Genomic DNA, 46,839 nt, shown 5'->3' with positions numbered 1-46,839 from the left:
ACTTCTTCGGTCAGGATTAGTTTGATGTTACTTTATTCGATATTGCTTTTTGTTTTGAATTTAAGTTATTAATTGAATCGATTTTATAGTGCTACCTTCATTGCAATCAATTTTGGGTTGGTGTTTGGATCGAAGGAAAGTGATAGTGTGTGACCTTTCATCTATATAATTTAAATAAGATATATCGAAATTTTCGACGGTTGCATTTTATAGGGCTGTTTGACAGCACTTTCCGTCACCATCAAATGTTATTGATTTTTAGCATCCTGAGTTAACATAAGAAGCAATCAAGCTGCGTTATGTTTCGCAGTACCATCCCCTGACAGGAGTATGTAATGTCCAAGCAACAGATCGGCGTTGTCGGTATGGCAGTGATGGGGCGCAACCTGGCGCTCAACATCGAAAGCCGCGGTTATACCGTCTCCATCTTCAACCGCTCCCGCGAAAAAACCGAAGAAGTTGTTGCCGAGAACCCGGGTAAGAAACTGGTTCCGCACTACACGGTGAAGGAGTTCGTCGAGTCTCTTGAAACCCCACGTCGTATCCTGTTAATGGTGAAAGCGGGCGCTGGCACCGATGCTGCCATCGATTCCCTGAAGCCGTACCTTGATAAAGGCGACATCATCATTGATGGTGGCAATACCTTCTTCCAGGACACCATTCGTCGTAACCGTGAGCTGTCTGCTGAAGGCTTTAACTTCATCGGTACCGGTGTATCCGGTGGTGAAGAGGGCGCACTGAAAGGCCCATCCATCATGCCTGGCGGTCAGAAAGAAGCGTACGAACTGGTTGCTCCGATCCTGACTAAGATTGCTGCGGTTGCCGAAGACGGCGAACCGTGTGTGACTTATATCGGTGCTGATGGTGCAGGCCACTACGTGAAAATGGTTCACAACGGTATTGAATACGGCGACATGCAGCTGATTGCTGAAGCTTATTCTCTGCTGAAAGGCGGTCTGAACCTGTCTAACGACGAGCTGGCCACCACCTTCACAGAATGGAACGAAGGCGAGCTGAGCAGCTACCTGATCGACATCACCAAAGATATCTTCACTAAGAAAGACGAAGAAGGTAAGTACCTGGTTGATGTGATCCTGGATGAAGCGGCCAACAAAGGCACCGGTAAATGGACCAGCCAGAGCTCTCTGGATCTGGGCGAGCCTCTGTCGCTGATCACCGAATCCGTATTCGCTCGTTACATCTCCTCCCTGAAAGAGCAGCGCGTTGCAGCATCTAAAGTGCTGACTGGCCCGCAGGCGAAACTGGCTGGTGATAAAGCTGAATTTATCGAGAAAGTACGTCGCGCACTGTACCTGGGTAAAATCGTCTCCTACGCACAGGGCTTCTCTCAGCTGCGTGCCGCTTCTGACGAATACAACTGGGATCTGAACTACGGTGAAATCGCGAAGATCTTCCGCGCGGGCTGTATCATTCGTGCGCAGTTCCTGCAGAAAATCACCGACGCCTACGCTGAAAATGCGGGCATCGCAAACCTGCTGTTGGCACCGTACTTCAAAAACATCGCTGACGATTACCAGCAGGCGCTGCGTGATGTTGTTGCCTACGCGGTACAGAACGGTATTCCGGTACCAACCTTCTCTGCGGCTGTGGCGTACTACGACAGCTACCGTGCAGCAGTACTGCCAGCTAACCTGATTCAGGCTCAGCGTGACTACTTCGGGGCGCATACTTATAAACGCACCGATAAAGAAGGTGTGTTCCACACCGAATGGCTGGATTAATCTGATTTAAGCCAACCGCAAATGCAGGCCCGGAGCGCTCCTCCGGGCTTTTTTATGCCCAGAAAACAGCATTCAGTCAGGTCTGATAGCCGCCGTTGCAGTAAATCGCGATATACTGACCCCACGCTTACCCGATACCACTGCGTTGGGTCCCACGGCGGTGACGTGTTCACCTTCAAATGTTTAACCGGAAGAAGTTACAGAACCGATGAAGATAACTATCTCAGGAACAGGGTACGTTGGCCTGTCGAACGGCATTTTGATCGCCCAGCATCACGAAGTCGTCGCGTTGGATATCATCCAGTCCAAAGTCGACATGCTGAATCAGAAAAAATCGCCCATCGTGGATAAAGAGATTGAAGAGTATCTGGCGACGAAACCACTGAATTTCCGGGCGACGACCGATAAGCATGATGCCTACCGCGATGCGGACTACGTTATCATCGCGACCCCAACGGACTACGATCCGAAAACCAACTATTTCAACACGTCGAGCGTAGAGTCGGTTATCCGCGACGTTATCGAAATCAACCCGCAGGCGGTGATGATTATCAAATCCACCATTCCGGTTGGTTTTACCAAATCGATTAAAGAAGAACTGGGCATCGACAATATCTTCTTCTCGCCGGAATTCCTGCGCGAAGGCCGCGCGCTGTACGACAACCTGCACCCGTCGCGTATCGTCATTGGCGAACGCTCCGAACGTGCCGAGCGGTTTGCCTCGCTGTTACAGGAAGGTGCGGTCAAACAAGATATTCCGACGCTGTTTACTGACTCCACTGAAGCCGAAGCCATCAAGCTGTTTGCCAATACCTATCTGGCGCTGCGCGTGGCCTACTTTAATGAGCTGGACAGCTATGCCGAAAGCCTGGGTCTGAACTCGCGTCAGATTATCGAAGGGGTGTGTCTCGACCCGCGTATCGGCAATCACTACAACAACCCGTCGTTTGGTTACGGTGGCTACTGCCTGCCAAAAGATACCAAACAGCTATTGGCCAACTATGAAGCCGTGCCGAATAACATCATCGGGGCTATTGTTGATGCTAACCGCACGCGCAAAGATTTTATTGCTGACTCTATCCTCGCGCGTAAGCCGAAGGTGGTGGGCGTTTACCGGCTGATTATGAAGTCCGGCTCTGATAACTTCCGCGCCTCCTCCATTCAGGGGATTATGAAGCGTATTAAGGCCAAAGGTATTCCGGTAATAATCTATGAACCGGTGATGAAGGAAGATGAATTCTTCAATTCACGCGTAGTGCGCGATCTCAATGCCTTTAAGCAGGAAGCTGACGTCATCATCTCCAACCGTATGGCCGAAGAGCTGGCGGATGTGGAAGAGAAGGTGTATACCCGCGACCTGTTTGGTAATGATTGATTGCTAAACGATCGCCGCGACTTTGCTGGCGAACTGAATCAAAAAGCCCTCTTGATGAGGGCTTTTTGCTATTCACACTTTATAAAACGCGCGATACCAATCGACGAAGTTCTTCACCCCATCTTTCACCGAGGTTTGCGGTCTGAACCCTACCAGATCGTAAAGAGGCTGCGTCTCGGCGCTGGTCTCCAGTACGTCGCCCGGCTGCATGGGCATCATGTTTTTCTCAGCTTTTACGCCAATCGCTTCTTCCAGAGCGGTAATGTAATCCATCAGCTCAACCGGGGAGCTGTTACCGATGTTGTAGACGTGATACGGCGCGGAGCTGGTCGCCGGAGAGCCGGTTTCAACCGTCCATTCGCTGTTTGGCTCCGGGATAACATCCTGCAGGCGGATAATGGCTTCGACGATATCATCAATGTAGGTGAAGTCGCGCTTCATCTTGCCGTAGTTGTAGACATCAATGCTTTTGCCTTCCAGCATGGCTTTGGTGAACTTGAACAGCGCCATATCCGGACGACCCCAAGGGCCATAAACGGTGAAAAAACGCAGCCCGGTGGTCGGAAGGCCATACAGATGCGAATAGGTATGCGACATCAGCTCATTGGCTTTCTTGGTGGCCGCGTACAGTGAGACCGGGTGGTCCACGCTGTCATCGGTGGAGAACGGCATTTTGCGGTTCAGACCGTAGACCGAGCTGGATGAAGCGTACAACAGGTGCTGCACCTTATTATGACGGCAGCCTTCTAGTACGTTGAGATGACCGACGAGATTGGCCTGGGCGTAAGCATGCGGATTTTCCAGCGAATAGCGCACACCGGCCTGAGCGGCGAGGTGGATGACGCGGTCAAACTTCTGCTCGGCAAATAAAGCCGCCATGGCCGGCGTGTCCGCCAGATCCATTTTCACAAAATGGAAATCTGCTGATGGCAGCTGGTCGAGGCGCGCCTGCTTCAGGCTGATGTCGTAATAATCATTCAGATTATCAATCCCGACAACCTGATGTCCGGCAGCGAGCAGGCGCTGGCTGACATGAAAACCAATAAAGCCCGCGGCGCCGGTGACCAAATATTTCATAGCATTCCTCAAACCCAATTCTGATGCGATTATCGCTTTTAGGCGCGATCATACCGTCTGTCGACAAAAAAATATAATCGTTATCGGTCATTAAGGTTATCGGGGGAGGGCATAAAGCGAAAAACCCGGCACAGTGGCCGGGCTTGAAGAAAGGACTTACTGATGACGTGCGCGCAAATTCTCAATCACCGTCGTCAAATCCAGCTCCTGATCCTGCAGCAGTACCAGCAGGTGATACATCAGATCCGAAGCTTCGTTCTTCAGCTCAAACTTATCGTGAACCGTTGCCGCCAGCGCGGTTTCCACGCCTTCTTCCCCCACTTTCTGCGCAATGCGCTTGGTGCCGCTGGCATACAGTTTGGCGGTATAGGAACTTTCCGGGTCGGCGGTTTTGCGCTCGGCCAGCAGTTGCTCTAACTGATACAGGAACAGCCACTGGTGGCTGGTATCGCCAAAGCAGCTTGAGGTGCCTTTATGGCAGGTTGGGCCAATGGGATTCACCAGCACCAGCAGGGTATCGTTGTCGCAGTCCGGCGCGATGCTGACCACGTTCAGGAAGTTGCCGGAGGTTTCACCTTTGGTCCACAGACGCTGTTTAGTGCGCGAGTAAAAGGTGACTTTGCCGGACTCCTGGGTTTTAGCCAGCGCGTCCTGATTCATATAACCCAGCATTAAAACTTCGCCGGAAACCGCATGTTGGATGATGGCGGGCATCAGTCCGTCGGTTTTTTCCCAGTCCAGTTGTTCAGTTAACATACCCGTATCTCCACGCCCTGTGCTGCCAGGTACGCTTTTAGTTCGCCAATATTGATAATCTGCTTGTGGAATACCGATGCCGCCAGCGCGCCGTCAACGTTGGCATCGCGGAAGGCTTCGAGGAAGTGTTCCATCGTTCCCGCGCCGCCGGAGGCGATAAGCGGCACGCGGCACACGTCGCGCACTTTCTTTAACTGCGCCAGGTCGTAGCCGTTACGCACGCCGTCCTGGTTCATCATGTTGAGGACGATTTCGCCCGCGCCGCGCTTCTGCACTTCCTGCACCCAGTCGAGGGTTTCCCATTGAGTGACGCGGGTGCGGCTTTCATCGCCGGTGTATTGGTTGACGTGATACTTACCCGTATCGGCATCAAACCAGGTATCAATCCCCACCACAATGCACTGCACGCCAAAACGATCCGCCAGACGGGTGATCAGCTCTGGGTCGGCCAGCGCCGGGGAGTTGATAGAAATTTTATCAGCGCCGAAAGAGAGAATACGCGCTGCATCGTCAATGGATTTAATGCCACCGGCGACGCAGAATGGAATGTCGATAACTTCGGCTACGCGGGAGACCCAGCTTTTATCAACCACTCGGCCATCGCTGGAGGCAGTGATATCGTAGAACACCAGTTCATCCGCGCCTTCATCGGCGTAGCGTTTTGCCAGCGGAACGATATCGCCAATAATTTCGTGGTTGCGGAACTGCACCCCTTTAACGACCTGACCATCACGCACATCGAGACAAGGAATTATCCGTTTTGCCAGCATTGGATGGCCTCCGTTACGTTAAATTTACCTTCCAGCAGCGCGCGTCCGACAATCACACCGCGTACGCCGGTGCCGCGCAGGGCGGCAATATCGTTAAGGTCTCCAATGCCGCCGGAGGACTGAAACGCCACCTGCGGATAGCGCGCGCAGACTTCTTCATACAGCGACACGTTGGAGCCAGCCAGCGTTCCGTCACGGGAAATATCGGTGCACAGTACGTGTTGCAGGCCAACCGGCAGATAGGTCTCAACCAGCTCCTCCAGCGTGACGCCGGAGTTTTCCTGCCAGCCGCTGACGGCGACCTGCTTGGTGCCGTTATCGTCAATACGCACGTCCAGCGCCAGCACCAGGTGTTCTGCGCCAAAGCGCTTGAACCAGCCCTTGACCACGTCAGATGATTTCACCGCCGTCGAACCGACGACCACGCGCGCGACGCCAGCCTCAAGCAATGCCGCCACGTCTTCTTCCGTACGGACGCCGCCGCCAACCTGTACCGGGACGTTCACCCCAGCAACCAGCGTTTTCAGCAGCGGGATCTGGCGTTGGGCCGGATCTTTTGCCCCGGTTAAATCCACCAGGTGCAGCACTTCGGCACCTTGTGCCGCGTAATCCTGCAGGCGCGGTAGCGGATCGGTGCCGTAGTCGCGTTGCTGGCCGTAGTCTCCCTGATGGAGACGCACGACGGTGCCGTTAATCAAATCTAAAGCAGGAATGATCATTACATCTCCAGGAAGTTTTTCAGCAGCTGTGCACCCGCCGCACCTGAGCGCTCTGGGTGGAACTGCACGCCGTAAAAATTATCTTTCTGCACGGCGGCAGTAAACGGTTCGCCGTAGTGACACTGGGCGATGGTGTACTCGTTAACCGGCATGGCGTAGCTGTGAACAAAGTAGAAGTACGCGCCGTCTTCAATGCCGCGGAACAGGCGATCGCCGGCCTTTGGGTGGACGCGATTCCAGCCCATGTGCGGCAACGGTAGACCAAAATCGGCCATCTTCGGTACGTCCTGGTCGATGATCCCCAGCAGGTCAACGCCATGCGTCTCTTCGCTACGGCGGCCAAGCAGCTGCATACCAAGGCAAATGCCCAGTACCGGTTGAGTACAGGCTTTAATCAACTCAACCAACTCACGTTCGCGCAGCTGGTCCATAGCGGCTTGCGCGGTCCCTACGCCTGGCAAAAACAGTTTGTCGGCGCGCAGCACCACTTCTGGCTCTCGGCTGACCACCGGCTCATAGCCATGGCGAATAATCGCCGACTTTACCGAGTTGAGGTTGGCGCAGCCGGTATCGAGGACAACCACGTTCATCACAGCACTCCTTTTGAGGAGGGTAGGGTATCGCCGTCCACGCGAATCGCCTGGCGCAGCGTGCGGCCAAAGACTTTAAACAGGCTTTCCACGCGGTGGTGATCGTTTTTGCCTTTGGTTTTCAGGTGCAGCGTTACGCCCATGGTGTAGGAGAGCGAGCGGAAGAAGTGCTCGATCATCTCGGTGCTCAGATCGCCGACGCGCTGATAGGTAAACTCGGCTTTATATTCCAGGTGCGGGCGGCCGGAAATATCCAGCGCGCAGCGCGCCAAACACTCGTCCATTGGCAGGACGAAGCCAAAACGGTTGATGCCGCGTTTGTCACCCAGCGCCACTTTTAACGCCTCGCCCAGCGCCAGACCGGTATCTTCTACCGTGTGGTGATCGTCAATATAGAGATCGCCCTTCACGGTAATGTTCATACGGAAGCCGCCGTGGGTGGCAATCTGGTCGAGCATATGGTCGAAGAAGCCGACGCCGGTGTTGATTTTGCTGCCGCCTTCGCGGTCGAGCCACACCTGGACGTCAATCTGCGTTTCACGCGTATTGCGTTCGATACGCGCATAGCGGTCGCGGCGGGTCAGCTGCTCGCCAATCGCTGCCCAGTTCAGGGTCTCGCGATTATATTGCAGGCCGGTGATGCCCATGTTGGTCGCCAGCTCGACATCGGTGAGGCGATCGCCAATCACATAGCTGTTGGCGGTATCCATCACTTCATTAGCCAGCCAGGCGGTGACCAGCTGAGTTTTCGGTTTACGGCATGCGCAGTTGTCCGCCGGCAGGTGCGGGCAAATCAGCACATCGTCAAAGGCAACGCCCTGCGAGGTGAAGATCTGCATCATCAGGTTGTGCGGGCCGTCAAAATCGGCCTGCGGGAAACTGTCGGTACCTAGGCCGTCCTGATTGGTGATCATCACCAGTTTGTAACCGGCTTTTTGCAGCTTCAGCAGAACGGGAATGGCGTCCGGCTCGAAGGCCAGCTTGTCAAAACGGTCTACCTGATAGTCGCTTGGTGGCTCGGAAATCAGGGTGCCATCACGATCGATAAAGAGAAACTTCTGGGTCATACGGTCTCCGCTTTCAAAGCGTCAATCACGCGCTGGCTCTCTTCACGAGTGCCGATAGTGATGCGCAAACAGCCGCTTAAAGATGGTTGTTTATTCTGGTCACGTAAGATAATGCCTTGATCCCATAAAGATTTAAATACGCTGCTGGAGGCTTTGATACGAGCCAGTACGTAGTTGGTCTCGGAATCAAATACCTGTTCGACGCAGTCGATAGTGCGCAGCGCCTCCACCAGGTACTGACGTTCATCAAGAATTTGGTCCACGCGCTGGCGCATCGCGGCAATTCCCTGCGCGCTAAGCGCCTGGGCGGCGATATCGGCAACCGGCGTAGAGAGCGGGTAAGGGGCAATCACCTTCATTAATAGCGCGATCACCTCTTCGTTCGCCAGGGTAAAGCCGCAGCGCAGCCCTGCCAGCGCGAAGGCTTTGGACAGCGTGCGCAGAATCACCAGATGAGGGTATTCGGCCAGCCAGCCTGCCAGCGTTGCCTGCGGGCAGAACTCGATATAGGCCTCGTCAGCCACAACCAGCGCGCTATCACGGGTCATCTCCAGCAGGGCACGGAAATCCTGCGGATTGATAATCTGCCCGGTGGGGTTGTTCGGGCTGCAGACGTACACCACTTTGACGTTCGCGAGGCTATCGGCAATGGCCGGCAGATCCAACTGCCAGTCGGCTTTGGCGGGCACCGTGCGGCATTCAACGCCAATGGTTTCGGCGCTGACGCTGTACATGCCGTAGGTCGGTGGGCAGAACAGCACCGCATCGCGGCCCGGCTCGCAGAAGGCGCGAACCAGCAGCTCAATGCCTTCATCCGCGCCGCGGCTGACCAGCACCTGCTCTGGCTTCACGCCCGCATAGGCGGCGTAGTTTTCAATCACTGCTTTTGGCTGACATTCCGGATAGCGGTTCAGCGTCTGCTGGCTTAGCTCAAACGGGATCGCCGTGGGGAATTCGTTGGCATTCAGCCAGACGTCACCTTTGCCGCCCAGACGGCGCGCAGACTGATACGGGGTCAGGGCGCGAACGTTATCGCGGGCTAACTGTTCAATGCTCATGCTTGCTCCTTGAGGGCGTTAACGCGCAGGGTAACGGCATTTTTGTGGGCGGTTAGCAGCTCGGCGGCGGCCAGCGTTTCAATGGTAGCGGCGATAGCGGAGAAGCCTTCGCGGGATAATTCCTGAACGGTCATCCGTTTCTGGAAGTCCGCCAGCCCGAGGCTGGAACAGGTCGCCGTATAGCCATAGGTCGGCAGAACGTGGTTGGTGCCGGAAGCGTAGTCGCCCGCAGACTCCGGCGACCAGTCGCCGAGGAACACGGAGCCAGCGCTGGTAATATCGTCAACCAGCTCGCGGGCATTGCGGGTCTGAATAATCAGGTGCTCCGGGCCATAGGCGTTGGAGATTTCAATACACTGCGCCAGATCTTTGGCCACGATTAAACGGCTGGCGGAAAGCGCCTGGCGGGCGGTTTCGGCGCGGGACAGCTCGGCGAGCTGACGTTCAACGGCTTCGGCAACGCCAGCGGCAATCTGCGCGTCCGGGGTCAGCAGAATGACCTGCGAATCCGGGCCGTGTTCGGCCTGTGAGAGCAGATCGGAGGCAACAAAGTCCGGCGTCGCGCCGCTGTCGGCGATCACCAGCACTTCTGACGGCCCTGCCGGCATATCAATCGCCGCGCCGTCAAGGCGCTGGCTGACCTGGCGTTTGGCTTCGGTGACATAGGCGTTGCCCGGCCCGAAGATTTTATCGACCTTGGCAATAGACTCGGTGCCCAGCGCCAGCGCGGCAATCGCCTGCGCGCCGCCGACGTTAAACACCTCTTTCACGCCGCACAGCTGCGCGGCATAGAGGATCTCATCGGCAATGGGCGGCGGCGAGCACAGCACCACTTTTTTGCAGCCGGCAATCCGAGCTGGAGTCGCGAGCATCAATACGGTAGAAAACAGCGGCGCGGAACCGCCGGGAATATAGAGGCCAACGGACGCAATCGGGCGAGTCACCTGCTGGCAGCGGATGCCCGGCTGAGTTTCGATATCCACCGGTGGCAGGATCTGTGCCTGGTGGAAGGTATCGATATTACGTACCGCCGCTTGCATCGCCTGTTTAAGCTCATCGCTCAGACGGTCGCTGGCCTGCTGGATCTCTTCGGCGGTGACGCGTAATGCACCGACTTTAGTCTTATCAAATTTGGCGCTGTATTCGCGCAGGGCGGTATCGCCGTTGTTTTTGACGTTATCGAGGATCTCAGCCACCGTGCGGGTGATGCTGTCGGATGCGGAGATCGCCGGGCGCATTAACAGCGCCTGCTGCTCTTCGGGGCTACAGCTATTCCAGTCAATCAGGGTATTGAAGCTCATGGCAATTACTCCATCATCTTCTCAATTGGCAGCACCAGAATAGAGCTGGCACCCAGGGCTTTGAGTTTTTCCATGGTTTCCCAGAACAGGGTTTCGCTGCTCACCATGTGCATCGCTACGCGCTGCTGATCGCCAGCCAGCGGCAGAATAGTTGGGCGTTCAGCGCCCGGCAGCAGGGCAATCACTTCATCCAGACGTTCGGTCGGCGCGTGCATCATGATGTATTTTGACTCGCGAGCCTGAATCACGCCCTGAATACGGGTCAGCAGGCGATCGACCAGCTGCTGTTTCGCATCGCTCATCTCGCCATCGCGCTGAATCAGGCAGGCTTTGGAGCGGAACATGACTTCCACTTCACGCAGGCCGTTGGCTTCGAGGGTTGCGCCGGTAGAAACCAGATCGCAGATGGCGTCCGCCAGACCGGCGCGCGGGGCGACTTCCACAGAACCGTTCAGCAGGCAGGACTTAAAGGTGATGCCTTTCTGGTCGAGATAACGTTTGAGCAGGTGTGGGTAAGAGGTAGCGATACGTTTACCGTCGAGCGCGGCCGGGCCATTCCACGCTTCATCCGCCGGGGTGGCTAAGGACAGGCGGCAGCCGCCGAAATCCAGACGGCGCAGGGTGAAATAGCGCGGGTCTTCGCCCTGAGCGCGGCGGCTCAGCAGCTCTTCTTCCAGAACGTTTTCGCCGATGATGCCGAGATCAACTACGCCGTCCATAATCAGGCCCGGGATATCGTCATCGCGAACGCGCAGGATATCGATAGGCATGTTCTCCGCCATCGCAATCAGACGCTGGGTGTGGAGATTGATTTTAATACCACAACGGGCGAGTAATTCGCGTGAATCATCGCTCAGGCGACCTGATTTCTGAATAGCTATGCGTAAACGGCTGTTATCTAACATTCTGTTTTCCTCATTACCCTGCTGAATTTGGTTCAAAAAAAAGCCCCCGGAAGATGATCTTCCGGGGGCTCTCTTGCGTTCTTGCACCACTGGAAGATCTGAATGTCTCCCAGCACACATCGCCTGAAAGACTAGTCAGGGTGATGGTGATGATGGTGGTGTTTAAATTGAACGCGGCTCATAAAATTCTCGTTGAATGACTATTCACTTGATGTCTTTTAACCTAAACCACTTTTGTCGTTGAAGGCAAGCGCTTTTTTCATTCATTAAATCTATTCATGTTGCCACTATAAATTGTCAGTTTTGGCGTGGTGGCGTAGCCTTAGTAAGAGGAGTGCGGCAACAATCAGGAGATAGCGCAATGAAGAAAGTGGCAATTGTCGGTTTAGGGTGGCTGGGTATGCCGCTGGCGCTGTCATTGATGGCGCGTGGCTGGCATGTTACCGGCAGTAAAACGACGGAAGATGGCGTAGAGGCTGCGCGAATGTGCGGTATTGAAAGCTATCCGCTACGGCTGGATCCGCAGTTGGTATGCGAGGCGGACGATCTTGATGCCTTGATGAATGTTGACGCGCTGGTGATAACGCTACCGGCGCGCCGCAGCGGCGAAGGTGAAGATTTTTATCATCAGGCGGTGCAGGAGATTGTTGATTCCGCGCTGGCACACCATATCCCGCGCATTATCTTTACCAGTTCAACCTCGGTCTACGGTAAAGAAGAAGGTACGGTTAAAGAGACCACGCCACGTGCACCGGTTACTGCCAGCGGCTTAGTACTCAAAGAGTTGGAAGATTGGCTGCATCAGTTGCCGGGAACTTCGGTGGATATTCTGCGTCTGGCTGGGCTTGTTGGGCCGGGGCGCCATCCAGGGCGCTTCTTCGCCGGCAAGTCGGCGCCGGATGGTCAGCACGGCGTCAATCTGGTGCACCTTGAAGATGTGATTTCTGCTATTACGCTGCTGCTTCAGGCCCCTAAGGGCGGGCACATCTATAACATCTGCGCGCCAGAGCATCCAGCGCGGCGTATTTTTTACCCGCAAATGGCGCGGGAGCTTGGTTTGGCGGTACCGCTGTTTAGCGATAGCGGCAAAGGGCAGGGCAAGATTATTGATGGCAATCGTATCTGTCGCGAGCTGGGATTTGAGTATCAATATCCTGACCCACTGCGTATGCCGATGGAGTAACAGGCTTCTGTTTTAGCAAATAGTGCTATTGTTGACGTTTACGTTTCAGCGATTGCCTGTTTATCAGCCAGTTAGATGAACAATGGCTTCGATAGTGTTCGCATTCGCTTGTGTTTTTGCTTTAGTTTGGTGCAAAATATGTCGAATGTAAAAAATTGAGATTAACCGACGTGCTTGCCACGTCGGTTATTTTTTTTACATCAAAACAACCATCCAATAAAAGAGGCCGGGCTTCGTACCGGATAGATATTTACTTAAAAAACGACAGTTGTTGTCGCTGAGGAAACAGAAAAAAAATGGGGCAATTTTTCTTTTTTGCGCCGGCCATCGCCGTAATGGAGACTGACCGTGTCAAATAACGTTACTCCAAACACCTCTCGCGTGGAATTGCGTAAAACGCTTACGTTGATTCCGGTTGTTATGATGGGCTTAGCCTATATGCAGCCAATGACGCTGTTCGATACGTTCGGTATCGTATCAGGCCTCACTGACGGTCACGTCGCAACGGCTTATGCCTTTGCGTTGATCGCTATTCTTTTTACAGCGCTGAGCTACGGTAAACTGGTTCGCCGTTTCCCGTCTGCAGGCTCTGCATACACCTACGCTCAGAAATCCATTAGCCCGGTCGTTGGCTTTATGGTGGGCTGGTCATCACTGCTGGACTACCTGTTCATGCCGATGATCAACATTCTGCTGGCGAAAATTTACTTTGAAGCGCTGATGCCTTCCGTTCCGTCGTGGATCTTCGTGGTCGCACTGGTTGGTTTTATGACCGTGTCAAACCTGCGCAGCATCAAGGCGGTAGCGAACTTCAATACCCTGATTGTAATTTTGCAGATGGGTATTGTGGCGGTAATCGTTGGCCTTATCATCTATGGCATTATGCACGGTGAAGGCGCTGGTACGCTGACAAGTACTCGTCCGTTCTGGTCTGAAGGCGCGCATGTAGTGCCGATGATTACCGGTGCGACGATTCTGTGCTTCTCGTTCCTCGGCTTTGACGGTATCTCTTCTTTGTCTGAAGAGACCAAAGACGCAGAACGCGTGATCCCGCGTGCGATTTTCCTCACGGCGCTGATCGGCGGTATGGTGTTCATTGGTGCATCTTACTTCCTGCAGCTGTACTTCCCGGACATCACCCGCTTTAAAGATCCAGACGCTTCTCAGCCTGAAATCATGCTGTACGTGGCGGGTAAAACCTTCCAGTGGGGCGTGCTGATCTTCTCCAGCGTAACGGTACTGGCTTCCGGTATGGCGGCACATGCGGGCGTTTCTCGTCTGATGTACGTGATGGGTCGTGATGGCGTGTTCCCAACTAGCTTCTTCGGCTATATTCATCCGAAATGGCGTACCCCGGCGTTCAACGTGCTGTTGGTAGGTGCGATTGCACTGCTGGCGATTAAATTCGACCTGGTGACGGCGACTGCGCTGATTAACTTCGGTGCGCTGGTTGCGTTCACCTTCGTTAACCTCTCGGTTATCTCGCAGTTCTGGATCCGTGAGAAGCGTAACAAGACGCTGAAAGACCACATCAACTACCTGGTGCTGCCAAGCTGTGGCGCGCTGACCGTAGGCGCACTGTGGGTCAACCTGGAGCAGAGCTCCATGGTTCTGGGTCTGATCTGGGGCACCATTGGTCTGGTGTACCTGGCATGCGTGACTAAGCGTTTCCGCAACCCGGTTCCACAGTACGAAGATATCGCGTAACGTATTGCGATAGCGATTGAAAAGCGGAGGCTCAGGCCTCCGCTTTTTTTGCCTTAAATTCACAGGTGCTTAAAAAACCATCTTTGATAACTATCAGGAATAATATAGAGCTTTTGGTTATTGGAGCCAGCAGGGCTGCTCAGGAATAATTTTAAGACTAATAATTCTGGGTTAATTGATTCTTATGTTGCACATGATAATAAGCGGCGTGGTCTGCGGGGCTTTACTGGGATTCGTTATGCAGCGCGGCCGTTTCTGCCTGACGGGCGGTTTTCGCGATATGTACATAACCAAAAATAACCGCATGTTTTACGCGCTGCTGATTGCTATCTGTATTCAGAGCGTCGGGGTCTTCGCCCTGATTCAGCTTGGTGTGGTGCAGTATGACGCGGGCGTGTTCCCATGGCTGGGCACCGTGGTGGGCGGTTTTGTCTTTGGTATCGGGATTGTCTACGCGGGCGGCTGCGCTACCGGCACCTGGTATCGTGCCGGTGAAGGTCTCATCGGTAGCTGGATTGCGCTGGTGACTTACATGGTGATGAGCGCAGTGATGCGCTCGCCGCATGCCGCCGGTCTGAATAAATTCCTCGGCGAGCACAGTACGGCGCACAACGGCATCGCCGAAACGTTGAATATTTCTGTCTGGCCGATTATTGCCCTGCTCGTACTCGCCACCGTCTGGCTGGTACGCAAAGAGCTGAGTAAACCGAAGCTGAAGGTGGCAACTCTGCCGCCGCGTCGTAGCGGCCTAGCGCACCTGCTGTTTGAAAAACGTTGGCACCCGTTTGTTACGGCGGTGCTGATTGGCCTGATTGCTTTGCTGGCATGGCCGCTAAGCGAAGCCACCGGCCGTATGTTTGGCCTCGGCATTACTTCGCCAACCGCCAACATCTTGCAGTTCCTGGTGGGCGGCGACAGCAAATTCCTGAACTGGGGCGTGTTCCTGGTGCTGGGTATCTTTATCGGTTCGTTCATTGCCGCGAAGGCCAGTCGTGAATTTCGCATTCGTGCGGCGGATGCCAGCACCACGCTGCGCAGCGCCGGCGGCGGCGTACTGATGGGCTTTGGTGCCAGCATTGCGGGCGGCTGTTCTATCGGCAACGGTCTGGTGATGACGGCGATGATGACCTGGCAGGGCTGGATTGGCCTGGTATTTATGATCCTCGGCGTGTGGAGCGCTTCGTGGATGTTGTATGTTCGCCCGCAGCGGAAAGCCAAACTGAAATCCGCAACGGCTTAAGGAGCTAAAAATGGTGGTAAAAAAACTGGATGTGGTGACGCAGGTTTGCCCATTCCCTTTAATCGAAGCAAAGGCTGCAATGGCGGAACTCGCCAGCGGCGACCAGTTAGTTATCGAATTTGACTGTACCCAGGCGACTGAAGCCATTCCCCAATGGGCTGCGGAAGAGGGCTTCACCGTGACGGACTACCAGCAGTCCGGCGATGCGGCCTGGACCATAACCGTGCAGAAATAGCGGTAATAAGCCTCGCACGCCGGTGCGAGGCTTTGCTGTTTTAAACAATCTCCTGCGCGTACTGATACAGCGCTTTCAGTAGCGACAGCTTCTCGTTATTCCCTTCGTACTGACCGTAAAGCATCTCTAGTTCCAGGGCGAAGGCTTGCAAGAACTCAGGCGTAAAGATCTGCCGACGATGTTCCAGCCAACGTTGTTGCTCATTTTCATCGAGCGTCCCCGGGAAATTGCGCGCCCGATAGTTAAACAGCAGCTTCTCAATACGGCTATCGGCAAAGGTGATGTCCAGCGCGGGCAGGTTGCGTGGTTCGGTCTCCAGCACAATCTTCATCGCCGCACGGTCAGCATCGCTAAAGAAGCCGTTATAGAGCTGGGAATCTACATTTTCAGATGGCACAAATGGCTCTGCTTCGGCGAAGATAGTGACCACTTTCTCGCGTATCTGCGGGTTTTCACGCAGCCGTTTTAAATTGTCCAGACACAGTTGGCGGTTGATGCCCAGACGATCGGCATCCTCCGGACGCAGCGTATTCCCCTGCGCCAGCACCGGGCACTTATTGAGATGCACCAGCTTAATGGGTACCGGCGAATTATCGCCAAGCTCGGCTTTCGGGGTATACAACCGCTCGCGCAGCGTGTCGGCATCCAGCTCAAGCAGCGGGGCGACATCACCGGCCAGGTCGACCATGATAACCGCGTTGCGATTATCCGGATGCCAGGCCAGCGGCGCGACCCAACTGGTGTTGCCGCGCCAGGCGCCAAACATGCCGGAAACGTGTACCAGGGGTTTCATCTGCGGCACATCAATCAGCGTCATCAATTTATTCTTGCCGCGATAGGCATAGAGATAATCGAACAGCTTTGGCTGCTGGGCTTTGACCAGTTTCACCATCGCGATGGTGGCGTAGACGTCGGCCATCGCATCGTGGGCATTGCTGTGCTCAATACCGTTGGCACGGGTTAAGTGCTCCAGACGGAAGCTCGGCAGGCCGTCTTCATTCTCCGGCCAGTTAATTCCCTCTGGGCGCAGGGCATAGCAGGCGCGCATCACGTCCAGCAGATCCCAGCGTGAATTGCGGTTTTGCCAGCTCCAGGCATACGGGTCGTAAAAGTTACGATAGAAGATGTTGCGCGTCACTTCATCATCGAAGCGGACGTTGTTATAGCCCACCACGCAGGTTTCCGGCACGGTGAAAATATCGTGGATGCGTTTGGCGAAGGCGGCTTCGTTTTCGCCTTTGGCGCGAGCCTCCTGCGGCGTGATGCCGGTTATTAACACCGCTTCCGGCTGGGGCAAATAGTCATCCGCCGGTTTGCAGTAAAAGACCTCTGGCTCGCCGATGATATTGAAGTCGTTATCGGTTCGAATAGCGGCGAACTGCGCGGGTCTGTCGAGGGAAGGGCTGGTTCCGAAGGTTTCATAGTCGTGAAACAAAAATCCCGGCGCGCTGGAAGTCTCTTGCATGGCGTTAGCTGTGTCCGTGTATGGCGTTTAATGTCCATGGTAAACGATTTCGCCGAGCATCAGAAGGGCGGTAATGGGATCTGGAAGCGATGGCGCAGAGTGTTTTTTCGTGTGCAATTAGATGCATGTCATATTTTCTTGCAATTTAAGCCTGCCAGAAAGCACGAACTTCCGTAAAAAGGACGACGAATTTGTGAATGTTGAGGATTTACCGTTGAAAGCCCGTTTTCTTATTGCTGTCTCTTTGCTCGCTTCGAGCGTTTCGTGTGCATTTGCTGATGAATCCGCGATCCCTTCCGTCACCCCGCCAGCCATTCAGGCCGGTGCCTGGGTATTAATGGATTACACCACCGGGCAGATTTTAACCGCAGGTAACGAACACCAACAGCGCAACCCGGCCAGCCTGACCAAGCTCATGACCGGCTACGTCGTTGACCGCGCCATTGATAGCCATCACATCACGCCAGACGATATGGTCACGGTGGGACGCGACGCCTGGGCTGCTGGCAACCCGGTATTTGACGGCTCATCGCTGATGTTCCTGAAAGCCGGCGACCGCCTGACGGTACGAGACCTCAGCCGCGGGCTGATTGTCGACTCTGGTAACGATGCCTGCGTGGCGCTGGCGGATTATGTCGCGGGCGGGCAGCCGCAGTTCGTCAAAATGATGAACCACTATGTTGAAACGCTGAATCTGCGCGATACCCATTTTGAAACGGTTCACGGTCTGGATGCGCCGGGCCAGCACAGCTCCGCGTATGACCTGGCGGTGCTTTCACGCGCTATCATCCACGGTGAGCCTGAGTTCTACCACATGTACAGCGAAAAGAGCCTGACGTGGAACGGGATTACCCAGCAGAACCGAAACGGCCTGCTGTGGGATAAAAGCATGAATATCGATGGTCTGAAAACCGGCCATACCTCCGGTGCCGGTTTTAACCTGATAGCCTCGGCTGTAGATGGCCAGCGTCGTCTGATTGCGGTGGTCATGGGCGCGGATAGCGCGAAAGGCCGCGAAGACCAGGCGCGTAAACTGCTGCATTGGGGTCAACAAAACTTCGATACCGTGCAGATCCTGCAAAGTGGCAAAAAAGTCGGCACCGAGCGTATCTGGTACGGCGATAAAGAGGAAATTGCCCTCGGGCCCGATCAGGATTTCTGGTTGGCGCTGCCGAAAGCGGAAGTACCGAACATCAAAGCTAAATATGTGCTGGATAAAAAAGAGCTGGATGCACCGATTGCCGCCCATCAGCGGGTTGGCGAGATTCAGCTGATTGATGGCAACAAAGTGGTTGCCCAGTGGCCGCTGGTGACGCTGGAGAGCGTCGGCAAGGGTGGGATGTTCTCCCGACTGAGTGATTATTTGCATCATAAAGCATAATTATTAAGACCCCATCAAGGGTAACACCGTTCACTTAAGCAAGGTGATTAGGGGAAACGCCGGGATTTGGTTCCCGGAGGGACGCCAAACCCGGCGGTCGCCCCGGGTATCTCAATCTTAAACTCACGGTGTTACCCTCAAGGGGACGTTTTATTGCGGTGGTGGTCGCCTGTGTGAGCAGGTACAATTCACGCTTTCGTTTTGTCGGAGAATGAGTGTGCGCCCGGATAAGTCACTCAGCCCTTTTGAAATTCGCTTATATCGCAATTACCGTACCGTTCACGGCGCGCGAATTGCGCTGGCCTTCGTCCTGACTTTTCTGATTGTCCGCTTGCTGCATATTCCAGAAGGCTCCTGGCCACTTATCACGCTGGTAGTGGTGATGGGGCCGATCTCTTTTTGGGGCAACGTGGTGCCGCGTGCCTTTCAGCGTATTGGCGGTACCGTCCTCGGCTCGGCGCTGGGGTTGGTGGCGCTGAAGCTGGAGCTTATCTCGCTGCCGCTGATGCTCATCTGGTGCGCTGGGGCGATGTTCCTCTGCGGCTGGCTGGCGCTGGGTAAAAAACCGTATCAGGCACTGCTTATTGGTATCACGCTGGGCGTGGTGGTTGGCGCACCGCCGGGGGATATGACCACCGCGCTGTGGCGAAGCGGCGACGTGATCTTCGGCTGCCTGTTGGCGATGCTGTTTACCGGCATTTGGCCGCAGCGTGCGTTTATCCACTGGCGCATTCAGATGGCAAGCTTCGTTACCCAATTTAACCGCATCTACCAGGCCGGTCTTTCACCTAACCTTATCGAACGTCCGCGTCTGGAAAAACATCTGCAAAAGGTGTTGAACGACGTGGTGAAAATGCGCGGCCTGATTACACCGGCCAGTAAAGAAACGCATATCCACAAAGGTATTTTCGAAGCAATTCAAACGGTGAGCCGTAACCTTGTATGTATGCTGGAACTGCAGATCAACGCCCACTGGGCCACTCGTCCAAGTCACCTGCTGATGCTGAACGCGCATACGCTGCGCGAAACCCAGATGATGACGCAGCAAACGCTGCTGGCTATCGCCCACGCGCTATACGAGGGGAATCCGCAGCCGATTAAAGCCAACAGCGAAAAGCTCAATGATATCGCGGCAGAGCTCCGCCAACTGGTGAATGAGTATAAAGGCGAGAATCTGTCCGAAACGCCTATCCACGGCTACGTTTGGTTAAGCATGGAGCTGGCGCGCCAGCTGGAATTACTGTCGAGCCTGATGTGCCGTGCTTTGCGCAAATAAAAAGCAGATACACGCACTTTTATGACGGGTTGTTTCGATTCAGCTAAATTTAGGGTTATGATGAGGCTAAAGCAAAAATGATTGTTTGCTACAACGCAGCTACGCCAATTCATACAGGTTGAAGGGTAGATCAGTAATGTGTACCTTAGCGTGTAGCCGTTGTTTTAACGAATCCGAGTATCAACTATCAGGGGTATAAAAATGGAAACCACGAAACCGTCGTTTCAGGACGTACTAGAATTCGTACGTTTGTTCCGTCGTAAGAACAAACTGCAACGTGAAATTCAGGACGTTGAGAAAAAGATCCGTGACAACCAGAAACGTGTTCTGCTGCTGGACAACCTCAGCGACTACATCAAACCTGGCATGAGCGTAGAAGCGATTCAGGGCATCATCGCTAGCATGAAGGGCGACTACGAAGATCGCGTTGATGACTACATCATCAAAAATGCCGAGCTGTCGAAAGAACGTCGCGACATCTCCAAAAAACTGAAAGCGATGGGCGAGCAGAAAGGCGAGTAACCGTCATGAGCGGGTGGTGACGTGGTCGCCACCCGACCTTCCAGAACGCTAGTCAAAACTACCCACAATCAAGCGACATTGCGAACCATGCAGCAACATCAGGAAACGCAATTATGATACTGGTGACAGGCGGCGCGCGCAGCGGAAAAAGCCGTCACGCAGAATCCTTAATCAGCCATTCTCTCCGGGTTCGTTACATCGCCACCTCGCAAATTTTTGACGCCGAGATGGCCGAACGCATCCAACACCATCGGGATAGCCGTCCCACACACTGGCACACCGAAGAACGCTGGCAAAACCTTGCCGATATTATCACCCCGCAAAACGATCCCCAGGAAGCGATTTTGCTGGAGTGCATCACCACGCTTATCACCAATATCCTGTTCGCCTCTGGCAATGAAGAGGAGATTGAACGCTGGGATTTTACCGCGCTGGAAAACCAGGTGAATAGCGAAATCGATGCGCTGATTGCGGCCTGCAAGCGTTGCCCGTCGCCTATCGTGCTAGTGACTAATGAGGTGGGGATGGGCATTGTGCCCGAGAATCGTCTGGCCCGGCATTTTCGTGATATTGCCGGTCGAGTGAATCAAAAACTGGCGCAGGCGGCGGATGACGTCTGGCTGGTGGTATCAGGGATTGGAGTCAAAATAAAATGAGTCGACTGTTCTTTGCCACGCTTTCATTTATGAGCCGTCTGCCGGTGCCGCAGCGCTGGTCGCAGGGGCTGGATCTTGACCGCTACGTCAGCGGTGTTATCACGTTTCCCGTCGTTGGGCTGCTGCTCGGTGCGCTAAGCGGCCTGGTCTTTATGGTCGTACAGGCCTGGTGCGGTATTCCGCTGGCCGCGTTCTTCGCCGTACTGGCACTGGCGCTGCTGACCGGTGGCTTCCATCTCGATGGTCTGGCGGACACCTGTGACGGGATTTTCTCGGCGCGTCGTCGCGAGAAAATGCTGGAAATTATGCGCGACAGTCGCCTTGGCACCCACGGCGGGCTGGCGCTGATTTTTGTCCTGCTGGCTAAAGTGCTGGCGATGAGCGAGCTGGCACTGCGCGATACGCCAATGCTGGCGGCGATTGCCGCGACCTGTATCGCCGGGCGGTCGGCCTCGGTACTGCTGATGTACCGCCATCGTTATGCCCGCGAAGAGGGACTCGGCAATCTGTTTATCGGCAAAGTCAGCTTTCGCCAGACCTGGCTAACGTTGGTGATTGGCGGTGCGCTGGTGACGGCTCTGCTCGGTATGCACGGCCTGCGCGCGCTGCTGGTGGCGTTTGTCGGCGTCTTCATTATTGGCCAACTGCTTAAGCGTACGCTGGGCGGACAAACGGGCGATACACTCGGTGCCGGCATCGAATTAGGTGAAGTGATTTTCTTGCTGGCGCTCCTGTAAGTCAGCGTTAAACGAAACGGATAAGAATAATGCAAACACTGGATTCATTATTGGCGGCCATTCCTGAGATGGACTGTGCCGCGATGGCACGCGCGCAGCAGCATATTGATGGCTTGCTTAAACCTACGGGCAGCCTTGGACGACTGGAGTCGCTGGCGGTCCAGTTAGCGGGGATGCCAGGGCTGCATGGCGTACCGCAGGTTGATAATAAGGCTATCCTGGTGATGTGCGCCGATCACGGCGTCTGGCACGAAGGTGTTGCGGTGTCACCCCAGGTGGTAACTGCCATTCAGGCCGCCAATATGACTCGTCATAATACCGGTGTTTGCGTGCTAGCCGCGCAGGCGAGAGCGCAGGTTCATGTGCTCGACGTGGGTATTGATGCAGACCCGATTCCGGGCCTTATCGATATGAAGGTGGCTCGCGGTAGCGGTAATATCGCCAAAACCGCCGCGATGAGCGCAGAGCAGGCGCAATCGCTGCTACTGAAAACAATGAACTACACCCGCAGCCTGGCGGAGCAGGGCGTCACGCTATTCGGCGTGGGTGAGCTGGGAATGGCGAACACCACCCCTGCCGCTGCCGTGGTGAGCGTGCTGACAGACTCTGATCCAGAAGCCGTCGTCGGTATTGGCGCTAACCTGCCGCACTCGCAGCTGCACCACAAAGTGGATGTCGTGCGTCGAGCAATCGCGCTGAATCAGCCTGATGCAGACAACGGCCTCGATGTGCTGGCAAAAGTGGGCGGCTTTGACCTGCTCGGTATGACCGGCGTGATGCTGGGTGCAGCTTCCTGCGGCCTGCCGGTGGTGCTCGATGGGTTCCTCTCCTACGCCTCAGCGTTGGCGGCCTGCCGCATTGCCCCTGGCGTCAAACCCTACCTTATTCCATCCCACTTCTCGGCGGAGAAAGGGGCGCGTATTGCGCTGGAACATCTGCAACTGGTGCCTTATCTGAACATGGAGATGCGCCTGGGCGAAGGCAGCGGGGCGGCAATGGCGATGCACATCGTCGAATCGGCCTGCGCGATGCACAACCGTATGGGCTCGTTAGCAGACAGCAATATCATCTTGCCCGTATAAGCAAGCGGATGCGCCGGAGTTATCCTCCGGCTATCTGTGGTAGATGCTCTTCTTTAACGACTCAGTATCCATGCACGGTACTGCATTTGCATTTAAACCATTCTGATGAGCGATAGCTGGTGGGGTGATTGTTGGTATTGCAGAAAGTGGGAATCATAGAAAGCAAAAAGCCTGCTCGAAAGCAGGCTTTTTAAATTTGGCTCCTCTGACTGGACTCGAACCAGTGACATACGGATTAACAGTCCGCCGTTCTACCGACTGAACTACAGAGGAATCGGTGTGGAGTCGTATCTTAGCGGCGAAAAAAATTTTGTCAAACACCAATTGCCAACAAGTGATGCATTTGCCTAATCCATCAACAATTTGTCGCGAATCCCAACAAAAATTAAGGAAAAATGTTTTGCAGGATCAGCATTTCTCCATCATCATTTGAAATGTGGTTTCAACTTTCTGATCTAAGGCCCATTTTGAACGTCACCGCCGCCCTACGACAGGCCGTCTCACGCACGCCCTGGTATAAAAAACGCAAAAGCTACCGAGTGCTCTTCTGGCGTGAAATTACCCCCCTCGCAGTACCTATTTTTCTGGAAAACACCTGCGTTCTGCTGATGGGGGTATTAAGTACTTTCCTTGTGAGTTGGTTGGGCAAGGAGGCTATGGCCGGCGTGGGCTTAGCCGATAGCTTCAACATGGTGATCATGGCCTTTTTCGCGGCGGTTGACCTTGGGACGACGGTTGTGGTCGCCTTTAGCCTCGGCAAGAGAGACCGGCGTAAGGCGCGCGCGGCAGCTCGACAATCGTTGGTGATAATGACCCTGTTCGCCATCGTACTGGCGGCGGTGATTCACTATTTTGGCGCCGGGATCATCAATATTGTGGCCGGGGATGCAAATGCAGAAGTAAAAGCCCTGGCGCTAACCTATCTTGAACTGACGGTGCTGAGCTACCCGGCGGCAGCGATTGCGCTCATCGGTAGCGGTGCGCTGCGCGGGGCAGGGAATACCAAAATTCCACTGATGATCAATGGCGGGATGAATATCCTCAACATCATCATCAGTAGTATTCTGATTTACGGCATTTTCTCCTGGGACGGGATGGGCTTCGCTGGCGCTGGACTTGGGTTAACCATTTCTCGTTATATTGGCGCAGTCGTGACCATCATTGTACTGATGGTTGGCTTTAACCCGGCGTTGCGTATTCCACTGAAAAGCTACTTCAAGCCGCTGAATTTCGCCATTATCTGGGAAGTGATGGGGATCGGTATTCCCGCCAGTATCGAATCAGTGCTGTTTAACGGCGGTAAGCTGTTAACCCAGATGTTCGTTGCTGGGATGGGGACCGATGTGATTGCCGGTAACTTTATCGCCTTCTCGGTGGCGGCGCTGATTAACCTGCCGGGGAACGCCCTTGGCGCCGCATCGACCATTATCACCGGTAAACGGCTGGGGACCGGTCAACTGGCGCAGGCGGAACGACAGCTGCGTCACGTCTTCTGGATGTCGACCATTGTCCTGACCCTTATCGCCTGGGGAACCGCGCCTTTTGCCGGGCTTTTCGCCTCGTTCTATACCCAGGAACAGGATGTCAAAGAGGTGGTGAAAATACTGCTGTGGATGAATGCCGCCTTTATGCCTATCTGGGCCGCATCCTGGGTGCTTCCGGCTGGCTTCAAAGGTGCCCGCGACGTTCGATTCGCCATGTGGGTATCGATGTTAAGTATGTGGGGTTGTCGCGTGGTGGTCGGTTACGTACTGGGTATCGTTCTGGGATGGGGCGTGGTTGGCGTCTGGATGGGGATGTTCCTCGACTGGGCTACCCGCGCAGTGATGTTCTATCGCCGTTTGATTACCGGCCGCTGGGCGTGGAAATACGCGCCGGCCAAAAAAACGGATGAGGGATAACAGCCTGATTGTGGTAAAAATCGGCAGTGGAAGCCGGTTTTTAGGCGAATTGCAGAATAAACCAGCAAACGATTTATTTTGTGCGAAACAGGCTTTGACAAGTTGGAGGGGCGCCGTTAATATTCGCCCCGTTCACACGATTCCTCTGTAGTTCAGTCGGTAGAACGGCGGACTGTTAATCCGTATGTCACTGGTTCGAGTCCAGTCAGAGGAGCCAAATTTAAAAAGCCTGCTTAGGAAACTAAGCAGGCTTTTTGCTTTTTATCAATCTTCGTTTTCGTAATATGATCATACAGTACGCGGTACTGGGTCAGGCTGTTCGGTGATTATTAATTCCCTTTCTTCCCTTATGACGCAGTTTTTTGCTGACGAGCATTCTGAGTTTCAATCTCCATCTGGTGCTCTGGGGTAAATGCGATAACTACTTTTTCGTCTGTTTGCGTGATGACTACCACATCGCGAAAATCTGCGATCGCGTGTGCTGCACCGTACTCTTTAAGAGCGTCTGTACCGATGCCAACACAAACTGCGCCAGCTGTAACAGCAGACATTACGCCGCTCCGTGAATCCTCAAATACGAGTGTCCTGGGGGGCGCAAGATGAAGCCGCTCAGCGGCAAGCAGATAAGGGTCAGGATAGGGTTTGCCACGCGCGACATCATCACGCTCGACAATCACTGAAATACAGTGCGTAATCTGCAACATCTCCATGACGCGATCGATTTTCGACCGCCAGCCGCTAGTGACAATTCCGACGCTAATGTCAGCCTTATGTAACTTTCGGATAAATTCGCTAACGCCGGGGATGGGGTCGTAATTAGCGGTATTTTCAACATGAATGATATGTGCCTGAACTTTCTTTTGATCTTCTAGGGAAAGATCGTTGAAAAGGGCGCGGATGGTATGCGGACCCGGCTGTCCGTGGATATGCTTGATGATGTCCTCTTCCGTAAGTGTCTTGCCGAACATCTGTGCACCTTCAGCCCAACCACGCTCAATTACCGCATTGGAATCAATAAGAACACCATCCATATCGAATAAAACAGCGGCAATAAGATTCGCAGAACTATACATTATCTATCTCCAGTTTTTTATTGAACATCGAGCGGGTTTGCGCGGTAGCGCTTCTGTACCGCTGGGTCATTTGGGGCATTTGGGTCATTTGGGTCGTTGATAAGTTGGAGGCGGATGACGGATTGCCCTAGAGAGCGGATTTCATCAAGACACTGGTTAAATTGGGTGAACTTTCGCGCTAGAATTTTTGGCGAGTGGGTTATTTTGTAAGTAAACTCGTACTGCAGGTCATTAGGGAGAACGGCTATATTTGGCATAAACATTCAATCCTTAAATTATTCGATGTAAATATATTTGTTGATGGAATGTATGTTGTAATAATCCATCAGGTTGCTTGCTATAAATAGCTTGCCGTTAGTAAGTGCTAAATAGGAAAGCTAGCAGTAGATATGGTGTTTCTGGAATTGATAAATCGACAGCATCTCGGTTTAATAATTTAGTGCATCATGTCATCTGCTGTGACTATTTGTATAATTCCATTTTTTTCAGGATTCGATAAATGTCAGGAATAGATATAAGGCTTCTGCGCGCATTTGTGATGCTGGCCGAAAAAGGGAATTATAATAAAGCTGCGGAAGAATTATTTCTGACACAACCTGCGCTTTCAAAGCAGATCCAGATTCTCGAACAAGAGATCGGAGGGCAGCTTTTCCTGCGTGGTCGCCAGGGGGCGATGTTGACAATAGTTGGCAGGCAGTTATTTACTAAAGCTTATGAGTTGCTGAAATCCCACCGCGATTTTTTAACCTATGCCCAGGATATCCAGAAGGGGAATGCGGGAAAATTAGTGCTCGGTTTTGGTATTTCTTCGTTTAAAAGCACACCCGTGTGGATAAATATTTTTCGCCAGAAATTTCCCGACAGTGATGTTGTTATCAGACAGCTTGCCTCAAGCGTACAAGTAAGGATGTTGATGGAGGGCGAACTTCATGCTGGATTTGTGCGTATGCCGGTAACAGAACTATTGGCTTCTCGCTTGATAAATAAAGAATATCTGGTGTTGGCAGCCCCGGTCACCGCTGAAATTAATCCCGCAGACCTTCAACGTACGCTGGTAGTAAATCCGATCTTATGCATGGACCCAGCAGTCAGTCCCTGTCTGGCGGAGCAAACGGCAGCATTCCTCCGAGATAATGAGCTTATCGCTGAACCAGTCTCAGTCACAAATGACATTCATTCCCTACTGGCTTTAATAGCCGGAGGGAATGGTTTTGCGCTGCTGCCCGCTAGCGTCGAAAACTTTTTACCTGCGGGAGTTAAATTGATCAAACTTTGGAGAAAGCAGAGCTTATGGAACATTGGCGTGGCATGGAATCCGAAAATCGACAACCATATGCGAGATGAGTTCCTACAGATTGTCATGCGTAGTTTGTCGTAAACGCTTTCGATACGCCTGTCTGGATTGGAGTGAAGGCACACTGAAAAGTCATAGATTATCACGCACGATACTGCATGAGTGGACGACACGTTATACTTGTTTGGACTGACCAGACAACTCAGACGCTAGAATATACTGTTACAACATCACCACTTCCTGTTTCTTCAGTTCTTCTTCCTACTCGACATGAGCCGAATCAGTTCAATTATCAAAAAAATATCTCAGCAATGGCTGACGGATTTACTTTTATTGCCCCACAATCGGCTTATCCTGTGGGGATTGATTCATCGAACAATATTCGCTGGTTACTAACCGGAGATTATGTAAATACAGAATGGTCAGATATTGAACGTCTATCAAATGGTAATTTTCTGCTCAGCTTTGGTTTCTTCGAATTACGTGAAGTTGATATTCTAGGTTGCTGTGTACGACAAACTATGTTGAATTCCAGAATGCACCACGACTGGTACGAGCTTGATAATGGCCAGTTGTTGATCACGACAGAAGATCCCGGACATCCGAATAACTATGTGATGGATGTCACCGCAGTAATCAACTATCCTGAATCAGCCGAAAATGTCAGTGAATTTCGCCTCCGTGAAGTTCTCGATGTGTCGCGTCCGGCTGTTCCTAACGTTAATGCTCAGGGAGCAACTGACGAAAAGGACTGGTTCCATAACAATCGATCGATTTACGATCCGTCAACGGACAGCGTGATTATTTCTGGCCGCCACCAAGATACCATCCTCTCAGTCGTCTCTAGCGCTGGTGCCCTTGATCATAAATTGGCAATTGATGATATTAACTGGATCATGGGGCCACATGATAATTGGGCAGACACTTACCAGTCGAAGTTGCTGACACCGCTTGATAGCGAGGGATCCATCATCAGCGATAAGGCTGCAAACCTTGATTTCTGGAACTGGGGTCAGCACTCAGTCACACTGCCAGTTGATCAACCTGCCGAAGCAGGGCTGACGGATATTATCATTTTTAATAATGGTAACTATCGTAGCTATGCTGCTGCTCTACAGGTACCGGCTGCAGAAAACTACTCCGAATGTTCGCGCTATCGCATTGATACCAATGCAATGACGATTCAACGTACATGGACATTTGGTCATGAGATGGGAAGCCTGCGTTATGGCTCTTATGTCGGGAGCGTTCGTGATTACGACACAACCTATCTCGTCAATCACGGAGGAATCTGTCTGGATGATGCTGGCATCAATGTGGGAACGCATTGGGGAGATCCGGACAATGATGGCACGGTTGCCACTATCAATCCGACGGTCTGCGTCTATGAAGTGCTGAAGGAAACACGCGAAGTCATCTGGGCTATGGAATTCTCCTGGCAGGATTACCCGTACTTCATTTTCTATAACTTCAAGGCCATCAGAGCCACGATGTATCCTTCAGCCATTTATGGTTGATTACATGCCACTGAGCCCGGAGCAGGATTGTTCCGGGCTGCAATAGACGCTGCTACCTGCATAACGTTAGCCGGTGGGCGCTGATTTTTTATTTGTTCGGCCATATAACTCATGTATGGGTTGAGATGACTGAATATCGCTTTATAACCTGTACACAGGTGGTTATGCCAGCGTTCACCCATTCTGTGTATCCGGTGCTTGGGGCATCCCCCATGACAGGTGAACCGCCACTCACAACGCATGCACTCTGCGCTCACCTCTGTTTTGGCAAGCCCAAATTTACGTTGCTGTTTGCTGACAGCCATTTTTGCCAGGCTCTCACGCCGCAGATTTCCCAGGCGGTGTTCAGGATAGACGTAATGGTCGCAGCTGTAGACGTCACCGTTCTGCTCTACCACCAGGCCAAAACCACAGGAAGGCTGCATTACACACAGCGATGGTTTTTCACCCAGCCAGGCCGCCAGCGCGCTGTCAAACATCTGCACATACACCCGACCCACATCTCTTTGCACCCACTGGTCAAAAACTCCTGTCATAAATCGTCCCCATTGTTCCCCGGAGACTGACCACTCTGTGACGGAGCCGACAAGTGTCTGCGGGTAGAGCAATTCGCCGTATTTCTCGTTAACCGGCCGCTGTTCGACCGCAGGGATAAACTGAACAAATTCAGCCTTCAGCTCTTGGGTCAGATACTCGTAAATTTCCTGTGGGTGTTCAGCGGTGACATTGTTGACGACGGTCAGAATATTCACATCAACATAGTGTTTCTTCAGCAAATTCATGGCTCGCAGTATTTTGTTGAAAACAGACTGCTCACTTCGGTTTTTCCTGTAGCGGTCATGCAGCCAGGCTGGCCCATCAATAGAGAGCCCGACTAGAAACTTATTCTTCGCCAGAAATTCAGCCCATGCTTCATCAATCAGTACACCGTTGGTCTGTATGCTGTTAGTGATACGTTTTTTCCCTGCATATTTGCTCTGCAGCTGTAGCGCTTTTTCATAAAACGCAATACCAGCAAGCGTGGGTTCGCCTCCTTGCCAGGTGAATTCCACTTCCAGACCGGGGTTGGCTTCAATGTACTGCCGAACATAGGCTTCAAGGGTGACATCATCCATATGACGAGCGGGCTTACGAGGTTTCAACGTCCCCTGTTCTTTTTCCAGATAGAAACAGTAGTCACAGGCAATATTGCACTGATAACTGACGGGCTTGGCCATCAAATGGAAAGGCTTGCTCATGGTTGCTCCTGAATTAATCACACATGAAGTTTAGTGACATTGCTCACTTTTTTATCAATGCGTTTTGACATTGGCGTTGAATGATCGAAATATAGCTTTCATCAAAATAACTATACTATGAAATATAAGTTTCATAAAATAAACATCAGAGGTCTTTATGAGCAACCTGTTTGCCGGAGCACAAAACCTAGGTAAGTCCTTTATGTTGCCGATTGCCGTCCTGCCTGCGGCAGGCCTGCTATTGGGATTCGGTGGCGTGTTCACCAATCCGGTTACTCTCTCGACCTATCCAGCCCTCAACAGTGAAGTGATTCAGGCGATTTTTACCGTCATGAAGCTGTGTGGCAGCGTGGTCTTTGATAACCTTTCACTGCTGTTTGCTGTAGGCATTGCCGTTGGTATGGCCCGTAGTGATAAAGGTACGGCAGGCCTTGCGGCAGTTCTGTGCTATATCGTGATGAACAAAGCCATCAATGCATCACTTCTGTTGTCCGGAACGCTGGCAACAGATAATCTGGCCGCAGTCGGGCAGGCGAGTGTGATGGGGGTAACCACCCTTCAAACGGGTGTAATGGGTGGGATAATGAGCGGCCTTCTGGCCTTTTGGGTCCAGAAAAGGTTCGGTAAAACGGAGTTGCCAAACCTGTTGGCCTTTTTTAGCGGCTCCCGTTTTGTGCCTATCGTCAGTTCCTTCTTTGCTATCTTCCTTGGTGTGGCATTGTTCTGGGTTTGGCCTCCTATCCAGACTGGCATTACCCATCTGGGTGGCCTGGTTGAGAAGACCGGTTATATCGGAACTCTGTTCTACGGCATGATCCTCAAATGCCTTATTCCTCTTGGCCTCCATCATCTGTTCTATTTACCTTTCTGGCTGACCAGCGTCGGCGGTGAGCAAATGGTTGATGGACATCTGGTACAGGGCACGCAGAAGATCTTCTTTGCTCAACTAGCCGATCCCTCAGTGACTCAGTACTACATTGGGGTATCCCGCTTCATGGCCGGACGCTTTGCGGACTTCATGTTTGGTCTGCCGGGTGCCGCACTGGCTATCTACCATTCAGCCCGTCCTGAGAACAAGAAAAAAGTGGCCAGCCTGATGCTGTCCGCCGCGCTGACTGCGTTTGTCACCGGTATCACGGAACCGCTGGAATTTGCCTTCATGTTCTGCGCACCGCTGCTTTATGGCGTGCACATTGTGCTGACCGGTGTGGCGTTTATGTTCACCCACATCCTGCAGATCACGGTCGGACAGACATTCTCCGGCGGACTTATCGACTTCCTGCTGTTTGGTGTCCTTCAGGGTAATGCCAAAACCAACTGGCTGCTGATGCTGCCACTCGGTGCCGTGATGTTCTGCCTGTACTACTTCTCTTTCCGTTTCCTTATCAAATGGCGTCAGTTGAAAACACCTGGCCGTGAAGATGAAGCTGACGATGAAACTCCGGTTGTATCTGTCAGTGGTAATGAACGTGCTGCGGGGATCGTGCAGGCGCTGGGCGGACGGGAAAATATTGTGGATGTAGATTGCTGCGCTACCCGTCTTCGTATCACGGTCAAAAACCCGCAAAACGTAGTTGTGGAGGCCTTTAAACAACTCGGCAGTCGTGGGGCATTTATCCGTGGAGAGGGGGTTCAAGTGGTCTACGGGCCGCACGTGACTCTGATTAAAAACGAAGTCGAAGAATTTATCGGTTCATAGAGAAGAGACGTCTTATGAAAGCTGTAATGCTGATGTTTGATACGCTGACGCGTAACCATCTCGCCCCTTATGGGGGCGATGCTATCACCCCGAACTTTACCCGGCTGGCCCGCGAGTCTGCGCAGTTTGATAATTTCTATGTCGGCAGCATGCCCTGTATGCCGGCCCGGCGTGAACTGCACACCGGACGTTACAATTTTCTGCACCGCAGCTGGGGGCCAATGGAGCCGTTCGATTTCTCCACGTTCCAGGCGCTGAATCAGGCTGGCGTTCACACCCATATGGTGACTGACCATAAACACTACTGGCGTGATGGTGGTGCAACCTATCATACCCGTTACTCCACTTTTGAGTTTATCCGCGGTCAGGAAGGTGATTGCTGGAAAGGTCAGGTTGAGAAACCTGCGATCAAATGGCAGGGCATGGAAGATGAAGAAACCCTCCGTCGTCGCAGCGGGCGTATGACCCAGGATCTGATCAATCGGGCAGCGATGCCGACTCAGGAAGAGCACTTTACTCACCGTACCATCAGTGCCGGTCTCGATTTTCTGGAAACCAACAAAGATCAGGATAACTGGTTCCTACAGATCGAATGCTTCGATCCCCATGAGCCATTCTTTGTTCCTGAGAAGTACCTTGCGCAGTATGGCTGCATGCCTGATGAATTTGACGGATGGGTACCATATTACTGCGGTGCCCCCGGTGGCAGTGATGATGAAAAAGTCCGCAAATTCTACCAGGCGTTGATTACCATGTGCGATGACTACCTTGGCCAGGTAATGGACAAGCTGAAAGCGCTGGGTCTGTGGGAAGACACGTTGTTCATCGTCTGTACCGACCATGGTTTCCTGCTCGGCGAGCATCAGTGGTGGGGTAAGAACATCATGCCGGTGTACAACGAAATCGCGAATACGCCGTTTTTTATCCGCGATCCACGTTGTAAAGCCGAAGGTGTTCGCCGTAGCGCGCTGGCGCAGACAGTCGATATTCCGGCGACGTTGCTGGAGTATTTCGATGTGCCACGCCCACCCTCCATGACCGGTAAACCGCTACGCCCGGCGGTAGAAAATAATACCTCGGTACGGGACTATGCGATGTTTGGTTACTTTGGCGGCCATATCAATATCACCGACGGCAGCTATGTCTATATGCGTTGTCCGCGGGAGGAAGGGAAGGGAAATCTGTATGAATACACCCTGATGCCGACCCGAATTGACAGCATGTTCAAAGCGAGTGAGCTGCAGAACATAAGTATCCATCCTGGCTTTGATTTCACTCAGGGCGCGCAGATCATGCAAATCCCCGCCACCTTCAGCTACCTGAATCCATGGCGGTTCGGGGATAAACTCTTCGACCTCAAAACCGATCCGCAACAGATGCGTCCACTTCACGACAGCGAGCGGGCGTTTCAGTATGCTCAGGCGATAATCGGAATGATGCAGTTGCATGATGCACCACCGGAACTGTATGCCCGCTTCGAATTGGATCCCCTGTCACCCGAGCGGGAACTGGCCTTCGCAGAGCGTTGGACCAGACAGGCGATGTGCGTCGGGAAAGAGTATCGCTGCGAGCATCATGGTGTGAATGAAGCGTTACGTTTTGTCATCAGTGCAGCTAAGGAACTGGGTTTATCTCAGGACGAACTCCTGAAGCATTTTCCTGCCAGCCATTTATTGACAGCAATGGATATCTTCACACTGATTGACGTCTGCTTTACCGGAGATAAGCATAAAGCGCTGGTTTATCAGACTCGATTGTTGCTGAGGACAGAGTAACCATGAACGATTGGCAACTTGAAAACGGTCGCTATCGGGTCACGGTGAAAGCAGTTGGTGGTGAGTTATCCCGAATTCGGGACAAACTTAGTGGCCGTGAATGGCTGTGGCAACCCGTACCTGGTGTCTGGAACAACTCGGCCACCCAACTGTTTCCTGTCGTCGGTGCGCTTGTTCATCAAGGGATCTGTGTGGACGGTCAGTTCCTGCCGCTGCCGGCACACGGCTTTCTACGCCAACAGACATTTGATTGTATTGAGCAGGGAGAAAGCCTGTTGCTGCTGGAGGCGCGAGCTAAACCTGACACCCTGAGTGTGTGGCCGTGGCGCTGGCGGGTTCAGCTACGGCTCATGCTGCATGAAGACGGGCTCAGTGTGTCACAGCGAGTCTTCAATGATGACCGCCAGCCATTCTGGTATTCCATCGGTTGGCATCCCGGGTTTGCATTGCCTGTTGCCTGCGAATCAGGCTGGCATTTACGGTTTGGTAATAATGCCGTCAAAGGACCATTTCCAACCCATAACCGAACGCTGGTTACGGAAGGTAAAAGTCAGACAACGACTTCCTTTCCACTGACAGAGGCATCATTCCGGGATGGTGCCATTTACTTTGGTAACTGCGGGCAGCAACAAATCAGCGTCTGCTCACCTGTTGGAAAAACCGTCATGACGCTTGAAATGGTTGAACATGATTGGCTGGCGCTCTGGAGTATTCCAGGCGTTGACCTGCTTTGTATTGAGCCGCTTGCCGGGACGACCGATGCGCCCGATTTTGATGGTTATGCAGAGAATAAACGCGGAATACGCCAGCTTGCGCCGGGCCAGAGTCAGGAATTCAACGTAAGACTGCGCTTTGCGGTAGACGCATGAGCGGGGGATTGACAGAATACCCGTTATTTTTCATGCAAAAGGGTCAGGTGCAGCAATGAGCGTGAATCGCGAAAATGTGCGGGTATATATCAGTAATGTACTGGGCGGGCTCGGAGAAACTGACCAGCATATTGCCCGATTTATTCTGGAGCAACCTGCGACAGTTGCGCAGACGCCGGTACGTAAACTGGCGGAAGCGATGTCAGTCAGCGAAGCGACGATTGTACGCTTTTGCAAAAAAATTGGTTATACCGGACTGCTTGAGCTGAAAGCGGCCCTTAAACGTGAACTGTTGGATGAGCGCGAACAACTGCTGCCAACGTCACCGGATATCTTCCTTGATGATACCCGCAATGATGTGGCGCAGAAGATTGCCATGACGGTGGAAACTACCCTGAATGAGACTATTGGCCTGCTGGACATGAAAGTGGTCAATCCGGTGGTCGAGAGGTTTTTGACGGCCAACCGCGTCCTGTTTGTCGGGTTTGGCGCTTCTGGTCTTTCGGCAATGGAAGCTCGTGACAAGATGAATCGTCAGGGCATCGACTCTGAAGCCTACACCGACCGTTTCACCATGACGCTGAAACTCACTAACCTTAAGCCCGAAGATCTGGTGGTGGCCTTTTCACACTCCGGTGAAACACCGGAAGTGGTCAATGCCTTCCGCCTGGCCAAAAAAGCGGACGCGCATTGTCTGGCCATTACTCACAGTCCACAGTCACCGCTGACCGAGCTGGCTGACACCTGGCTGCTGACCAGCGGCTGTGCGGGCCCCTACCAGGGCGACTCAATCGCCACCCGCATGTCACAGCTGTTTATGATCGAGTTTTTATGCACGGAAATCACCCGCCACAACCTGCGCGACAGCTCATCGACTGGACTTTCGATTAAAGAATTGCTGATAAAAGAAAGGATTAAACGTGAGTCTACAGGATAACACTCAGTCAACACACCCAAGGGGAAAGTGGTGGCTTGCGGGGAAAACCCCGGATTACCGTTTTACGCTCGCCAATGAGCGCACATTTCTGGCCTGGATCCGTACTGCTCTGGCATTGATGGCGGGCGCTGTTGGTATCGAGCAGTTTTCCCCCCAGTTATCCTCTGCCGAACTGCGTACGAGTATCTCAACGCTACTCCTGCTAGCGGCTTCGGCCATGGGGTTTATGGCATGGCGACGCTGGCGGCAGAATGAATATGCCATGCGTCTTGATAGCAATTTACCCTACACTCGCGCTCTGGTCATTCTGGCTGCACTTATGATTTTACTCGCAATATTGCTGGGAACGTTACTGTGGCAGGGAAGATCATAATGAATAGAGATCCGGGCCTGCAACCGGAGCGTACACACCTATCCTGGTGCAGAACCGGTTGGTCGATGCTTGCGCCGGGTTTACTGTGTCTGCGGGGCTGGAGTCATACTGGTAATGTACTGTACATATCGGCTGGGATGCTTTTGCTGGGCGGGGCGCTGATGATGTTTTGTGGCGTCACTAAAGGTCGGCATAACACTGTTTCTCTGATTATTGTTGTATCCGGGACTCTGCTCGTACTGATGCTTTTCTCTTAGTCGGTATCTAAGAATGCCATGACAATGGCCCGTTACTATCAGCTGTTTTTTCCCCGTTTAGAGCAGGCTTTTTGCTTTTCTGCGTTTGAGTACGCGGCCTGACAGTGCCTATATAAAAAAGCCGGGCACTGGCCCGGCTGGATCTTATCTCGTTAGCGGAACGGCGGCTCGTTGAAGGTACGCAGCTTACGCGAATGCAGGCGGTCGCCTTCGGCACGCAGCAGGTCAATCGCGCGGATGCCTATCTGTAAGTGCTCGGAAATTGCCCCTTCATAGAAACGGTTAGCTTGTCCCGGCAGTTTTATCTCACCATGTAGCGGTTTATCCGAGACGCAAAGCAGCGTGCCGTAGGGAACGCGGAAACGGTAGCCCTGTGCGGCAATGGTCGCGCTTTCCATATCAATCGCCACCGCGCGACTTAAGTTAAAGCGCAGTGATGAAGCGGAATAGCGCAGCTCCCAGTTACGGTCGTCGGTCGTCACAACCGTGCCGGTACGTAGCCGCTGTTTAACCTCTTCTCCCGGCATACCGCTGACCTGTTTGGTTGCGTCATACAGCGCGCGCTGGACTTCTGCGATGCTTGGAATAGGAATATCCGGCGGCAGCACGGCGTTAAGCACGTGGTCGTCGCGCAGGTAAGCGTGCGCCAGCACGTAATCACCAATCGACTGACTCTCACGCAGGCCGCCGCAGTGGCCAATCATCAGCCAGACATCCGGACGCAGCACCGCCAGGTGGTCGCAGATGTTCTTGGCGTTCGATGGACCGACGCCAATATTGATTAAGGTGATCCCCTGGCCGTCTTTGGTTATCAGGTGCCAGGCTGGCATCTGATGCTTCTTCCACGCCAGATCGGAAATGGCTTCTTCCGGCGCTTCGGTGTCGGCGGTGATCCAGATCCCGCCTGCGCAGGAGAGAGAGACATACGGGCTGTCCGGGTCGAGAATTTGGCTGCAGCCCCAGCGCACAAACTCATCCACGTAGCGGGTGTAGTTGGTGAACAGGACAAACGGCTGGAAGTGTTCAACCGGCGTACCGGTGTAGTGACGTAAACGCGCTAGCGAAAAATCGACCCGGCGGGCATCGAAGTGCGACAGCGGATAAAACTCCGTCGGGTGGGTCAGACCGTCCGCCGTTTCATCGCCAATTTGCGACAGCTCGGTGGTTGGGAAGAAGCGGGTCAGATCCGCGCTCATTGAGCGATCGAGATTCAGGCCATCAATCACATACGGGAAAGGGATTTCATGTTGTGAAGCGCCGACTTCAATATGTGCGTCATAGTCTTCATGCAGCAGCGTTAGCTGCTCCAGCAGGTAGCTGCGAAAGAGCCCCGGCTGCGTAATGGTGGTGGTGTAGCAGCCGGAGTGGGTAAAACGACCAAAAGCACGGGTTTTTTGTGCTTTGTGGGCGCTGCCGCTCCAGGAAACCGATAGCTGGGGATAGACAAATAATCCGCTGGCTCGCGCCTCGACGCTGGGCAGAGAACGATCGTCAATGAACAGGCGAATGGCATCGCGTAATGCTTTTACCGATTGATCGTATAGCGCCTGGAGCTGGTCCAGCGCTTGTTCAGGGGTCAGACTCACGCCCGTATTACTCATCGTTCGCTCCTTGTGTCAGATCTGCAGCTTTTCCCGATAGTATGCCAGCGGATGATGAAACAAAAGCGTTTGCCGGTTCCAGCATAACAACTGATTAACCTTTGACCGTCTCATGAATAAAGCAGGTAAATGCAGCGCCTCAGGCTAAAAAAGCTATAATTAACCGATATCTGCCGTGAATGAGGAAAGGGACATGGGACCTCGTGTAAAACTATTGTGTGCGCTCGCCGTGGCGTTGGGCTGCCAGAGCGCGCTGGCCGTGACGTATCCACTTCCCCCTGAGGGGAGTCGTTTGGTGGGCAGCACGCTAAACATCACGGTGCCGAAAGATAACCACCTGCCGCTGGAGGCCTTTGCGGCTCAGTATGGGCAGGGATTGAGCAACATGCTGGAGGCTAACCCAGGCGTTGACGTATTCCTGCCGAAATCAGGATCGACCCTGGTGATCCCGCAGCAGCTGATTTTACCCAACACGGTCCGCCAGGGTATTGTGCTCAACGTGGCTGAAATGCGCCTTTATTACTATCCGCCGGGAAGCGGTACCGTGGAAGTGCTGCCTATCGGTATTGGCCAGGCTGGACGCGAGACGCCGCGTAACTGGGTGACGAGCGTTGAACGCAAGCAAGAGGCACCTAGCTGGACGCCAACGGCCAATACCCGCCGTGAATACGCCAAACGTGGTGAGAGCCTGCCTGCCTTTGTACCGGCAGGGCCGGATAACCCGATGGGGCTTTACGCCATCTATATTGGGCGGCTGTACGCCATTCATGGGACTAACGCCAACTTTGGTATCGGGCTGCGCGTTAGCCAGGGGTGTATCCGCCTGCGTAATGACGATATTAAATACCTGTTTGATAATGTCCCGGTAGGTACCCGGGTGCAGATTATCGACCAATCGGTGAAATACACTACCGAGCCGGACGGTAGCCGCTGGGTTGAGGTACATGAACCGTTGTCGCGTAACCGCGCAGAATATGAATCGGATAACAAAGTTCCGTTGCCTATTACCTCCGCACTGCGTAGTTTTACCCAAGGGGCAGGGGTTGATGTGAATCGTGCTAAGGCAACGCTGGAGCGACGCTCCGGTATGCCGGTGAATATCAGCACGTCGCATAACGCATTGTAATCTTGTGACAGCATGCAGCCTGAAGCCCGCCTGAAGCGGGCTTTTTGCTATGGTGAGCACCAGTCTGCTGATGCTGCTGATGTTATAAAGGAGTGTGAAATGAGTGAAGTGGTGAACTGGGGCGTGCTGGGGTACGCGCGAATCGCGAAAAACTCTATTATTCCTGCCATTAACCGGGCCGGGAATGCTCGCGTGTATGGAGTGGCCTCGCGTAACAAAGCCGAGCTGCCGTCAGGAGAGTGGGAGCAAAGCTATGACGATTACGCCGCGCTGCTGGCTGATGATGCCATTCAGGCGGTTTATATTCCATTACCGAACTCATTGCATAAAGAGTGGGTTATTCGGGCGCTGGAAGCGGGTAAACATGTGCTTTGTGAGAAGCCAATCGGTTTAACGGCCATCGAGGCGCAGGAGATGCAGCAGGTCGCCGTCAGGCAGAACCGGTTACTGATGGAAGCCTTTATGTATCAGTACACCGACAGGGTGCGGGTAATAAAACAGGTTATCGACAGCGGCGAGCTCGGTGAGATTCGCCATATCAACGTTTCATTCCGCTTTCTTCTCGATCGCCCGAACACCATTAAAATGCAGCCCGCGCTGGGCGGCGGCGCGCTGTACGACGTCGGTTGTTATCCGGTGAATTTTGTTGGCCTGGTAACAGAACGTCTGCCGGTGAAGTGCAAAGCGCTGTGTGAAACGCAAGAGGGAGTGGATACCAACCTTTCGGCGCTGCTGCAATATGCTGATGGCCTGATTGCCAATATTCACTGCGGTTTTAACGCTTTTGGCCGTAACTATGCGGAAATTATTGGTACCAAAGGCATGCTGTGCATCGATAAGCCTTTCCTCGATGATGCCGGAACCTTGTATCTGCATATGCCGGATGGGGTTCGCGAACTGCCGGTCAGTGAGTCCGATCGTTACCAGGCGGAGATTCGCCATTTCTCCAGTGCGGTGCTCAATCAGCCGTCAAGACTCATTCCACTGGAAGAGACCATCCGCAATATGCAGGTGCTGGATATGATCCGCGCGGCGTTGTGATGCCCTGAAACATAAGAAAGCCTGCCGAGTGCAGGCTTTTTACTTTCAGAACGGGCTCGGATTGCGGGCTGTGACGGGGTTTCCGCTCACGGGATGGACAAAATTAAGCGCATTGGCATGCAGCATCAACCGTGGCGTTTGCTGTGTACCCGGCAGCAAGAGACCGCCGTAAAGGTCACAGCCTAAAATCGGGTGCCCGAGATACTGACAATGGATTCGGAGCTGATGAGTGCGCCCGGTTTCAGGAGTCAGCTGAACTCGCGTTAACGGCAGCTTTGCTCCATTTTCCAACGTCTGATAGACGCGCTCCAGCACCTGATAACGAGAGCGTGCGGGTTTACCGCTGATGGCGCAAATCGCCATACGTGGAAACAGCGCCGGGTCTTTAGCAATGGACGCGTCAATTAACCCTTCATCATCGTCAAGATGCCCACAAAGCAGCGCGCTATAGCCTTTTTTGACCGTACGCTGGCTGAACTGCTGGCATAGTGCGGCGTTGATCGCTTTATTGCGGGCAATCACCATCAGCCCGGATGTCCCGAAATCAAGGCGATGCACCAGCGTGCAGCCGGGAAATTGCTGTACCAGCCGGTAGTGGACTGAGTCGAGATTTTGCGGATTTTTCCCCGAAAGGCTGAGAAGCCCAGCGGGTTTATTGATCAGCAGCAGATGCTCGTCCTGATAGAGGATCTCGATTTCGTCATGGCACGGTGGAGCAATAAAAGTATCGACAATCGTAGACATCAGGCGGCCAGAAGAGTGGAGTGGGTTCGGATCATAACGAATTCTGGCGTAAGGGTCAGCTTATAAAAATAGGGTTGGCTGAGTGCAAAAAATATCCGAATGCAGAAAAGCAAAAAGCCCGCTCGAAAGCAGGCTTTTTAAATTTGGCTCCTCTGACTGGACTCGAACCAGTGACATACGGATTAACAGTCCGCCGTTCTACCGACTGAACTACAGAGGAATCGTGTGAACGAGGCGCATATTAACGATGTCACCCTGGCTTGTCAAAGGGTGAAAAGCGCTAATAAGTTCGTTTGCTGACAATTTCAGCAATCTGTGCGTAATTGCTGGTTTTTTAGCTGATTTGCACCGTGAAAGTGCAGATTTACCCCTTATGGGGCAGATCGCAATCTTCTGACTGGGGTGAAAAAGCGCGTCAACGATAGGTTTATCGCGGTTTTAGCGCTATTTCGAAAACTGGCAAGCATCTTGCAACTACTTCGATTACTTAACGCCAGCGTGGCAAAGAATCTCAATCGGAGGCAAAAATGAACTTCAGACGACTGAAATATTTTGTGAAAATCGTCGATATCGGCAGCCTGACCCAGGCGGCAGAAGTGTTGCATATTGCGCAGCCAGCGCTGAGCCAGCAGGTGGCGACTCTGGAAGGGGAACTCGATCAGCAGCTGTTGATTCGCACTAAACGCGGCGTCACGCCGACTGAGGCGGGCAAAGTGCTGTATACCCACGCTCGCACGATTCTGCGCCAGTGTGAGCAGGCGCAGCTGGCGGTCAACAACGTCGGGCAGACGCTGAGTGGCAGCGTGTCCATCGGCCTGGCGCCGGGGACGGCGGCGTCTTCGATTACCATGCCGCTGCTGCAGGCTGTGCGTAATGAACTACCGGATGTGCTGGTTTATCTGCACGAAAATAGCGGTACCGTGCTGAATGATAAACTGCTCAATAACCAGCTGGATATGGCTGTGCTTTACGATCGTGCGCCGCTGGCCGGTATTGTTAGTCAGCCGTTGCTGAAAGAAGACCTTTATCTGGTGGGCACCAGCAACTGTCCGGGGCAGAGCGTTGATCTTACTGCGGTGGCCGAGATGAACCTCTTTTTACCTCGCGACTACAGCGCCGTGCGCGCTCGGGTGGATGAAGCCTTCTCGCTGCGTCGCCTGACGGCGAAAATCATCGGTGAGATTGAGTCAATCTCAACGCTAACCGCCGCCATTGCCAGCGGTATGGGCGTGACGGTTCTGCCGGAGTCGGCGGCACGATCGCTGTGCAGCGCAGCCAACGGCTGGATGGCGCGGATCACTACGCCATCGATGAGTTTACCGCTGTCGCTGAACGTCTCAGCGCGTGGGCAATTGACCCCGCAGGCGCAAGCGGTGAAGGAAATCCTGATGTCGCTGGTGAGCCGACCGATGCTCGATAACCGGGAATTACTGCTGGTTAGCTAAGCTTATATTCCATTCAGATATAAGTTGCTGGTTTTTATTATTTGTTCGCGAAGGCAACAGACTTTAACAATAGTGCAATGTCTGATTGACCCGGAGGGAAGCGTGAACTTCCAGCAACTGAAAATTATTCGTGAAGCGGCGCGGCAGGATTACAACCTGACCGAAGTAGCCAATATGCTTTACACATCGCAGTCCGGCGTTAGCCGACATATCCGCGAACTCGAAGAAGAGCTGGGGATTGAGATCTTCATTCGACGCGGAAAGCGTTTATTAGGGATGACCGAGCCGGGTAAAGCGCTGCTGGTGATAGCCGAGCGTATTCTCAATGAGGCCAGCAACGTGCGCCGTCTGGCCGATCTCTTTACTAACGATGCATCAGGCGTACTGACCATCGCCACCACGCACACCCAGGCACGTTACAGCCTGCCGCCGGTTATCAAAGCGTTCCGCGAGATTTTTGAGGACGTCCGCCTGGAGTTGATTCAGGGGACGCCGCAGGAGATTGACGCGCTGCTGCACAGCGGCGGCGCGGATATCGGCATTGCCAGTGAGCGTCTGAGTAACGATGCTACGCTAGTGGCTTTCCCCTGGTTCCGCTGGCATCACAGCCTGCTGGTGCCAAAAGATCATCCGCTCACCCAGACTACGCCGCTGACCCTGGAGGACATCGCCCGCTGGCCGCTGATTACCTATCGACAGGGGATAACCGGTCGGTCGCGTATTGATGAAGCCTTTAATCGTAAGGGGTTAACACCGGATATAGTGCTGAGCGCGCAGGACTCAGATGTGATTAAAACCTATGTTGAGCTGGGGCTGGGGATTGGGCTGGTGGCGGAACAGTCGGGCGATGCGCAGGAGTCCAGCAGCCTGGTACGGCTCGATACGCACCACCTGTTTGATGCCAACACCGTTTGGCTGGGGTTAAAACGCGGTCAGCTCCAGCGAAATTATGTGTGGCGTTTTATTGAATTGTGTAATGCCGGCCTCTCTCTGGAGGAGATTAAACGCCAGGCGATGGAGCTGGAAGAGAACGTTCTGGATTACCAGATTTGATGTCGAGCCCCGGAGATAGAAGGGGCATACTCAACGGCGCACCACAGTGCACCCCAGCCTGAGAGGGCTGGGATCGCCGAATAATCGCAAAACGGTTATACCCGACGGCCAAATTTTCTTGAGCCCGCGACGCACAGAATGACCCCCAGCGTGACCGCCAGCATCAGTGGACTCACGCTTTCGTGCAAAATTGTGGCCGATAGCGCCAAACCGAAAAAGGGTTGTAACAACTGCAACTGACCCACGGCAGCAATGCCGCCTGCGGCGAGTCCCTTATACCAGAAGATAAATCCTATCAGCATACTGAACAGGGAAACGTAGCCCACTGCGAGCCAGGCCGCGGCGGAGAGAGTGCTCAACGCCGTTGGGCGCGTGATGAATGTGGCAACCAGCATCAAGGGGAGCGAGATAATCAGCGCCCAACTGATAACCTGCCAGCCGCCGAGCGTTCGCGTCAGGCTGGCACCTTCTGCGTAACCCAGGCCACAGACAACCACGGCGGCGAGCATTAGCAAATCACCGGTGAGCGACACTGAAACATTTTGCTTCAGGGCAAATCCCACCACGAAAAGACTGCCTAGCACGGAAAAAATCCAGAATGCAGGGTGCGGGCGCTCGCCGTGGAGGACGACGCCAAAAATGGCCGTCGTCAGCGGCAGCAGGCCGAGAAACACAATGGAGTGCGCGGAGGTCACGTGCTGTAAGGCAATCGCGGTCAACAGTGGAAAACCGATAACCACCCCGAGTGAGACAATGATTAATGGGCGCAATTGCGCGGGCTGCGGGCGCTTTTGGCGGAAACTGACGATCAGTAAAATGGCTAGCACGCCGGCTATCGAGGCGCGTAAAAAAGTGAGAAAAAACGGGCTCATCTCCAGCACCGCAATGCGGGTCGCTGGCAGTGAACCGCTGAAAATTACTACCCCCAGCAGGCCATTTATCCATCCGCTGTAGGTGCCAGATTTTATCTTATCTACCGCTGCATTCACCACGTTAACCCCATCGTTGAGTCATCAAAAAAGCAATGCTAAGTTGTGGTAACTAATACAATCAAAAAATTGTCATGGATACATGTCATGAAAGCTCGCTATAAAACAATCGTCGACAAATTTGCCCGCACCATCCGCTCCGGAGAGCTGGCGGCAGGGCGGCGATTACCCACCCATCGACGTCTGGCGGCGGATGAAGGTATCTCTCTTGCCACGGCGACCCGCGTCTATGCTGAACTGGAAGCGATGGGGTTGGTGAGCGGGGAAACCGGGCGAGGGACATTTGTCAGAGAAACAGCCCTGCCCGCCGGGCACGGGGTAGACCAGCAGGCGGTAGCGGCCAACGTGCGCGACCTTAACTTCAATTACCCCACGCTTATCGGCCAGGGCGAACAGCTGCGAGACGCCCTGCGGGAACTCTCTGCCGCCGGGGATCTTGAATCGCATCTACGTTATCAGCCCCATGCCGGACGGTTGAGTGAACGTGAGATTATCGCGGGTCATCTGGCAGGTAATGGCTTTACGCCGAAGGCTGAGCATGTCCTGATTGTGAACGGTGCACAGCATGGCCTGACGGTGACGGTGATGGGATTACTCCGGCCGGGAGATGTTGTGGCGGTGGATGCATTGACCTATTCAGGATTTAAGGCACTGGCTGAGCTTTATCACCTTGAGTTGATTGCCATTCCCAGCCGTTCTGATGGTCCCTGTCTGGACGCTCTCGCCCGCCTTTGCGAGCAGCGGGATGTGCGTGCGCTGTATACCATGCCAACGTTACACAATCCCCTGGGATGGGTGTTAACCCCGGCGCAACGTCAGCGGTTGGCGGCAATAGCCCGTCAGCACGACCTGTTGATTATTGAAGATGCGGCTTATGCCTATCTGGTTCGGCAGCCGCCGCCACCGCTCACCTGCTACGCGCCCGAACGAACGGTCTATATCACCGGTTTTTCAAAAAATGTGGCGACGGGGCTACGAGTCGGCGTGGTGGTGTGTCCTGATGAGCTTAAACCGGCCCTCGAAAGAGCAATCAGGGCCACAACCTGGAATACATCTTCACTGGTTAGCGCGTTGATCTGTGGCTGGATCAAAGACGGGACCGTCTCGCGGTTTGAAACGCTGAAGAGGCAAGATGCACACTTGCGCCAGTCTGTGGCGCGTGAAGCTTTTCACGGCTTGCCGTACGTGGGGCATCCTGACGCCTATTTTCTCTGGCTACCGCTGGCAGATGAGTCCCGGGCGGATCGCGTGGCGAGCATGTTAATGGACAAGCAGATTTCGGTTTCAACGGCTGAGCCGTTTTGCGTTTCGGCTAATGTGCCGCAGGCGATACGTATTGCTTTAGGGTCAGTGTCGATGGTCGAGCTGCAGAATGCGCTGCGCACGGTACGGGATGTGATTGAATTCGAGCAGTACGGGCGATAAAAAAGCAAAAAGCCCGCTTAGTTTCCTAAGCAGGCTTTTCAAATTTGGCTCCTCTGACTGGACTCGAACCAGTGACATACGGATTAACAGTCCGCCGTTCTACCGACTGAACTACAGAGGAATCGTGTGAACGAGGCAGATACTACTGTTCCTCGATATTTGTGTCAACACTAAAATTAACTTGCTGATTCAATTGGCTGAATTTAACCCAACTTGTTGTTTTAGTGTACTGTCGATGGATTTTCATCCTGTTGGCTATTATCGCGTAACCGCTGGAGCGGATCCTGGCGATAGAAGCCGCAGAAACGCTGCCACAGCGCCGGGAAGCGCGGGGCGAAAAGCTCGGGGGCGCTGAAAAAATACTCAGAGAGCACTGCAAAACATTCTGCGGGGTCAGTTGCAGCATAAGCATCGATACTGGCCGCATTTTCTCCCACTAAATCAATCTCATCCTGAATATTATTCATGGCGGCGTGCAGATCGTGCTCCCATCCGGCAACGTCACGCAGCGGAATAAACGGAACGCCGCTGGCGCGATCGCCGTTGCGAGTATCCAGTTTATGCGCCACTTCATGAATAATCAGGTTGAAGCCGGAAGCATCGAAGGAATCCTGAATGTCCAGCCAGTTCAGAACGATAGGGCCCTGCTGCCAGCTTTGCCCGGACTGCACGACGCGCTGATTGTGAACCAGACCGATATCATCTTCCCATTCGTCATCGACGACAAACGGGGCAGGGTAGATCAGTATTTCATGAAAACCGTCGAGCCACTCGAGACCAAGTTCCATAATGGGGAGGCAGAACAGGAGCGCAATGCGCGCTTCGGTTACGGGTTCAACGGTCAATCCCTGCAAGAACACCAGCCGTTTTTGTTGTAGAAAACGCTCGGCAAGCTGAACCAGCTTCACCTGTTCATCGTTAGATAACGTGGCTAACAGAGGTATGGCCAGGGCGTGCGCCCACGGCATATCTGTTTTCTCAGCGGTATCGCTTGCTTTCCAGGGCCATTTAATCATCGTTTTGCTCGCAAACTCGTCACTTGAACGCAATTGAAGAGACTGGGACTGTTAAAATGCCAAATAACCTGGCATGATGGCAACCATCAAAACGGAGAGATGCCGGAGCGGCTGAACGGACTAGTCTCGAAAACTAGAGTAGGGGCAACTCTACCGGGGGTTCAAATCCCCCTCTCTCCGCCAATTTCAACAAGTTACACCCCCCAGTCGCTATTGACTATTCCCTTATCAAAACGTTTGTAGAATATTTTCGTAACCCCCAACCGTCACTTCATTCTGTCTGCAATTGTGATATTGAACACAGGAATACTCCGTGTTTGTCGCATTTATGTCATAGAACCCGCGGTTATGTACATTTTCTCAGCAACAAGACTTTTCCCGCATTGTCGGCTTAACGCCCAAAAAACATCGGCAACGACACAATCAACCGCAGACAGACCTTAAATCATGGGGAGAGGCAGGCCTGGGTGACTTATTGCTGTGACCCAAGCCGATTCGACCTCTTCACTAAATGCACTGCGGATTCTGGCCCGTGCCGGTGGCCTGGACAGTGACGTATCGTTTATTTTTAAACAAGACTGCGGTTTTTTTATGTCCATTGGCGGTGATGCTGCCAACTTAC

44 protein-coding genes, 5 tRNA genes and 1 other annotated feature are annotated in these 46,839 nt (G+C 53.3%); of the genes, 29 read left to right on the top strand and 20 right to left on the bottom strand.

The window, feature by feature from the left end; genetic code table 11:
- The first annotated feature begins 335 nt into the window (after positions 1-335).
- Together gndA and ugd are read left to right on the top strand one after the other, a co-directional pair.
- Complete coding sequence (gndA, locus tag LZ634_RS20785) at positions 336-1,742, top strand: NADP-dependent phosphogluconate dehydrogenase (protein WP_052285265.1); 1,407 nt, start codon at positions 336-338, stop codon at positions 1,740-1,742.
- Between the two features lie 208 nt (positions 1,743-1,950).
- On the top strand, positions 1,951-3,117 hold the full coding sequence (ugd, locus tag LZ634_RS20780; RefSeq protein WP_234508612.1) for a UDP-glucose 6-dehydrogenase: 1,167 nt from the start codon (positions 1,951-1,953) through the stop codon (positions 3,115-3,117).
- A gap of 72 nt (positions 3,118-3,189) precedes the next feature.
- On the opposite strand, the gene LZ634_RS20775 is transcribed toward ugd, so the two are convergent.
- The 10 genes from LZ634_RS20775 to hisL all read right to left on the bottom strand — a co-directional run bounded on the left by LZ634_RS20775 (position 3,190) and on the right by hisL (position 11,542).
- Positions 3,190-4,194 carry an NAD-dependent epimerase gene (locus LZ634_RS20775; RefSeq protein ID WP_234508610.1) on the bottom strand — a complete coding sequence of 335 codons (1,005 nt, stop codon included), beginning with the start codon at positions 4,192-4,194 and terminating at the stop codon, positions 3,190-3,192.
- Positions 4,195-4,350: 156 nt separating this feature from the next.
- On the bottom strand, positions 4,351-4,950 hold the full coding sequence (hisIE, locus tag LZ634_RS20770; RefSeq protein ID WP_234508608.1) for a bifunctional phosphoribosyl-AMP cyclohydrolase/phosphoribosyl-ATP diphosphatase HisIE: 600 nt from the start codon (positions 4,948-4,950) through the stop codon (positions 4,351-4,353).
- Positions 4,944-5,720: an imidazole glycerol phosphate synthase subunit HisF gene (gene hisF / locus LZ634_RS20765; RefSeq protein WP_234508606.1), complete on the bottom strand. Its 777-nt coding sequence runs from the start codon at positions 5,718-5,720 to the stop codon at positions 4,944-4,946. Before hisF ends, hisIE begins: the two co-directional genes overlap by 7 nt.
- Positions 5,702-6,439 carry a 1-(5-phosphoribosyl)-5-[(5-phosphoribosylamino)methylideneamino]imidazole-4-carboxamide isomerase gene (gene hisA / locus LZ634_RS20760; protein WP_234508604.1) on the bottom strand — a complete coding sequence of 246 codons (738 nt, stop codon included), beginning with the start codon at positions 6,437-6,439 and terminating at the stop codon, positions 5,702-5,704. Before hisA ends, hisF begins: the two co-directional genes overlap by 19 nt.
- Positions 6,439-7,029 carry an imidazole glycerol phosphate synthase subunit HisH gene (gene hisH, locus LZ634_RS20755; RefSeq protein ID WP_234508602.1) on the bottom strand — a complete coding sequence of 197 codons (591 nt, stop codon included), beginning with the start codon at positions 7,027-7,029 and terminating at the stop codon, positions 6,439-6,441. The genes hisA and hisH overlap by 1 nt, the downstream gene beginning before the upstream one ends.
- Positions 7,029-8,096, bottom strand: a complete 1,068-nt coding sequence (gene hisB, locus LZ634_RS20750; protein ID WP_234508600.1) for a bifunctional histidinol-phosphatase/imidazoleglycerol-phosphate dehydratase HisB — start codon at positions 8,094-8,096, stop codon at positions 7,029-7,031. The genes hisH and hisB overlap by 1 nt, the downstream gene beginning before the upstream one ends.
- Positions 8,093-9,154 (bottom strand): histidinol-phosphate transaminase, encoded by a 1,062-nt coding sequence (gene hisC, locus LZ634_RS20745; protein WP_234508598.1) that lies wholly within the window; start codon positions 9,152-9,154, stop codon positions 8,093-8,095. The genes hisB and hisC overlap by 4 nt, the downstream gene beginning before the upstream one ends.
- The gene (gene hisD, locus LZ634_RS20740; protein ID WP_234508596.1) at positions 9,151-10,455 is read right to left on the bottom strand and encodes a histidinol dehydrogenase; all 1,305 of its coding nucleotides are present in this window, start codon (positions 10,453-10,455) and stop codon (positions 9,151-9,153) included. Before hisD ends, hisC begins: the two co-directional genes overlap by 4 nt.
- Before the next feature lie 5 nt (positions 10,456-10,460).
- On the bottom strand, positions 10,461-11,360 hold the full coding sequence (gene hisG, locus LZ634_RS20735) for an ATP phosphoribosyltransferase (RefSeq protein ID WP_052285275.1): 900 nt from the start codon (positions 11,358-11,360) through the stop codon (positions 10,461-10,463).
- Positions 11,361-11,394: 34 nt separating this feature from the next.
- Positions 11,395-11,516: a sequence feature (His leader region), on the bottom strand.
- Positions 11,492-11,542: a his operon leader peptide gene (gene hisL, locus LZ634_RS20730; protein ID WP_071594744.1), complete on the bottom strand. Its 51-nt coding sequence runs from the start codon at positions 11,540-11,542 to the stop codon at positions 11,492-11,494. (Overlaps the previous feature by 25 nt.)
- 179 nt (positions 11,543-11,721) lie before the next feature.
- Here hisL and LZ634_RS20725 point away from each other — a divergent pair, with 179 nt between their 5' ends.
- From LZ634_RS20725 to tsuB, 4 genes are all read left to right on the top strand, one after another.
- The gene (locus LZ634_RS20725; protein WP_234508594.1) at positions 11,722-12,543 is read left to right on the top strand and encodes an SDR family oxidoreductase; all 822 of its coding nucleotides are present in this window, start codon (positions 11,722-11,724) and stop codon (positions 12,541-12,543) included.
- 348 nt (positions 12,544-12,891) lie between these two features.
- Positions 12,892-14,250: an APC family permease gene (locus tag LZ634_RS20720; RefSeq protein WP_234508592.1), complete on the top strand. Its 1,359-nt coding sequence runs from the start codon at positions 12,892-12,894 to the stop codon at positions 14,248-14,250.
- Positions 14,251-14,434: 184 nt separating this feature from the next.
- On the top strand, positions 14,435-15,490 hold the full coding sequence (gene tsuA, locus LZ634_RS20715; RefSeq protein WP_234508590.1) for a thiosulfate utilization transporter TsuA/YeeE: 1,056 nt from the start codon (positions 14,435-14,437) through the stop codon (positions 15,488-15,490).
- A gap of 10 nt (positions 15,491-15,500) precedes the next feature.
- Positions 15,501-15,725: a thiosulfate utilization sulfurtransferase TsuB/YeeD gene (gene tsuB, locus LZ634_RS20710; protein ID WP_001575873.1), complete on the top strand. Its 225-nt coding sequence runs from the start codon at positions 15,501-15,503 to the stop codon at positions 15,723-15,725.
- Between the two features lie 40 nt (positions 15,726-15,765).
- Here tsuB and sbcB read toward each other — a convergent pair whose 3' ends face one another.
- Positions 15,766-17,190, bottom strand: coding sequence for an exodeoxyribonuclease I (gene sbcB / locus LZ634_RS20705; protein WP_234508588.1), 1,425 nt, complete (start codon positions 17,188-17,190; stop codon positions 15,766-15,768).
- Positions 17,191-17,404: 214 nt separating this feature from the next.
- On the opposite strand from sbcB, the gene dacD reads away from it, so the two are divergent.
- The 6 genes from dacD (at position 17,405) to cobT (ending at position 22,844) form a co-directional block, all read left to right on the top strand.
- Positions 17,405-18,571: a serine-type D-Ala-D-Ala carboxypeptidase DacD gene (gene dacD, locus LZ634_RS20700; protein WP_234508586.1), complete on the top strand. Its 1,167-nt coding sequence runs from the start codon at positions 17,405-17,407 to the stop codon at positions 18,569-18,571.
- A 217-nt stretch (positions 18,572-18,788) separates the two neighbouring features.
- Positions 18,789-19,847 (top strand): FUSC family protein, encoded by a 1,059-nt coding sequence (locus LZ634_RS20695; protein WP_234508584.1) that lies wholly within the window; start codon positions 18,789-18,791, stop codon positions 19,845-19,847.
- A 201-nt stretch (positions 19,848-20,048) separates the two neighbouring features.
- Positions 20,049-20,369: a DUF496 family protein gene (locus LZ634_RS20690; RefSeq protein WP_234508582.1), complete on the top strand. Its 321-nt coding sequence runs from the start codon at positions 20,049-20,051 to the stop codon at positions 20,367-20,369.
- 110 nt (positions 20,370-20,479) lie between these two features.
- Complete coding sequence (gene cobU, locus LZ634_RS20685) at positions 20,480-21,025, top strand: bifunctional adenosylcobinamide kinase/adenosylcobinamide-phosphate guanylyltransferase (protein ID WP_234508614.1); 546 nt, start codon at positions 20,480-20,482, stop codon at positions 21,023-21,025.
- The gene (gene cobS, locus LZ634_RS20680) at positions 21,022-21,762 is read left to right on the top strand and encodes an adenosylcobinamide-GDP ribazoletransferase (protein WP_234508580.1); all 741 of its coding nucleotides are present in this window, start codon (positions 21,022-21,024) and stop codon (positions 21,760-21,762) included. The genes cobU and cobS overlap by 4 nt, the downstream gene beginning before the upstream one ends.
- A gap of 29 nt (positions 21,763-21,791) precedes the next feature.
- The gene (cobT, locus tag LZ634_RS20675; protein WP_234508578.1) at positions 21,792-22,844 is read left to right on the top strand and encodes a nicotinate-nucleotide--dimethylbenzimidazole phosphoribosyltransferase; all 1,053 of its coding nucleotides are present in this window, start codon (positions 21,792-21,794) and stop codon (positions 22,842-22,844) included.
- A 197-nt stretch (positions 22,845-23,041) separates the two neighbouring features.
- Here the strand turns inward: cobT and LZ634_RS20670 are convergent.
- Positions 23,042-23,117 (bottom strand) — tRNA-Asn (locus LZ634_RS20670).
- Positions 23,118-23,123: 6 nt separating this feature from the next.
- Between LZ634_RS20670 and LZ634_RS22785 the strand changes: the two genes are divergently transcribed.
- The 3 genes from LZ634_RS22785 (at position 23,124) to LZ634_RS20660 (ending at position 24,962) form a co-directional block, all read left to right on the top strand.
- The gene (locus LZ634_RS22785; protein WP_414467754.1) at positions 23,124-23,195 is read left to right on the top strand and encodes a DUF5951 family protein; all 72 of its coding nucleotides are present in this window, start codon (positions 23,124-23,126) and stop codon (positions 23,193-23,195) included.
- Between the two features lie 83 nt (positions 23,196-23,278).
- A complete protein-coding gene (locus tag LZ634_RS20665) occupies positions 23,279-24,745 on the top strand; it encodes an EmmdR/YeeO family multidrug/toxin efflux MATE transporter (RefSeq protein ID WP_234508577.1) in 1,467 nt (488 codons plus the stop codon).
- A 141-nt stretch (positions 24,746-24,886) separates the two neighbouring features.
- A tRNA-Asn gene (locus tag LZ634_RS20660) sits at positions 24,887-24,962 on the top strand.
- Positions 24,963-25,092: 130 nt separating this feature from the next.
- On the opposite strand, the gene LZ634_RS20655 is transcribed toward LZ634_RS20660, so the two are convergent.
- Entirely contained in the window at positions 25,093-25,818 is a 726-nt protein-coding gene (locus LZ634_RS20655) for an HAD family hydrolase (RefSeq protein ID WP_234508576.1), read from the bottom strand.
- A 499-nt stretch (positions 25,819-26,317) separates the two neighbouring features.
- Here LZ634_RS20655 and LZ634_RS20650 point away from each other — a divergent pair, with 499 nt between their 5' ends.
- Together LZ634_RS20650 and LZ634_RS20645 are read left to right on the top strand one after the other, a co-directional pair.
- Positions 26,318-27,196, top strand: a complete 879-nt coding sequence (locus tag LZ634_RS20650; RefSeq protein WP_234508574.1) for a LysR family transcriptional regulator — start codon at positions 26,318-26,320, stop codon at positions 27,194-27,196.
- 74 nt (positions 27,197-27,270) lie between these two features.
- The gene (locus LZ634_RS20645; protein ID WP_234508567.1) at positions 27,271-28,629 is read left to right on the top strand and encodes an aryl-sulfate sulfotransferase; all 1,359 of its coding nucleotides are present in this window, start codon (positions 27,271-27,273) and stop codon (positions 28,627-28,629) included.
- On the opposite strand, the gene LZ634_RS20640 is transcribed toward LZ634_RS20645, so the two are convergent.
- Positions 28,620-29,867, bottom strand: coding sequence for an anaerobic sulfatase maturase (locus LZ634_RS20640; RefSeq protein ID WP_234508565.1), 1,248 nt, complete (start codon positions 29,865-29,867; stop codon positions 28,620-28,622). The two genes, LZ634_RS20645 and LZ634_RS20640, sit on opposite strands and share 10 nt — an antisense overlap.
- A gap of 157 nt (positions 29,868-30,024) precedes the next feature.
- Between LZ634_RS20640 and LZ634_RS20635 the strand changes: the two genes are divergently transcribed.
- From LZ634_RS20635 to LZ634_RS22780, 6 genes are read left to right on the top strand one after another with little or no spacing between them, the layout of a single operon-like run.
- Positions 30,025-31,566 carry a PTS transporter subunit EIIC gene (locus tag LZ634_RS20635; RefSeq protein WP_234508564.1) on the top strand — a complete coding sequence of 514 codons (1,542 nt, stop codon included), beginning with the start codon at positions 30,025-30,027 and terminating at the stop codon, positions 31,564-31,566.
- Between the two features lie 14 nt (positions 31,567-31,580).
- Positions 31,581-33,341, top strand: coding sequence for a sulfatase (locus LZ634_RS20630; RefSeq protein ID WP_234508561.1), 1,761 nt, complete (start codon positions 31,581-31,583; stop codon positions 33,339-33,341).
- Positions 33,342-33,343: 2 nt separating this feature from the next.
- Positions 33,344-34,210, top strand: coding sequence for an aldose epimerase (locus LZ634_RS20625; protein WP_234508559.1), 867 nt, complete (start codon positions 33,344-33,346; stop codon positions 34,208-34,210).
- A 55-nt stretch (positions 34,211-34,265) separates the two neighbouring features.
- Entirely contained in the window at positions 34,266-35,147 is an 882-nt protein-coding gene (locus LZ634_RS20620; protein ID WP_234508557.1) for a MurR/RpiR family transcriptional regulator, read from the top strand.
- Positions 35,131-35,520 (top strand): YidH family protein, encoded by a 390-nt coding sequence (locus LZ634_RS20615; protein WP_234508555.1) that lies wholly within the window; start codon positions 35,131-35,133, stop codon positions 35,518-35,520. Before LZ634_RS20620 ends, LZ634_RS20615 begins: the two co-directional genes overlap by 17 nt.
- On the top strand, positions 35,520-35,777 hold the full coding sequence (locus LZ634_RS22780; protein WP_072277050.1) for a DUF202 domain-containing protein: 258 nt from the start codon (positions 35,520-35,522) through the stop codon (positions 35,775-35,777). The genes LZ634_RS20615 and LZ634_RS22780 overlap by 1 nt, the downstream gene beginning before the upstream one ends.
- A 152-nt stretch (positions 35,778-35,929) precedes the next feature.
- Here the strand turns inward: LZ634_RS22780 and LZ634_RS20610 are convergent, their stop codons facing one another.
- Positions 35,930-37,378 carry an AMP nucleosidase gene (locus LZ634_RS20610; protein ID WP_234508553.1) on the bottom strand — a complete coding sequence of 483 codons (1,449 nt, stop codon included), beginning with the start codon at positions 37,376-37,378 and terminating at the stop codon, positions 35,930-35,932.
- A 193-nt stretch (positions 37,379-37,571) separates the two neighbouring features.
- Here LZ634_RS20610 and ldtA point away from each other — a divergent pair, with 193 nt between their 5' ends.
- Positions 37,572-38,504 carry a L,D-transpeptidase gene (gene ldtA / locus LZ634_RS20605; RefSeq protein WP_234508551.1) on the top strand — a complete coding sequence of 311 codons (933 nt, stop codon included), beginning with the start codon at positions 37,572-37,574 and terminating at the stop codon, positions 38,502-38,504.
- 99 nt (positions 38,505-38,603) lie between these two features.
- A complete protein-coding gene (locus LZ634_RS20600; RefSeq protein WP_234508549.1) occupies positions 38,604-39,545 on the top strand; it encodes a Gfo/Idh/MocA family protein in 942 nt (313 codons plus the stop codon).
- A gap of 45 nt (positions 39,546-39,590) precedes the next feature.
- Here LZ634_RS20600 and LZ634_RS20595 read toward each other — a convergent pair whose 3' ends face one another.
- Together LZ634_RS20595 and LZ634_RS20590 are read right to left on the bottom strand one after the other, a co-directional pair.
- Positions 39,591-40,289 (bottom strand): RluA family pseudouridine synthase, encoded by a 699-nt coding sequence (locus LZ634_RS20595; protein WP_234508547.1) that lies wholly within the window; start codon positions 40,287-40,289, stop codon positions 39,591-39,593.
- Between the two features lie 144 nt (positions 40,290-40,433).
- Positions 40,434-40,509 (bottom strand) — tRNA-Asn (locus tag LZ634_RS20590).
- Between the two features lie 307 nt (positions 40,510-40,816).
- Here LZ634_RS20590 and nac point away from each other — a divergent pair.
- A complete protein-coding gene (gene nac, locus LZ634_RS20585) occupies positions 40,817-41,734 on the top strand; it encodes a nitrogen assimilation transcriptional regulator NAC (protein ID WP_234508545.1) in 918 nt (305 codons plus the stop codon).
- A 102-nt stretch (positions 41,735-41,836) separates the two neighbouring features.
- Entirely contained in the window at positions 41,837-42,787 is a 951-nt protein-coding gene (gene cbl, locus LZ634_RS20580; protein WP_234508543.1) for an HTH-type transcriptional regulator Cbl, read from the top strand.
- 95 nt (positions 42,788-42,882) lie between these two features.
- Here cbl and LZ634_RS20575 read toward each other — a convergent pair whose 3' ends face one another.
- Positions 42,883-43,779 carry a DMT family transporter gene (locus tag LZ634_RS20575; protein ID WP_234508541.1) on the bottom strand — a complete coding sequence of 299 codons (897 nt, stop codon included), beginning with the start codon at positions 43,777-43,779 and terminating at the stop codon, positions 42,883-42,885.
- A gap of 84 nt (positions 43,780-43,863) precedes the next feature.
- Between LZ634_RS20575 and LZ634_RS20570 the strand changes: the two genes are divergently transcribed.
- Positions 43,864-45,201, top strand: a complete 1,338-nt coding sequence (locus LZ634_RS20570; protein ID WP_234508539.1) for a PLP-dependent aminotransferase family protein — start codon at positions 43,864-43,866, stop codon at positions 45,199-45,201.
- A 45-nt stretch (positions 45,202-45,246) separates the two neighbouring features.
- Here LZ634_RS20570 and LZ634_RS20565 read toward each other — a convergent pair.
- Both LZ634_RS20565 and mtfA read right to left on the bottom strand, forming a co-directional pair.
- Positions 45,247-45,322, bottom strand: a tRNA-Asn gene (locus tag LZ634_RS20565).
- A gap of 100 nt (positions 45,323-45,422) precedes the next feature.
- Complete coding sequence (gene mtfA, locus LZ634_RS20560; protein ID WP_234508537.1) at positions 45,423-46,217, bottom strand: DgsA anti-repressor MtfA; 795 nt, start codon at positions 46,215-46,217, stop codon at positions 45,423-45,425.
- Positions 46,218-46,310: 93 nt separating this feature from the next.
- Here mtfA and LZ634_RS20555 point away from each other — a divergent pair.
- Positions 46,311-46,400, top strand: a tRNA-Ser gene (locus LZ634_RS20555).
- Positions 46,401-46,839: the final 439 nt, after the last annotated feature.

The sequence above is a fragment of the Kluyvera intermedia genome (genome assembly GCF_021440345.1).
GTDB lineage: Bacteria > Pseudomonadota > Gammaproteobacteria > Enterobacterales > Enterobacteriaceae > Kluyvera > Kluyvera intermedia_A.
This window is presented reverse-complemented; position numbering and strand designations above follow the sequence as displayed.

Coding starts and splice junctions, on each gene's coding strand:
- LZ634_RS20620 (WP_234508557.1), top strand. CDS start 34,266: ATGAGCGTGAATCGCGAAAATGTGCGGGTATATATCAGTAATGTACTG.
- LZ634_RS20625 (WP_234508559.1), top strand. CDS start 33,344: ATGAACGATTGGCAACTTGAAAACGGTCGCTATCGGGTCACGGTGAAA.
- tsuA (WP_234508590.1), top strand. CDS start 14,435: ATGTTGCACATGATAATAAGCGGCGTGGTCTGCGGGGCTTTACTGGGA.
- hisG (WP_052285275.1), bottom strand. CDS start 11,360: ATGTTAGATAACAGCCGTTTACGCATAGCTATTCAGAAATCAGGTCGC.
- gndA (WP_052285265.1), top strand. CDS start 336: ATGTCCAAGCAACAGATCGGCGTTGTCGGTATGGCAGTGATGGGGCGC.
- mtfA (WP_234508537.1), bottom strand. CDS start 46,217: ATGATTAAATGGCCCTGGAAAGCAAGCGATACCGCTGAGAAAACAGAT.
- ugd (WP_234508612.1), top strand. CDS start 1,951: ATGAAGATAACTATCTCAGGAACAGGGTACGTTGGCCTGTCGAACGGC.
- tsuB (WP_001575873.1), top strand. CDS start 15,501: ATGGTGGTAAAAAAACTGGATGTGGTGACGCAGGTTTGCCCATTCCCT.
- ldtA (WP_234508551.1), top strand. CDS start 37,572: ATGGGACCTCGTGTAAAACTATTGTGTGCGCTCGCCGTGGCGTTGGGC.
- LZ634_RS20635 (WP_234508564.1), top strand. CDS start 30,025: ATGAGCAACCTGTTTGCCGGAGCACAAAACCTAGGTAAGTCCTTTATG.
- sbcB (WP_234508588.1), bottom strand. CDS start 17,190: ATGCAAGAGACTTCCAGCGCGCCGGGATTTTTGTTTCACGACTATGAA.
- LZ634_RS20595 (WP_234508547.1), bottom strand. CDS start 40,289: ATGTCTACGATTGTCGATACTTTTATTGCTCCACCGTGCCATGACGAA.
- hisD (WP_234508596.1), bottom strand. CDS start 10,455: ATGAGCTTCAATACCCTGATTGACTGGAATAGCTGTAGCCCCGAAGAG.
- hisF (WP_234508606.1), bottom strand. CDS start 5,720: ATGCTGGCAAAACGGATAATTCCTTGTCTCGATGTGCGTGATGGTCAG.
- LZ634_RS20665 (WP_234508577.1), top strand. CDS start 23,279: ATGTGGTTTCAACTTTCTGATCTAAGGCCCATTTTGAACGTCACCGCC.
- cobS (WP_234508580.1), top strand. CDS start 21,022: ATGAGTCGACTGTTCTTTGCCACGCTTTCATTTATGAGCCGTCTGCCG.
- hisIE (WP_234508608.1), bottom strand. CDS start 4,950: ATGTTAACTGAACAACTGGACTGGGAAAAAACCGACGGACTGATGCCC.
- hisB (WP_234508600.1), bottom strand. CDS start 8,096: ATGACCCAGAAGTTTCTCTTTATCGATCGTGATGGCACCCTGATTTCC.
- hisH (WP_234508602.1), bottom strand. CDS start 7,029: ATGAACGTGGTTGTCCTCGATACCGGCTGCGCCAACCTCAACTCGGTA.
- cobT (WP_234508578.1), top strand. CDS start 21,792: ATGCAAACACTGGATTCATTATTGGCGGCCATTCCTGAGATGGACTGT.
- LZ634_RS20690 (WP_234508582.1), top strand. CDS start 20,049: ATGGAAACCACGAAACCGTCGTTTCAGGACGTACTAGAATTCGTACGT.
- hisA (WP_234508604.1), bottom strand. CDS start 6,439: ATGATCATTCCTGCTTTAGATTTGATTAACGGCACCGTCGTGCGTCTC.
- LZ634_RS20600 (WP_234508549.1), top strand. CDS start 38,604: ATGAGTGAAGTGGTGAACTGGGGCGTGCTGGGGTACGCGCGAATCGCG.
- nac (WP_234508545.1), top strand. CDS start 40,817: ATGAACTTCAGACGACTGAAATATTTTGTGAAAATCGTCGATATCGGC.
- LZ634_RS20570 (WP_234508539.1), top strand. CDS start 43,864: ATGAAAGCTCGCTATAAAACAATCGTCGACAAATTTGCCCGCACCATC.
- LZ634_RS20650 (WP_234508574.1), top strand. CDS start 26,318: ATGTCAGGAATAGATATAAGGCTTCTGCGCGCATTTGTGATGCTGGCC.
- LZ634_RS20630 (WP_234508561.1), top strand. CDS start 31,581: ATGAAAGCTGTAATGCTGATGTTTGATACGCTGACGCGTAACCATCTC.
- LZ634_RS22780 (WP_072277050.1), top strand. CDS start 35,520: ATGAATAGAGATCCGGGCCTGCAACCGGAGCGTACACACCTATCCTGG.
- LZ634_RS20610 (WP_234508553.1), bottom strand. CDS start 37,378: ATGAGTAATACGGGCGTGAGTCTGACCCCTGAACAAGCGCTGGACCAG.
- hisC (WP_234508598.1), bottom strand. CDS start 9,154: ATGAGCATTGAACAGTTAGCCCGCGATAACGTTCGCGCCCTGACCCCG.
- LZ634_RS20725 (WP_234508594.1), top strand. CDS start 11,722: ATGAAGAAAGTGGCAATTGTCGGTTTAGGGTGGCTGGGTATGCCGCTG.
- LZ634_RS20640 (WP_234508565.1), bottom strand. CDS start 29,867: ATGAGCAAGCCTTTCCATTTGATGGCCAAGCCCGTCAGTTATCAGTGC.
- LZ634_RS20775 (WP_234508610.1), bottom strand. CDS start 4,194: ATGAAATATTTGGTCACCGGCGCCGCGGGCTTTATTGGTTTTCATGTC.
- LZ634_RS20645 (WP_234508567.1), top strand. CDS start 27,271: ATGAGTGGACGACACGTTATACTTGTTTGGACTGACCAGACAACTCAG.
- LZ634_RS20655 (WP_234508576.1), bottom strand. CDS start 25,818: ATGTATAGTTCTGCGAATCTTATTGCCGCTGTTTTATTCGATATGGAT.